A 57,050-nucleotide genomic window follows, 5' to 3' on the forward strand; every position below is an offset into this window, starting at 1 on the left:
CCGTTCATCGAAGGGCCGAGAGGCCACGCGCCAGTCGGCGGACCCCCTCGGTGATGGTTTCCGGGCTGGCAGCGTACGACAACCGCAGGTGTCCCTCACCCTGGGCGCCGAACTCGCTCCCCGGCCGTACGGCGACACCGTGTTCGCGCAGCGCGGCCACGACCTCCACCGAGGGCAGGTCGATGTCGTGGGACGGGAACACGTAGAACGCTCCCTCGGGTTCACCGAATCGGAGGCCGGGGACGTCGGCGAGGGCCCGCACCATCACGTCGCGGCGGTTGCGGTAGTCCCGCGCCATGGCCCGTACGTCGTCGTCGCACTCGCGCACCGCGGTGAGGGCGGCACTGTACTGCCAGTCCGGCGGCCGTCTTCACGTTGATCGTCGCATTGGCGTCCCGGTCGTGGACGGTGCCGCAGGCGCCACAGGTCCATTCCCGGACGTTGGCCAGGCGCGTGCGGGCCAGTCCCGCGACCGACAGGTCCTCCACGGCGATCCCTTGGTTCTCGCAGATCAGCTTCGTGGAGAGCTGGTGGTGGAACTCACGGCGCGCGTCAGCAACCTTGGCACCGACGAGAAACCCCACGCGCGGCCGGGTGCACGGGGGTCGAAGGAACTGCCGTGACGGGGCTTCGGGTCAGCGAGCGGGCAGACGGACGCCCAGTTCGGAGGCCGCCGCCTGGAGCAGCGGGACCATGGCGACCAGATCGTCGAGACTGCGACGGAAGGCGGGCGCCGCCGTGGACAGGGCGGCGAAGAGGGTGCCACCGGGCCGCAGGATCGGGACCGCCACCGCACGCAGGCCGGCGTGGTGCTCCTCGTCGGCGGTGGCGTAGCCGCGTTCGGCGGCGCGGGCGACCTCGTCGCGCAGGACCTCGCGGTCGGTGATGCTGTTCGGGCCGTGCGGGGTGAGCTCGACGCGCTCCAGGAGGTCGGAGCGTACGTCGGCGGGGGCGAAGGCCATCAGGACCTTGCCCATCGAGGTGCAGTGCAGCGGACCGTGACGGCCCGGCTCACTGCGTACGCCGACGGGCAGGGGGCCGTCCACGTAGTGCACGTACAGGTGCCGGGCGCCGTCGAGCACCGACATGAGGGTGGCTTCCTCGGTCTGCCGCGTCACGCGCTGCATCACGGGAAGGGCGGTACCGGCGAACCCGTACGCCTGCCCCGCCTGCTGGCCGAGCTGGAACAGCCTGAGGCCCGGCCGGTAGCGCTTGTCGCCGGACTCGAACTCCACCAGGCCCTCGCGGCAGAGGGAGTTGACCAGCCGGTGCGCGGTGCTGACCGGGACGCCGCTCTCACGGGCCAGGACCGACAGCGTGATGCCGTGCGGATGCTCACCGACCAGGACGAGCAACCGGATCGCCCGGCCGACGACGTCGGTCGGCACTTCAGGCACTTCAGGCACTTCAGGCACGTCACTCGTACTCACAGCGGCAAATTACCACTGGGCGGAAAGGATTTTCGCCCAGTGGTTGACAGGGCCGACCGATGCTGCCGACGATGTTTTCCGTTGTGTAGATAAGTTTCCCACTCAGTGGAAAAGCTGGAGCGGGAACGACCTGGGAGTGGCCCATGACGCAGCGCGTGCTCACCACCCGGCCCGCCCTGCCCGGCGGCGGCCTGGACCGGCTGGCCGGCCGGTTCGACCTGGTGCGCGGGGACGGGCGGGACAAGCCCGAACCGGCCGAGCTGCGGGCCCTCACTCCCGGAGTGAGCGGCATCCTCTGCCTGGGCAACGACAAGGTGGACGCCGCCCTGCTCGACGCCGCCGGGCCGTCGCTGAAGGTCGTCGCACTGGCCAGCGCCGGCTTCGACGCCGTGGACCGGGACGCCGCGGCCGAGCGCGGTGTCGTGGTCACCCACACCCCCGGTGTCCTGGCCGAGACCACCGCCGACCTCACGTTCGCGCTCGTCCTGATGGCCCGCAGGCGCCTCGGCACGGCCCGCGACTCCCTCGCCGCCGGGCAGTGGGACACGTTCCGGATGGACGACTACCTCGGCCTGGACGTGCACGGCGCCACCCTCGGCGTGGTCGGGTACGGCCAGATCGGGCGCGCGGTGGCACGCCGGGCCCACGGCTTCGGCATGCGGCTGCTGCACCACAGCCCGTCCGCACGCGAGGACACCCAGGACCCGCCCTCCAGGGCCGTGGACCTGCCCACGCTGCTGGCCGAGGCCGATGTCGTCTCGCTGAACGTCCCCCTGAACCCGGCGACCCGCCACCTCATCGGCGCCGCCGAGCTCGCCGCCATGAAGCCCACCGCCACCCTGGTCAACACCTCGCGGGGCGGTGTCGTCGACGAGGACGCCCTGCTCCGGGCACTGCGCGAGGGGACCATCCACTCGGCAGGCCTCGACGTCTTCGCGCGCGAACCGATGGGTGCCGAGCTGTCCCCGCTGGCGAGCGAGCCCCGTGTGGTGGCGCTTCCCCACATCGGCTCGGCCACCGAGGCCACGCGCGCCGCCATGGTGGACCTCGCGGCCGACAACATCCTGGAAGTGCTGGCGGGCCGCCCTGCACGCACCCCACTGCCGGGCAGTGCCGCACTGCCCTCCGCCCCCACCCACGCCTGAGAGGCCCCCATGAGCCATCCCCTCTTCGACGTCACCGGCAAGGTCGCCCTCGTCACCGGATCCAGCCGCGGCATCGGCCGGGCCCTGGCCAAGGGCCTGCTCGAAGCCGGCTGCACGGTCGTCCTCAACGGGCGCGGGACGGTCGTCCTGGAGGAAGCCCGCAAGGAGCTGGCCGAGTCGTTCGGCGACGCGGTCCTCACCGAGGCGTTCGACGTCACCGACTCCACCGCCGTCGCCGAGGCCGTCACCCGTATCGAGGACCGGGCCGGGCCCATCGACATCCTGGTGAACAACACCGGCGCCCAACGCCGCGCCCCGTTCCTCGACTTCACCGACGAGGACTGGCAGGGCCTGCTGCAGACCAACCTCACCAGTGCCTTCCTCGTCGGCCGTGAGGTCGCCCGGCGCATGGTGCCCCGGGGCCACGGAAAGATCATCAACATCTGCTCGCTGCAGAGCGAGGCGGTACGCCCGGGTATCGCGCCCTACTCGGCGACCAAGGGCGGCCTGAAGATGCTCACCAAGGGCATGTGCGCCGACCTCGGTCCGCACGGCATCCAGGTCAACGGCATCGGCCCCGGCTACTTCGACACCGAGCTGACGTCCGCGCTGGTCGCGGACGAGGAGTTCAGCGCCTGGGTGCGCAAGCGGACGCCCGCCGGCCGCTGGGGCGACGTCGAGGACCTCGTCGGCGCCCTGCTCTTCCTCTCCTCGCCGGCCTCCGACTTCGTCAACGGACAACTGCTGTACGTCGACGGCGGCATGCTCTCCGTCCTGTGATGCCCCGTGACGCCCTGTGACCCCAAGGAGCCCTCTCATGCAAGCGTGTGTCGTCCACGGAGCCGGTGACCTGCGGGTCGACGAGCGGCCCCCCGCCGACCCCGGACCGGGCGAGATCGCCGTCGCCGTCGCGCTCGGCGGGATCTGCGGTTCCGACCTGCACTACTACCACCACGGCCGGGTGGGGGACTTCGCGCTGCGCGAGCCCATGGTGCTCGGCCACGAGGTCGTCGGTCACGTCGCCGCCCTCGGACCCGGCACCGACGGCCCGGGCGGTCCGGCGGTCGGCACGGCCGTCGCGGTCCATCCCGCCACGCCCTGCGGCACCTGCGCCGAGTGCGCGGGCGGCCGGCGCAACATCTGCGCCCGCACCCGCTACCTGGGCAGCGCCGCCCACAGCCCGCACGTCCAGGGCGGGTTCGCCCAGCTCATCAACGTGCCCGCCGACCAGATCCGCCCCCTGCCGCCCGGGCTGAGCCTCAGCCGTGCCGTCCTCGCCGAACCGCTGTCGGTGGCGCTGCACGCCGTACGCCGGGCCGGCGACGTCAGCGGCAAGCGGGTGCTGGTCACCGGCGCGGGACCGATCGGCTGCCTCGTCGTGGCGGCGCTGGCGCACGGCGGTGCCGCCGAGATCGTCGTCAGCGACCTCTTCGACGAGCCGCTGCGCCTCGCCACCGAGGTGGGCGCCACCGCGACGGCACGCGCGGACCGGCCCGACGATCCGGGCTGGTCCGGTGACTTCGACATCGCCATCGAGGCGTCCGGGGCACCCGCGGGCCTGCGCACCTGCGTGGAACGGGTGCACCGCGGCGGCACCGTCGTCCTGCTGGGCCTGCTGCCGCCCGGCGAGGTGGGCCTGCTGGGCAATGTCACGGTCACCCGCGAACTCGACCTGCGCGGCGCCTTCCGTTTCGACACCGAGTTCGACGACGCGCTGTCCCTCCTGGCCCAGGGCCTGCACGTGGAGCCCGTCGTCACCCACACCTTCCCGCTGGGCGAGTCCGCCGCCGCGTTCGCCATGGCCCAGGACCGCACGGCCGCCTCCAAGGTCCTGCTGGACCTGTCAGGGGCCTGACCGGAGCCTGACCCGGCCTCTCCCCGGGCCTGGTCGTGACAGTGCCGTCGCTGCCCCCTTCGTCGAGGGGCGGCGACGGCACTGTCACGACCGGGCCTACTCCTCGATCACCAACCCCTTGGACGCCAGCAGCGGTTCGAGGCCGCAGATCTCGATGACCGTCCTGCCCGCCCGGTACGCGGAGATGTAGTCCGCCTCGGTGTCGATCCGTTCCTGGGACAGCGTGGCCACCTCGGCGGCGTCCTCACGGCGGACGACGACCACGCCGTCGGCGTCGGCCCGCACGACGTCGCCCGGGCGGACGAGTACGCCGCCGACGGTGACCGGCTCGCACATCGGGCCGACGGTCTCCTTGACCGTGCCCTTGATGGAGACGCTGCGGGAGAAGACGGGAAAGCCCAGGGCGCGCAGGTCCTCGGTGTCCCGGACGCCGGTGTCGGTGACCAGGCCGCCGAGGCCCTTGGACTGACAGGCGTTGGCGAGGACGTCGCCGAAGGAGCCCGCCTCCTCGTAGGCGCCGGCGGAGACGACGATGACGTCCCCCGGGCGGGCGTAGGCGATGGCGGTCTGCAGCATCAGGTTGTCGCGTGGCGCGCACTGGACCGTGAAGGCGGGGCCGCACAGGGACATCCGGTGGTCGACCGGCTTGATGACGGAGTCCAGGGCTCCGAGCCTGCCCTGCGCCTCGTGGATGGTCGCCGAGGAGTACGTGCCGAGACGCTTGACGAGTTCCGGGTCGGGGCGGTCGAACTTGGTGCTGACGCGGATCATGACGGCCTTTCCGACAGGGTGGCGCAGGCGGCTGTGATGCGTGCGCAGGCTTCGGTGAGGATCTCCGTGGAGGTGGCGAACGAGATACGGAAGTAGCCGGGCGCCCCGTACGCGGATCCGTGGATCACGGCCACCTGTTGTGTCTCCAGGAGGTGGCGGGTGAAGTCCTCGTCGTTCTCGATCCGGCCGCCGGCGGGGGTGAACCTCCCGATGAACCGCCGGCAGTTGACCAGGAGGTAGAAGCCTCCGCCGGGCGTGGTGCAGCTCAGCCCCGGTGTCTCAGCGATGAGTTTGACGGTGGTGTCGCGGCGGGCGCGGTAGACGTCGACGGTGTCCCGTACGAAGTCCTGCGGCCCCGTCAGCGCGGCGGCGGCCGCCGCCTGGCTCACCGAGGACGGGCACGAGGAGATCTGCGACTGGAGCGTGTTGATCGCGGTCACCAGGTCCGCCGGTCCCGCCCCGTAGCCGATCCGCCACCCCGTCATCGCGTACGTCTTCGACACGCCGTTGGTGAGGAACACCCGGTCGGCCAGCCGGGGTTCGACGGCGGCGAGGGACGGCTGGTCGCCGTCGTCGTACCAGATCTCGTCGTAGATCTCGTCGGTGAGGACGCCGACGTGCGGATGGTCCAGCAACACCTCGGCGAGCGCGCGGAGTTCGGCGGTGGTGTAGACGGCGCCCGTCGGGTTGCCGGGGGTGTTGAGGACGACCCAGCGGGTTCGGTCGGTGATCGAGGACCGCAGGCGGCCGGGCGTCAGCTTGAAGCCCTCCGCTTCCGGGCAGTCGACGATGACGGGGGTGCCCTCGTTGGCGAGGACCATGTCCGGGTACGACACCCAGTACGGGGCCGGGACGATGACCTCGTCCCCCTCGTTCAGGGTGGCCATCAGGGCGAGGAAGATGACCTGCTTGGCTCCGCCGCCGACGGCGAGCCCGCTGTCCGGGTACTCCAGACCGTGCCGCTGCCGGAGCTTCTCCGCGATGGCGGAGCGCAGCCGCGGAGTCCCGTTCACCGGCGTGTACTTGGTCTCGCCCGCCTCGATCGCCTCGATCGCGGCGGCCTTGACGTGGTCGGGGGTGTCGAAGTCGGGCTCGCCGACGGTCAGGTCGAGGATGGTCAGGCCCTGGCTCTTGAGTTCGCGCACGCGCTGCGCCGCCGCCGTGCTGGGCGAGGGCTTGATGCGGCGTACCCGCTCTGCCTTGTCCATGTGATCAGCCTTCGCGGCGTTCGAAGTTCAGGCCTCCGGGGACCTGGAAGGTGGGCAGGATCTCGATGTGGCCGATGTTGACGTGCCGGGGTGAGTCGACGGCGAACTCGATGGAGTCGGCGATGTCCTCGGGCTTGAGGGACTCGTAGCCGTCGTAGAACTGCCGCTGGGCCGCCTCCATGTCGCCGAGCAGGCGGCCGAAGATCTCGGTCTCCACGCGGCCCGGGCAGATCTCGGTGACGCGGACGCGCTTGCCGTAACCGTCCACGCGCAGCTGGCGGGAAAGCGTGTGCACGGCCGCCTTGGTGGCGTGGTAGATGGTGTTGCCGCCGAAGTTGTAGACACCGGCGATGGAGCTGATGTTGACGATGTGGCCGAGGTCGCGCTCGACCATGCCGGGCATGAGCAGGCGGACCAGGTGCAGGACGGCCTGGATGTTGACGGCGACCTGCTCGTCGACGGCGAACTCGTCGGCGGTCAGGATGTTGCCGGTGCGTGAGACGCCGGCGTTGTTGACGAGGACGTCGATCTCCAGACCGTCGAGCGCTGCGGTCAGCGCGTCGGTGTCGGTGATGTCGACGGCGTGCGGGACGCAGCCGGTGGTGCGGGCGAGGGCGTCGAGCCGTTCGGCGTTGCGTGCCACGGCGTGCACCTCCAGGCCACGCTTGGCGAGTCGCTCGACGACCACTGCTCCGATGCCGGTCGACGCCCCGGTGACGAGGGCCGTCCTGTAGTCGGAGATCGGCATGCTGGTGTGCTCCTTCGTGTGGGGGGTGGGGCGGGTTCGGACGTACGGGGCTGTCAGGCGTCGCGCAGGGGCAGGTGGGCGCGGTCCTTGACCCGGGAGACGGCGACGAGCGTGCCGAGTGCGGTGACGACGGCGTAGTAGGCGGGCATGTGGGTGTCGCCGGTGCGGTCGATGAGGTACGTCATCAGCAGGGGCGCCGTGCCGCCGAAGAGTGCCGCGGAGACGTTGTAGCCCAGGCCGTAGGCGGAGTAGCGGACGCGGGTCGGGAAGAGCTCGACGAGCAGGATGTGGATGACGCCGGTGTGCCCGGCGAACACGACGGCCATGAGGCAGGCGCCGATGACGGCGAGGGCGACGTTGCCGGTGCCGATGAGGAGGTAACAGGGGATGCCTGCGGCGGCCATGGCGATGGCGGCGCCGGCGATGACCTTCTTGCGGCCGATCCGGTCGGACAGCCGGCCCATGTAGGGGATGGCGATACAGATCGCCACCAGGCTGGAGGCGGTGACGAGGAGTCCCTGGACCTTGCCGAAGTGCAGCTCACTGCTCATGAAGGTGGGCATGTAGCCGAACAGGACGTAGTAGCCGGAGCCGTTCATCAGGGGGATGAACAGGGCCAGCAGCATGGCGCGGCGGTGCTCGGCGGAGGTGAAGGCCTCCTTGAGGGGGTTCCTCGACAGGCCGCCCTCTTCCTTCAGGCGGTTGAAGTTGGGCGTGTCGCTGATCCGCTTGCGGATGTAGATGCCGGTGATGCCGAGCGGGACGGCGAGCAGGAACGGTATGCGCCAGCCCCAGGACTCCATGCGCGCCTCGCCGAGGCCGCTGGTCATGGCGGCGGCGACCAGCGTGCCGGTGAGCAGGGAGAGGAACGACGCGATCTGGGCGTAGCTGGTGTAGAGGCCGCGCTTGCCCTCGGGGGCGTGCTCGGCGAGGAAGCTCATCGCGCCGGACGCCTCACCGCCGACGGAGAAGCCCTGGGCGACGCGCAGCAGGATCAGCAGGGCGGGCGCCGCGATGCCGATGCTCGCGTAGGTGGGCAGGAGGCCGATGGCCGCGGTGGCGACGCTGATGAGCAGGATGACGAAGACCAGCATCCGCTGGCGTCCGATGCGGTCACCGAGGTGGCCGCAGATGATGCCGCCGAGGGGGCGGAAGAAGAAGGAGACGGCGTAGCCGAGGAAGACGAGCTGGATGGCGTTCTCGGAGCCGGGGAAGAAGACGGCGGCGAGCGTGCCCGCCATGAATCCGAAGATGCCGTTGTCGTAGAGCTCGGCGAAGATGCCGACACATCCCGCGAGGGTGATCTTCCGGGCTGTTCTCGGGTCGACGGTGTTGGGCACTGGTTGAGCGGCCATGGTGGTCATGGCGCCTCCTGACGTGGAGCGGGTGGGGACGGGGGCGGCGTTCGGCGGCGTGCGGGCGGGGCGAGGGAGCACCTGCCGCAGGCGCGACCTGCCGCGGGGGCGACCGGAGGTGAGCGCGCCGGTCAGGTACCGACGGGAACGGGGGTGCCGGCGGGAACGGGGATGCGGAGAGCGTCGAAGGCCGTGCGGACGCGGGTTGTCAGGGCGTCGACGGCGCCTCGTTGCGTTCGGTGGGCGGCGACCGCCTGGTCGAGGGTGCGGTGGCGGAAGCGGAGGGACTGCCCGGGGCGGACCTGCCCCAGGGCGGACAGGCCGGTGGCGGTGACGACGGCGAGGACGGGGTAGCCGGCGGTGACGCCCCGGCCCCGGTGCAGCACGAGGAGTTCGTCCCCGGCCGGTACTTCGACGGCGCCGATGGGTACGCCGCGGGACAGCACCTCGCCGTGGGTGACCCGGCGGGGCACGTCGCCTCGCAGCCGCAGGCCGATGTGGTTGCTCTGCGGGCTGACGGTGAAGGGGCCGTCGAACAGACGCCGTCCCGTGTCTCCGAACTCGGCCCGGTCGGGGCCGTCGGTGACGTCGATGGTCCAGGTGGTGGGGAACCGGGGGACGGGCGCGTTCAGGCGGAACAGCGGGATGCGTGAGAAGGGATGGTCGAGGGGCGGGCAGGCCGCGCGCAGGGCGAGTTCGTCGCCGTCGCGCAGGGCGGGCCCGAATCCCAGGATGGTGTCGGGGGCGCAGCTTCCCTGGAGGTACTCGGCCTCGAACGAGCCGAGGACGGCCAGGTAGACGCGCAGTCCCTGTCGGATACCGGTGACGCGGACGGTCTCGCCTGCGCGCACGGAGACCGGTTCCCACTGGGGGCGGACCGCTCCGTCGACGGTCAGGTCGGCGGGGGCGCCGGTCACGGCGATGAGGATGTCGCCGGAGGACACGCACGCGAAGTCGAGCGCCGTGATCTCCAGCAGGGGGTCGCGTTCGTCGTTGCCGCACAGGACGTTGGCGACGCGCGCCGAGTGCTGGTCGGCGGCTCCGTTGGCGGGCAGGCCGTGGCGGGACCGGCCGACGCGGCCGAGGTCCTGCACGGTGGTGATGCCCGCGGTCCGGACGGTGAGGGTGTCAGCCATGACAGGCCGCCAGCGGTGTGTCGGCGTGCTCGTCCCACTGGTCGGGCGTGATGGGGACGAAGCGGAAGGTGTCGCCGGGCCGGTAGGCGGTGATCGGGTCGCTGTCGAGGTCCAGGACGCGCAGGGGGGTGCGTCCGAGGAGCGGCCAGCCGCCGGGCGAGGGCATGGGGCTGATGACCGCCTGCCGGCCGGCGACCGCGACCGATCCGGGGTCGACGCGGGTGCGGGGCGACGCCAGGCGCGGCACCGGTCCGGGGAAGGCGGGTCCGTCCATCATCGGAGCTCCGGCGGGCGCGCCGAGGCAGCGCACGGTGAGATCGGATCCCGAGTGGATGGCGACGACCTCGCTCTCGGTCAGGCCGAGCCCGGCCGCGACGTCCGGCAGATCGGGCCCGTACGCGCCGCCGTAGACGACGGGGACGACGAAGCGGCGGGGAGGTGTCGTCCGCGCGGAGTCCAGCGCGGAGCGGGTGGCGATGCGGGCGGCCTCGTGCCGCAGGACGCCGCGTACGGTGTCGTGGTCGGTGCCGGCGCTGTCGAACTCCACGAGCAGGGTGTCGTAGGTGGGCACGACTCCGTGGACGCCCGGGAGCCGTACGGTGTCCAGGGCGTCGGCCAGGGCGTGGACGAACCGCCACGCGTCCTCGGCGTCCAGGCCCGCCACCTTGGCGAACAGGGCGGAGTCACCGCAGTCGGCGATCGTGACATCGCCGTGGAGCACGTCGGTCTTCATGCCGTCGCCGCCCATGTCAGACCCTTTCGGCGCTCAGTACGTCCGCGCTCGATACGTCCGCGCTCAGTACGTCGTCGAGAGGGGCGAACCGGACGCCGGCGGCGAGGAGTTGTTCACGGACGCGGCGGGCCAGCGCGATCGCTCCGGGGGTGTCGCCGTGCAGCAGCACGGTGTCGCAGGTGACCGGGACGTCCTTGCCGTCGACGCTGCGGATGAGGCCCTCGGTGACCATCCGCAGCGTGCGGCGGGCGATCTCCTCCGGGTCGTGGATCACCGCCCCGGGCTCGGAACGGGGTACGAGGGTCCCGTCGGCGCGGTAGGCGCGGTCGGCGATGCCGACGATGCCCACGCGCAGTCCGCGGGCACGGGCGGCGTCGGCGAGTTCGCCGTCCTGTGCGAGGACGATCAGCGACTCGTCCAGGGAGGCGACCGCGTCCACGACGGCACGGGCGTAGTCGGCGCGTACGGCGACCAGGTTGCCCAGGCGTCCGTGCGGGGCGACGTGCCGCACCCGGGTGCCGTGCGCGACGGCGAACGCCTGGAGGGCGCCGATCTGGTACAGCACGTCGGTGCGGACCTCCTCGGGCGTGAGGTCCATCGCGCGGCGGCCGAACCCGACCAGATCGGGAAAGCTCGGGTGGGCGCCCACGGCCACCCGTTTCTCCACGCAACTTCGGACGGTGGCGTCCATGATGCGCGGATCACCGGCGTGGAACCCGCAGGCGACGTTGGCCGAGGTGAGCATCTCCAGGAGCGCTTCGTCGTCGCCCATCGTGTAGGCGCCGAATCCCTCGCCGAGATCGGCGACGAGATCTACCGTGCGGGTCATGTCGTCCTCCGGGAGAAATGGTGAGGAAGGAGATGCCATCACGTCGGGGATTTCCCGTAATGGTCCGCGCTTCTCTGGCACAAGACGAGGATCACGAGCAGGCGGAATCCGGGAAAGGCGATCCGCTTGAATACTTCTTGCGGTTCCCGAGCGGTTCCGGGCCGAATGTTCAGCTCAACGTAATCCCCAACTTCCATGACCGCCAATACGCGTTCGGTTTGGCGTTATCGCGAACCGCTATGACCCACGCCACACGGAGCCCGCCCGGGCGGCTGTGTTCCCGGGTGGCCGCTCCCTACGATGGGACCCCGCTCCCCTTGGAAGGCCCCGCATGGACACCAGGCGCCTGTACTCGTTCATCAAGATCATCGACGCGGGGAGCATCACGCGCGCGGCCGACATCCTGCACATCGCGCAGCCGGCGCTCAGTCAGCAACTGTCCGCGCTGGAGGCCCAGTTCGGGCAGCAGTTGGTGATCCGCAGCAAGCGCGGGGTCGCCCCGACCGACGCGGGCCGGACGCTGTACCGGCACGCCCAGCTGATCCTGAGACAGATGGACCTCGCGCAGGCCGCCGTCTCGGTCTCCGGCCGGGCGCCCGCCGGCGGCGTGTCGGTCGGTCTCGCGCCGTACAGCCTGGGCGCGGCCCTCGCGCTGCCGCTGCTCAAGAGCGTGCGCGAGCGGTACCCCGACATCCTGCTGCACATCAACGAGAACTTCGGCGGCGTGATCAGCGAGGCGATCATGACCGGGCGGATGGACATGGCGTTCATCTACGGAGCCGGACCGCTGCGGGGCGTGCAGTTCGAGCCGCTACGGACGGAGGACCTGTTCCTGATCGGGGCGCCGGGCAGCGCGGCCCCGCCGGGAGAGGGCGAGGGAGACGGAGAGGGCGAGGGAGACGGAGAGGGCGAGGTGAGCCTGGAGGAACTCAAGGACGTACCCCTGCTGCTCCCCAGCCGCATCCACACGATCCGGCAGGTCGTCGACGCCGCCTTCCAGCAGGCGTCGCTGCGGCCGAACGTGGTGGGCGAGGTCGAGTCCGCGCTGACCCTCGTCAACGCCGTGTCCGCGGACCTCGGCGCGACCGTGCTGCCCTGGTCGGCCGCGCGCGCCATCCTCGACGTCCGCTCCCTGTCCGTGCGCCGTATCGTGAATCCGGTGATCCAGGTGAAGCTCTCCCTGGTCACGTCGGACAATCAGCCGCTTTCGGAACCCGCGTTGGCGGTGCACGATCTGTTCCTGGAACACATCACCGCCTTTGACGGCTCCCCCGGTGCGAATTGAACTCGGCACCGGAATCGGAATCGACGTCACGCGGAAATTCTCTTCGTTCCCGGAAATCCCTGTGTGCCGTACGTTCCCTCACGGCCCCCGCCAGACGTTGTCGAAGGCCGCCTGCTCGATGCTTCGGCGTTGCCGTACCGCTTCCAGTTCCATCAGCGCGTTGTTGACGGCGGCCAGTACGGTCACCACCGCGTCGTCGACGAGATCCGCAAGGTCCTCGGCCGGTTCCTGTCCGACGCCCACGGCGGCCGCGAGGACGGTGAGGACGGGGTCGCCCGAGGACCGGCGCTCGGCCGCGTGGTGGCGGGCGGGCGAGTCGGACAGCGCGGTGCGGCCGGCCGTGACGGGGAGCCAGCGGTTGCGTCGCCTGGTGAGCTCTCCTCGTGCCTCCAGGTCGGCGAGGTAGGTCGCGTACAGGCCACGGCCCCGGCGCCACAGCCAGTCCTCGACGGACTCGTACGGCGCCTCCCGGTCGAGGGACGACGAGGCCGCGTCCAGCAGCCGGTCGTCCAGGGCGGGCGGCAGGCCGGGCACGATGCGGTCGCCGTCCAGGGTGAGGGCCTCCGCGGTGAGGAGGTCGCAGAGTTCGGCTCCCGCGAGGGCCAGCGAGAGGTCGCCCTGCTCGACGGGACGGTCCGGTGCGACGTCCAGCGTGGTGATCAGCAGGTCCCGCGGTGTGGTCATGACGACTCCAGGTCACAGACGTGGCGACAGCGGTTCGGCCGGCTGTGCCGCTCCGACTCCATCAGACACCGGGAAGGTCAGGCGGACGACCGCAGGACGAGGAGACTGATCTCGCTGGGCGCGAAGATCCGGAACGGCGGTCCCCAGTAGCCCGTACCGCGGCTGGTGTAGAGCTGGGTCCGGTCGCCGTGGCGGCTGAGGCCCTGCACCACGGGCTGGTCGAGGCGCACCAGGTAGTGGAAGGGCCAGATCTGCCCGCCGTGCGTGTGGCCCGATATCTGGAGGTCGACCCCGGCGGCCACGGCCTGGGCCACCTGCTTGGGCTGGTGGGCGACCAGGAGCACCGGCAGATCGGGGTCCGCGCCCGCGAGGGCGTCGGGCAGGTCGGGGCGGTGTCCGGCCAGACCGGAGGAGCCGGCGGTGCGGTCGTCGACGCCCGCGAGGACGAGTCGGTCGCCGCCGCGTTCGACGACGAGGTGGCGGTTGTGCAGCGACTCCCAGCCGAGCCCGCTCATGTGGTCGAGCCAGCCCTGGGCCTCCCCGAGGTACTCGTGGTTGCCGGTGACGTAGACCCTGGCCAGGTCCGGCCGGATCGTCCCGAGGGGCGCGGCCTGTGCGCGGCGCTTGGCGATCGTGCCGTCGGCGATGTCGCCCGCGTGGCAGACGATGTCGGGGTCCAGGACGTTCACGGCGTCCGCGACCCGCGCCGACCAGCGGGCGCGGTCGATGGGGCCGTAGTGGGTGTCGGTCAGGACGACCACGCGGGTCCCGTCCAGCCCCGGGCCCAGGCGGGGCAGCGCGACCTCGACCCTGCGGATCCGGGGAACCCGCATGGCCTCGGCGTAGCCCCACCCCAGGAGCAGCACGGCGACCGCCGCCACCGCGAGGGCCACGCCCCTGGCCGCGCCCTGGCCACCGGCTCCGAAGACGGCCAGAACGAGCCGCAGCACACCGCCGAGGGCCGACCAGGCGAACAGCACCCAGATCACGCCCAGCAGGGTGTCGCCGGTACGGGCCGCCCAGTCCAGCTGCCGGTGGCCGTGGCCGAGGACCATCATCGCCGGGAACGCGAGCAGCGCGGCTCCGAACAGGACGCTTCCGGTCAGCAGGACCGAGGAGGGCCAGGCCGTGCCCGAGGCCAGCAGCACCCACCACGGCAGGCCGAACAGGAGGGCCAGCGCGGTGACGGCCACGAGCCCGCCGATCCACCGGCGCCGGGCCGCGGAGGACTCCTTCGTGGAGGTCTCCCCGGCGGAGGACTCCTTCGTGGAGGTCTCCCCCTCGGAGGTCTCCCGCGCCGAGTTCTCTTTCGCAGGAGGTTCCACGGGGGCGGGCTCGGCGGGCCCCGGTTTCACGGACTTCGTCGACTGATCGTCCAGCACGGCCTGTGCTCCCCATCCGCTCGCGACACGCACCACCGCGTCAATCGGTCCATCCTCGCACCACGGCCCCCGAGGCCGTCAGGTGGTTCTGCTCTGGGCGTCATCCTGTGATCAGCGGGGCTGTACGCTCGGGCGGTCGGCGGAGGGGGGAGCGGACGGTGGAGGATCCTCTCGTGTGGCGGGCCGGTGACGGGCCGGCCGGGGAGTGGCTGGAGCGGGTGCTGGACCTGCTCGCCGGTCCGCAGCCCGATGGCTACCTGGTACGCGGAGACATCCGCTGGCCGGACCACCCCTACGGTCGCTGGACGCACCGTGGTCTCGACGTGTCCGGCCTGGCCGAGGTGCTCGCCGCCGAGGGTGTCGACGGTCTGTGCGCGCTCACCCACGACGGCGACGCGCCCGACACGGGCAGGGTGGCGATCGAGCCACTGGTGTGGCAGGACCGCGGTCCGCAGGCCGATCCGGTCCCGTTCGCCGAGGCCACGCCCCTGGGCACCTCGGCAGGGCGTGTGCGGCTGTCGGCCGAAGTCCGCTCACTCGCCGACCTGGGCGCCTGGCTGGGGCAGCTGTCCCCGCTGCTGACGGACGCCCTGCCCGACCCCGGCTGGTCCGCCGCGCCGCTGGACGTGCCCCTCGCGGCCGCGTTCCTCCACCGGCGGGACGGAATCCTGGTGAGCGTGCACAGCCTGGAGTCACGACAGCGGCAGGGCGCCGGCGCCGGTCGGCAGATGCTGCTGCGGTCCGACGCCACGCGGCTGCCCGGCCACGCGCGACTGCTCGGCGGGGACGCCGTGGTGCAGACGCGACCGGTGCGGACCGTCGCCGACCTGGCTTCCTGGCTGAACGGGCTCGCCGAGGCGTGGCAGGTCCGGCCGTTGATGCGGCCCGGCGCGTGGGCGGGGGCCGCGCCGCTGCCGCCCCTCAGCCGTGCCCAGGTGTGGTCCATCGAGGACGGGGCGCCCGTCCTCATGGTGCACCGGAAAGGGCCGCGCACCATGATGGTGCGCGGCCCGGCGGCAGAGCTCGCCCGATGGGCCGCCCCCTTGCTCGAACCCGTGGTCCACGAGGACGTTCCGGTCTCAGCGCACCGCCTCCGCCTGGCCCGCTGGCTGCGGCAGATCGAGGGCGCCGTGTTTCGCGGACCGGCCGCCTGGACCGTCCCGCACGTCGCCGCACCTCTGGAATCGGCGGAACTGGCGGCCTGGCTGCACACCCACTGCCCCGACGGCCGGATGGGGGTGGGCGGCATCGCCGACGGCACCGCCGAACTCCTGGGCGCCCACACCTCCCGTGGCGCCGGTCTGACCATCACCGGCCGCCGCGTCGCGTAGCGAAAAGCCCGTTCTGAGCCCGTGCCGTCGGCAAGGGCGAGGAGGAGGGAACCGGAGGTCAGACGACCGTGAACGTCCACAGCAGGTTGGTGCTGGTGCCCCAGGTCCACTGCTTGACGGCTGAGCCGGCCGAGACGTCTCCCCCGCCGTCCAGGGCGAGGCCGGTGGTGCGGTTGGTGAGGGAGTACCGGCCGTCGCCTCGGTGGGTGATCAGCCATTGCTGGTCGGGGTCGCCGTTCCACCGCCGCTGCTTGACCGCCGCGCCGTCGCCGGTGGCGCCGTCGCCGTCGGCGACCATGCCGTTGGTGCGGTTCCGCAGCGTGTAGTAGCCGTTGCCGAGGTCGACCGCGTGCCACTGGAGGTCGGCGTGGCCGTTCCAGGTCCCCTGCTTCAGCTCGGAGCCGTCGGAGACGTCACCGCCGCCGTCCAGGGCCAGGCCGTTGGTGACGTTGGTGACCTTGAAGCGGGCCGTCGGGTCGAACATCACCTTCAGCGAGCGGATCCTGTTGTTCGCACCCGTGCCGCGCAGGTCGGCCCTGTCCGTGGTGAAGGTCCACGACGTGCCGGTGAAGTCGTCGCCGGAATGGCCGAGGATCCGGTAGCCCGGGGCCAGTTGAAGTGAGGAGAGGGTGCCCGGCTCCACTCCGCCCAGGGTCAGCGCCTCGCCGGTGTAGCCGCCGAGGGCGAGCACCGCGCCCTCGCCCCGGTACCGGGCGTCCTTGAAGACCAGGGCTCCGGTGAGCGGCCGCAGCGTGGGAATCCGGCCGGAGAAGCGGAACTTCAGGACGTACGCGGGGGCGTCGAACGGCGCGGTCGGCGCAAGGGCCACCTTCAGCCCGGTCGCGTCCTGGGTGGGGGCGGGGAGGTCGACGTACGTACCGGGCGTGGAGTCGAGCAGTTTCACCGAGGACAGCGTGTGCAGGTCGATCCGGTCGGAGCTGAGCGTCTTCAGCGTCAGCGAACTGCCGGGCCAGCCCAGGACCGTGGCGTACAGGGCGGTGCCCGCCTTGTCGCGGGTGAACCGGATGTCCTGCGCGGTGCCCGCCGTCGGTCTGGTGAAGGAGCCGCCGCCCATCTTCGTGGGCCCCTCGCCGTACGCGGTCCAGGCCCTCGTGCCGTAGATCGACTCGCCGAATCGCCTCAGGTAGTCGCCGATGCCGAGCAGCAGGTCGCGCTGGCCCTGAGGAATGGTGCCGTCGGCCTTGGGCGCGATGTTGAGCAGCATGTTGCCGTTCTTGCTGACGCGGTCGATCAGTGAGTGCAGCATCTGCGGGAGCGTGTAGTAGCCGATGCCCTCGGTGTAGCACCAGCTGGAGTTGGAGATGCTGTCGTCGGTCAGCCAGTAGGGCGCGGTGAGGTCGGCCGGGCCGCCCCGCTCGTAGTCGAAGACCTCGCCGTGGTTGTTGAACCCGTCCTTGTAGGTGGCGACGACCTCCTTGCCCCACTTGTCCGCCTGGTTGTAGTAGTACGCCAGGAAGTTGAGCCGCTGCGTCTCGTCGACGTGGTCCAGCCGCCAGTCCTGCCACAGGATGTCCGGCTCGGCCCGGTCGACGACTTCCTTGAGCTTGTCGAACCAGAGCTGGTTCTCCTGCGCCGAACTCAGCTGCCCGTAGAGCTTCTTCAGGCTCGCGTCCGACTGCGCCGGCGCGTACTCGTAGTAGCCGGTGTAGTTGTACGCGTGGTGCATGGCCACCAGCAGCTTCAGGTCCTTGGCGCGGATGGCGTCGGTGAACAGCCGCAGCAGGTCCAGGTGCGGGCCCTTGGCCACGGAGTTCCACTCGTTGGCCCGGCTGTCCCACATGGAGTAGCCGTCGTGGTGCTCGGCGACCGGCCCGGCGAACCTGGCGCCCGCGTCGACGAACAGCTGCGCCCACTCGTCGGGATCGAAGCCGCCGCCGGCCGACCTGAGCTTCGGAGCGAACTCCTGGTGGTGTCCCGCGAGGTCGTCCGCTCCGTCGATGAAGTTGTGGAAGGGCCAGGCGGCCGGGTCGCCGTACGTGGCGATGTGGTGCTTGTTCGCCTTGCTGTCCGGCACGTACATGTTGCGCGGGTACCACTCGCTGTCGTACGCGGGCACGCTGAACACGCCCCAGTGGAAGTAGATGCCGAACTTGGCGTCCCGGAACCACTCGGGAGCCGCCGGATGCCGGTTCACCGAGTCCCAGGTGGGCGTGTAGGTGCGCGGGGCGGCCAGTGCACTGCCGGCGGCCGACATGCCGGTGGCCGCCGTGGCCGCCGCGACGGCCGTGGCACCGGCCAGTAACGTGCGCCTGCTGATCGATTGCGACACTGCGGGTCCCTCCGGCGACGCGGTACTCCAGGGGCTTGAGCGCCTGGTGTTACGCACGAAGGTCCGGCATGTGACGCGTCACTGTCAACGGGTGTGCAGGGATGAATATGCTTGCACGGGTTGGGGAGTTGAGCGTTTCAACCACTAAATTCCCTATTTCACCAGAGAGACATCACATGTATCAAGGGAGAGGTCCCGGAAAGGACGCTTGCCCCTCCCTCGCGGCCCTGGCGGCTCCGGCGCTCCCGCACGGCCATACCATCGAGGTCTCCGGAAGGAGTCCCTCTGTGTCGCTGACGGACAAGGCCATCGATCAGATCCGTGCGTTGATCCGCTCGGGCGCACTGCCCCCGGGCTCCAAGCTGCCCCCGGAACCGGACCTGGCCGCCCAGTTGGGACTGTCGCGCAACCTGGCGCGGGAGGCGGTCAAGGCGCTGGCGGTCGCCCGGGTGCTGGAGGTCAGGCGGGGTGACGGCACCTATGTGACCAGCCTGCAGCCGAGCCTGCTGCTGGAGGGGCTCGGCGGTGCGGTGGACCTGCTCCAGAGCGACTCGGGCGCCCTGCTGGACCTGATGGAGGTCAGGCGGCTGCTCGAACCCGTCGCCACCGCTCTCGCCGCCACCCGGATCTCCGACGAGGGCCTGGCCGAGGTGGAGCGGCATCTGGACGCCATGCGGGAGGCACGCGACGACGTCGAGCGGCTCAACGCGCACGACGCGGCGTTCCACCGCGCCGTCGCCGCCGCCACGGGCAACGAATCGCTGGTCACCCTCCTGGAGGGGGTCTCGGGCCGTACGCTACGAGCCCGCATCTGGCGCGGCCTGGTCGACTCCCGGGCCGCCGGGCGGACCGTCGCGGAGCACGAGGCGATCTTCAGGGCACTGGCCGCCCGCGACGTCCCCCTCAGCCGGGCCGCCGCGCTGCTGCACGTCGGCAACACCGAGCGGTGGCTGCGAGACCACCTGAACTCCGTGTGACGGACTCGCCGCGCCGCTCAGGCGCCACTCCCCGAACCCGTGGCGAGCAGTCCGTTGATCACGAGCGTCGCCAGCGACTCCGCCGTGGCCGTGAGCTGTTCCGGTGACGTGGCCTCGGGCCGGCCCAGGCGCCGGGCCAACGGCACCTCCACCATGCCGGACACGGGGCCGATGATGGCGAAGAACAGCACGTCCGCGGGGATGGGCGCCATGCGTCCGGAGGCCACGAGCCGGTCGACGGCGGCCATCACGGTCCGCAGGGTCGGTTGGACGTAGTTCTCGAACACGTAGTCCAGCCGCTCCGTGTCCCGGGCGGACTCGTCGACGAAGATCCGTCCGACCTGCGGTCTGATCACCGAGGTCCGGTAGAAGGCGGTCATCCACTGCCTCAGTTGCTCGGCGTCGTCGAGTTCGGGGTCCACCAAGGGCATGTGGGCCATCTGCGCCCCCATGGCGGAGTCCACCACCGCGCGCCAGAAGGCCGCCTTGGACCCGTACCGGTCGTTGATGAAGTTGTGACTGACGCCCAGGCGGCGGGCCAGCTCGCGCGCGGACGCCCGGTCGTAGCCCAGCTCCGCGAAGGCCTCCAGCCCGCGCAGCATGATGCTCTCCTCGTCGGGGACCGCGGGGGTGCCCGCGCCGGGGCGCCCCGGCCGTCGAGCGGATTCGGCGCTCGTTCCCGCTCCTGCCTCGCCTGCTCCCACCCTTGCCTCCATCACTGCCTGCTCGTGCCCGCGTGGCGGCGCGGACGGCCCCCGCAGTCATCTTAGGGACCACTCGACACCTTACTTGACAGGTGTCAGATTCCAGTTAATCTGACAGGTGTCAGAGTGTTTCGGCGTCACGAAGAGAGCGGCAGGGACGCCATGCCGCCCCGGGGCGCGTGACGAGCTCCGTCGACGCAGCCGTCCCGCCCGCACCACCGACCTGCCCCCCTGTTCCACTTACCTGGAGTTCCGTCATGCCCCGACCCACGGCCGACGCGCCTGCCGACGCGACCGTCACATCCCTGCCGCCCGCCGAGGCGCCCTCTCGCCATCGCTGGTGGATCCTCGCCGTCATCGGCGTGGCCCAGCTCATGGTCGTCCTCGACGCGACGATCGTGAACATCGCACTGCCCTCGGCGCAGAAGGACCTCGGGTTCTCCGACGGGGACCGGCAGTGGATCGTCACCGCCTACGCCCTCGCCTTCGGCAGCCTGCTCCTGCTCGGCGGCCGCATAGCCGACCTCTTCGGCCGCAAGATGACCTTCCTGGTCGGCCTGGTCGGCTTCGCGGGGGCCTCCGCGCTCGGCGGCGCCGCGGGCAGCTTCGAGGTACTGGTCGCCGCCCGTGCCGCGCAGGGCGTGTTCGGCGCCCTGCTCGCCCCGGCGGCGCTGTCCCTGCTGACCACGACGTTCACCGACGCCAAGGAACGTGCCAAGGCCTTCGGCGTGTACGGCGCCATCGCCGGTGCCGGCGGTGCCGTCGGCCTGCTCCTCGGCGGGGTACTGACCGAGCACCTCGACTGGCGCTGGACGCTCTACGTCAACCTCGTCTTCGCCGCCGTCGCCTTCGTCGGCGGTGTGATCCTGCTGCACCGCACCAGCCGCGACAAGACCGCCAGGATCGACGTCCCCGGCGCCGTCCTCGTCTCCGCCGGACTGTTCTGCCTGGTCTACGGCTTCTCCAACGCCGAGAGCCACGACTGGAGCTCCGTGGCCACCTGGGGCTACCTGGCCGGCGGAGCCGTCCTGCTCGCCGGGTTCACCTGGTGGCAGACCCGCTCCCCGCACCCCCTGCTGCCCCTGCGCGTCCTGCTCGACCGCAACCGCGGCGCCTCCTTCGTCTCCGTCCTGATCATCGGCGCGGGCATGTTCGGCGTCTTCCTCTTCCTGACCTACTACCTGCAGCAGAGCCTCGGCTACACCCCCATCGAGACCGGGCTGGCCTTCCTGCCCATGATCGGCGGGCTCATGCTCACCTCCACGCTCGCCTCCACCGTGCTGATCCCGCGCATCGGCCCCAAGCCGGTGGTGCCGCTGGGCATGGGAGCGGCCGCCGCCGCCATGGTCTGGCTGACCGGTCTGGACCTGACCAGCGGCTACACCACGGACATCATGCCGCCGCTGATCGTGGCCGGACTCGGCTTCGGTCTGGTCATGGCCCCGGCCATGAGCCTGGCCACGGACGGCGTGGGCGCCGAGGACGCCGGTGTCGCCTCCGCCGCCGTCAACACCATGCAGCAGGTCGGCGGTTCCCTGGGGACCGCCCTGCTCAACACCCTCTCCACCAGCGCCGCGACCGACTACCTGGTGGGCAGGGACTTCAGGGATCCCGCCGTTCAGGCCCAGGCCGGTCTGGAGGCCTACTCCACCGCCTACGGGTGGTCGGCCGCCTTCTTCGCCGCCGGTGTCGTCATCAGCGTCCTCCTCTACCGCCGGGGCGCACCGGTCCAGGACCCCGACGCGGCACCCGTGGTCCACATGTGAGGTCCCGCTCGGGTCCGCTCCCCGTACGCGCCCGAACGGCCCGCCGGTTGTCCGGCGGGCCGTTCGGGCCGCCCCGGGGGGCGGGTCCCGGCCGGGGGCAGGTCCGGCCGGGGAGGGTTCGACCAGGGAGGGCCCGGCCGTGGGTCGTTCAGCTGTTCGCCGCCGCCTTCTTGATCGCTTCGCGGATCCGGCAGTACGTGCCGCAGCGGCACACGTTCTCGATGCGGTCGATGTCGGCGTCGGTCGGGTGGGCCGTCCTCTTCAGCAGGGCCGCCGCGGCCATGATCTGGCCCGGCTGGCAGAAGCCGCACTGCGCGACGTCGCGGTCGAGCCAGGCCTGTTGCACGGGGTGCAGCGTGTCGCCGTCGGCGAGACCCTCGATCGTGGTGACCTCGCGGTTCGCGCAGTCCGCGACCGGGACGACACAGGGCTGTATCTCCCCGCCGTCGAGGTGACTCGTACAGGCGCGGCAGACGCCCACACCGCAGCCGTACTTGGGTCCGGTGACGTCGAGCATGTCCCGCAGGACCCACAGCAGCGGCATGTCGGACGGGGCCTCGACGGTGACCGGTTTCCCGTTGAGGACGAAGGAGTAGGAGGGCATCGGTACCTTCTCGGGGTTCAGAAACTGAGGGGGAATCGACGGGGCCTGGAACCGGTCGCGCGGGCGTAGGCGTTGGCGACCGCGCCGGCCGCGGCCGGGACGCCGAGTTCGCCCGCCCCGCCCGGATCCCCCTTGGAGGGCATGATGTGCGCCTCGAAGTGCAACGGGGCGTGCCGCTGGCGGGCGTAGTGGAAGTCGGCGTAGCTGCTCTCGCGGACGGCGCCCCGGTCGATGTGGAGGCCGGCCCGCAGGACGGTGGAGATGCCGTCGATCGCGGTGCCCATGAGCTGGGCCTCAAGGCCCCGCGGGTTGACGGCGGTTCCGACGTCGGCCGCCATCACCACCTTGGTCACGCGGGGGTTCTTCCGGTCGGTGGCGTCGATCTCGACCAGGCAGGCGACGCACGAGCCGTACTCCTCGTGGACGGCGACGCCCTGCGCGTGGCCGTCCGGCATGCTCCGGCCCCAGTCGCCGGCGGACGCGGCCTTGTCGAGCGCGGCTTTGACGGCCTTGTTCCGGAGCGTGGTCCGCCGGAAGGCCACCGGGTCCCTGCCCAGGCTCCGGGCCACCTCGTCGACGATGATCTCCTCCGCGGTCCGCGACGTCCCGGAGTCCACCGAGCGCCAGGCGCCGATCGGTATCGCCAGTTCGACCGAGCCGTAGTCCCCGGAGACGCGGCCGAAGTTGTACAGGCCGCTGTCGCTGGGCAGGGGGCCGGCGGCGCGTACGGCGACGGCCGGGGTCACCCCGCCCTGAGCGGACACCCGGGCGGGCCTCCGGGCGAACCCCTTGGCGGCCCCTTGGGCGGACAGCCCCTCCCTCTCGTACGACTCGCTCACCGAGGCCACCGCGTGGGTGAACGCCACCACCCGTCCCTGTGCGTGGCTGGCCCGGATCCGGTGGTGGCTGGCCGGGCGCATCCTTCCGTGCCGGATGTCGTCGGCGCGGCTCCACATCAGCTTGACCGGCCGGCGTGCCGCCTTCGAGATGAGGGCCGCCTCGATCGCCGCGTCGTAGTTCAGACGACGGCCGAACGAGCCGCCCCCTCGCATGACGTGCACCTTCACCTTGGACTTGGGCAGTCCGACCGCCGAGGCGATGCTGTCCCGCGCGTCCATCGGCGTCTGGGAGGAGAACCAGAGCTCGGCACGGTCCGCGCGTACGTCCGCCACCGCGGTCAGCACCTCCATCGGGGCGTGACTGACGAAGGCGAACTCGAACTGGCCCTCCGTCTGCGCCGATCCGCGGGGCGGGTCGGCGAGCGGGGGGACGGCGGCCCGCAGCCGCGCGCGGATCACGTTGTCGGAGACCGGCGCGAGCGGGCCCGGGGCCCAGGTGATCCGCAGGGCGTCCCTCGCCTTGAAGGCGTGGTGGAAGGAGTCCGCCACGACCGCGACCCCGCTCGCCACCTTGACGACGGCGTGGACGCCCGGCATCGCACGCGCGGCCCGGGAGTCGACCGAGACGGGTTTCCCGCCGAGCGTCGGAGGCCGGGCCACCACGGTCGGCTTCGCTCCGGCCACCGCCAGGTCTCCGGCGTACTTGGCCTTTCCGGTGACGATGTCCCGGGCGTCGATACGGGTCGTCGGTTTCCCGATCACCCGGTGGCGGGACGCCGGTTTGGGCTTCGTCGACACGTCCGGCCGCTGGATCCCGGCGGCGCTCGCGGTCAGTGACCCGAAGGTGGCCGAACGGCCGTCGGGCGCGATCACCTTGGTGTCCCGGGTGCGCAGGGAGCGTGCGGGCACGTTCCAGCGTCTGGCCGCGGCGGTCACCAGTTTGGCGCGCGCCGTGGCGGCCAGCTTGCGCGCCGGGCCGTACAGCGAACTGACCGAGCTCGAACCGCCGGTGTACTGGTTGCCCTTTGTACGGGCGTCGGCGAGGGGGATGTCGACGTCGACGAGCCGGGCGTCCAGCTCCTCGGCGATCATCATGGCGACCGCGGTGGTGACCCCTTGGCCGACCTCGACGCGCGGCAGCCGTACGACGACCTTGTTGGCCTCGGTCACTTCGAGGACCAGCATCTCCTCGTCGGTGCCCGTCACCACAACGTCGGACGGTCTTCGGGCGGGCTCGGCACCCGCGGCGGACGACGTGTCGCAGGCGATGGGGGCCGCTACGGTCAGGGTGGACGCCGCAAGCGAGTAGACCATGAACCTGCGGCGGGACAACTGGCGGGCCAACAGACGCTCCTCTCCACGTTCCCGGTCGGTTCGACAGATGTGTCGACCCGTAGGAGGGATCGGCTCGCCCATGGGTTCCGAACATCGGGATATCGTGCGCATGACAGCCCAGCTGACGGGTCGTCGTCGACGGTTCGGACATCCCCGCACGATCGGCCTGTTGAGGGCTGCTGGGGGCTGTCGGGGGCTGTCGGAGGGCTGTTGGCACACTCCGCCTAGGCCGCCCCAGCTGGGGAGATACCGCGCGAAGGGGTGGAAACGCCTCGTACGCAAGGGGCTCGGGCCGCCCCTCGCGCAGCTGTGGGCCCCCGTTAACCAGCGCTGCTTGACGCTTCGTACCCTGGCCGCGTTGGCTGTGCAGTCACCTGGTTGCCATGCTGCCGCTCTCCCCCCTGGAAGGCACCTGATGTGAACGCTCATTCCCCCCGCAGGATCGCTGTGCGTCGTTTCGCCATGGCTCTGACCGCATCGAACGCGGCTCTTCTCCTCGCCGCGTGCGGTGTCATCGACGGGGTGGCCGGCACCAGTGACGCCGCCACCCCGAAGAAGGGCAACGACGTCACGGTGGGCCTTCTCCTGCCCGACAAGGACACGACCCGCTTCGAGAAGTTCGACTACCCCCTCATCAAGCAGCGGGTCGCTGACCTCACCAACAACAAGGGCAAGGTCCTGTACCGCAACGCCGAGGCGAGCATGGCCAAGCAGAGCAGGCAGTTCTCGGAGATGATCGCCGCCAAGGTGGACGTCATCCTCGTGGACGCGCTGGACGCCAAGGCCGTGGCCCCGGACATCCAGAAGGCCAAGGACGCGGGCATACCGGTCATCGCGTACGACCGGCTCGCGCAGGGGCCGATCGACGCGTACATCTCGCACGACAACGAACTCGTCGGTCAGGTGCAGGGCCGTGCCATCGTGCAGGCGCTCGGCGACAAGGCGGCGACCAGCAAGGTCGTCATGATCAACGGTTCGGTGGCCGACCCGAACACGGCGCTGGTCAAGCAGGGCGCGGACAGCGAGTTGCAGGACAGCGTGGTCGTCGCCAAGTCCTACTACACCAAGGACTGGTCTCCCAAGATCGCCAAGGCGAACACCGCGAAGGCGATCAAGGCCATCGGGCTCAGCAACATCGCCGCCGTCTACACCGCGAGCGACGGTCTGGCGGGCGCCGCGATCGAGGCCCTGAAGGAGGCCGGCGTCAGCAAGGTTCCGCCGGTGACCGGGCAGGACGCGAACCTGGACGCGGTGCAGCGGGTCGTCTCGGGCGAGCAGTACATGACCGTGTACAAGTCGTTCCTGCTGGAGGCGAACAACGCCGCGGAGATGGCTGTGGCCAAGGTGCAGGGGCGCTCGATCGAGTTCGACGCTCTGACCCGCGACAAGGTGGACAGCCCGACGCAGGACAACATCCCGTCGATGCTGGTGCCTGTGGTCGCCCTGACGAAGGACAACATCAAGGAGACGGTGCTCCGGGACGACGTCTACACCGTCAAGGACATCTGCACCCCGAAACTCGAGGCCGACTGCCAGGCGATCGGCCTGAAGTAGCGGGCGGGGCGGGCGGGTGCGCCGGGTTGTTCTCGCCCCCGCCGCCCGCCCCTACCCCACGGCATAGCACCTCCTGGCTACGCGCGTATCCACTACGAGGGGAAACCGACGAGTACGGGGAGAACTACGAGGTGACGACGAAGATGCACATCACCGTCGTCAGCGCCAAGTACGTCACGCCGACGCAGATCGACACGACCAACGAGCCGGTACGGGGTCAGTTCGTCGAGCTCACGCTCACGCTCACGCTGAAGAACGTCGGCAAGGCTCCCGCCAAGTTCTCCGCCTACGGCCTCATGACGTGGGAGGACGAAAAGACGGCCGCGCAGGCCCGTTCGGAGGATCCCGAGAGGGAGTACCCCCTCTTCACGATCAGGCTTCCGCAGTAGACGCCGGAAATGACGCAGCCCCGGGCATGCTCCCTCGTGGCCGCCGGGCTCGCCACCAGCCTCCCCACCCGCGCTGCTGCGCCGCGGTCTCTACCGGGCGGCGATGTTCGGGGCGTTCAGCGCGTTCTGGACCACCGTCTCGTCGCACTTCTAGGCTGCCGCACGGCGGAACGAGGCGGCCGAGGGTCTGCCGGACTCTGTCCGCGGCAACAGGACGGAGAGCGACGAAACCGATGCGGTTCGAGGTACTGGGCCCCCTGCGGGTGTGCCGTGGGGAGAGCGAGCTCGATCTCGGTTTCCCTCAGCAGCGGGCCCTGCTGGGTCTGTTGCTGGTGCGGGCCGGCCGGTCCGTTCCGATGGGCGAGATCGTGGACGTGCTCTGGGCCGAGCGGCCGCCGGCCAGCGCGATGAACGTGGTGCGCCGGTACGCCGGTTCACTGCGGCGCCTGCTCGAACCCGGTCTGCCCCCGCGTGCGCCCGGCCGTCGGCTGCTCCGCCGCACCGGGGGCTACCTGCTGGACGCGGGCGTGGACGAGGTCGACCTGCTGCGGTTCCGCGACCTCACCCGGCGGGGCAAGCGGGCGGTGGCGACCGGGCGGCCCGAGGTGGCGCTGCGGCACTTCGCCGGGGCGCTCGGCGAGTGGCGCGGTCCGGTGGCCACGGGCATCCCCGCGCCCGTACGGGAACACGCCGTGTTCGCGGCGGTGGAGCAGGAGTTCGTCCGGACGACCGTGATGGCGGCCGACGCGGCGCTGCTGTGCGGCGGGACGGAGCAGGTGTTGCCGCGGCTGCGCCAGGCCGTGGCGCTGGACCCCATGAACGAGTCTCTGCACGCCAGGCTCGTCATGACACTGGCCGCCACCGGGCTGCAGGCGGACGCGCTGGCCGCGTACGAGGACGTACGGCGGTCGCTCACCGAGGAGTTGGGGGTCGCTCCGGGCGCCGAGCTGTCCGCGGCGCACACCCGGGTGCTCCGGCAGGAGCTGCGGCCGGGCGGGCCGGCGGTCGAGCCGGGGAGGGATGCCGCCGCACGGTTGGAAGCGGTGCGGTGGGCAGCGTTCCGTCCGGGAGCGGCAGGGCTGGAATCGGTGCGTCCGGGAGCGGCAGGGCGGGCGGGAGCGACTGGGCTGGAAGCGGTGCGGGCGGGAGTGATGCGTCCGGTAGCGGGACGGCTGGAAGCGGTGCCGCCGGGAGCGATGCCTCCGGTGGCGGGACGGCTGGAAGCGGTGCCGCCGGGAGCGATGCCTCCGGTGGCGGGACGGCTGGAAGCGGTGCGGGGAGACGTTCCGGAGGCCGTTGTACGGCCCGCCCGGCTGCCGCCCGATCTGAAGGTGTTCTCCGGCAGACGGGCCGAACTCGCCGGTCTGCTGGAGATCGCCGAGGCCGCGGCAGAGGATCCCGCCGGGCCTTCCCCAACGGTCCTGATCAGCGGCATGGCCGGCGTCGGGAAGACCACGCTCGCGGTCCACTGGGCGCACGAGGTCGCCCACAGCTTCCCGGACGGTCGGCTCCACGTCGAACTGCGGGGCTTCGATCCCTTCAGGGCGCCCCTCGAACCCGCGGAGGCGCTGCGCGGGATGCTCACCACGCTCGGGGTGCCTGCCCGTCGGCTGCCGGATGGCCTGGACACCCTCTCCGGCCTGTACCGGAGCGTGCTGTCCGGCCGGCGGCTGCTGATCCTGCTCGACGGCGCCGTCGGCACCGAGCAGGTCCGGCCGCTGCTGACGGCGTCACCGGACTGCCTGACGGTGGTCACCAGTCGTCATGTTCTGCCGGGCCTGATCGCGTCGGGGGCCCACTCGCTGCGCCTGGACCCGCCGTCCGGCTCGGACGCGCGGGCCGTGCTGGCCCTGCGCGTCGGCCAGGAGCGTCTGTCCGCCGAGCCGGGAGCGGTCGACGAGATCATCGCGCGCTGCGGCCGGCTGCCGCTGGCCCTGGCCGGCGTGGCCGCCCGCGCCACCGGCCGCGCCTGCTCCCCGCCGGCGGCGATCGCCGCCGTTCTGCGTGACCTCCGGGGCGGTCTCGACGCCTTCTCCGGTCCGGGCGGAGCCGTCGACGTGCGTACCGCGTTCGCCTGTTCCTACCGGCTCCTGCCGCCCGAGAGCGCACGGCTGTTCCGTTTCCTGTCCCTGCACTCCGGCCCGGACCTCGGAGCGGGCGCGGCCGCCGCGCTCACCGGGCTGTCCGTGCGCAGGGCGCGGATCGTCCTCGGCGAACTCGCCGACGCCCACCTCGTCACCGAACACGCTCCGGGCCGCTACGCCCAGCACGAACTGTTGCGTGTGTTCGCCGCCGAACTCGCCGAGGAGCACGACTCCCTGACGGAGCGTGAGGCAGCGCGGCGGCGCCTGCGCGATCATCTCCCGGGCGCCCAGGACGCGTAGGAACACGAGTCCTGCACAGCGGTCACTTGGTCGTCACTTCTTTTGCACATCCGCGTTTCTACGCTCCGGGGGAAGTGGAAGAACGGTTCTGCTCTGTTGGCCTCGGAGGCGACGAACGGATGACGCGCGACATCGGCACCCTCACGGCCGAGGGCGACGGGACGATGTGCCGGATGCCCATGGGACTGGACATCCTCATCACCCACGGGGCGTCCGCGCGCTTGCCCGGCCAGTGGCCCACTCAGGCCGATCGCCTGGTCGCACGGGGCGGTGGCGAGTACCTCTTCGTGGGCGTACGGGGAGCCGCGCCCGGCGCCCCCGGCACGCAGCAGGCCCGGGAGGTGCTCCTCGAACCGGGTGACATCTGCTTCTACGCGGCGGACCGGCCGCCCGTACTGGACGTCCCCGGGACCGCTCGGCTGAAGGTCTTCCTCGTGCCGCGCGAGGCGCTGGGGCTTCAGGAACTTGACGTGCACCGGGTCATGGCGGCTCCGGTGGGCCGGTCGTCCCGGCTGGGCGCGCTGCTGTCGCCGTTCCTGTCCGAACTCGCCGACACGGTCACCTCGTCCCGGCCGTCGGTCGGCGAGATGCTCGCCTGGAACGCCGTGAACCTCCTGGCCACGCTGGCCACCGACCAGTTGGGCAGGGACGGCGCGGGCACTCCGGTCGCCGTGTCGCCGATGCTGGCGCGGATCCGGACGTTCATCGACCTGCATCTGGCGGACCCGGACCTGTCCCCCGACAGGATCGCCGGGGCGCATCACATCTCGGTGCGCTACCTGCACAAGCTGTTCCAGGACGAGGGCACGACGGTCGGGCGGTGGATCCAGCGCCGCCGGCTGGAGGAGTGCCGGCGCGACCTGATGCACCGGGTCCGTGGCCGGCAGACGATCGCCGCGGTCGCGGGCCGCTGGGGTTTCCTGAGCGCCACGCACTTCAGCCGGGTGTTCCGGGCCGCGTACGGCATGTCGCCCAGCGAGTGGCGGGACACGGCGGGCCGGGGCGTGGGGTCTCGCCTGCGATAGGACCCGGGGTCAGGACCCCGGCCCGGCCCAGGTGGCGTCGGGGGCCGACAGACGCCAGGCGGCCACCGACGTCGCGGCGAGCACCAGCAGCGCCAGGCCCAGGGCGAGGGTGAGGTCGGTGTGCAGCAGGAGCAGCGCACCGACGAGGGCTCCGAGGAACATGGCCAGCACGGACAGCACGCGCCGGCCGGGCCGCGGGGCCGCCCCGCCGGCCGGGGTGGAGTCCGCGGCCAGCCCCGTGAGGGTCAGCGTCAGTACGGTCGTGGTCAGGTCCGGGACACCGAGGCGCCGCGCGGTGGCGTTCTGCATGCCCATGGCGAGGCCGAGGAGCACGATCAGGGCGTACCGGACCGGGGCGGTCACCTCGCCGTGCGACACCGCCGCGGTGAGGAAGGTCGCCGCGACGAGCACCGTCTGGAGTGCCGTGGCGACGGTCAGCAGCCGCCCGCGGTGGGCCGCGAACCGGGTGCCGAACCGTCCTCCCGCCAGTGCCCCGGTGAGGAACGCGGCCATCGCCACGACGGACGCGAGCGCGGACAGTCCCTCGGCGCCCGCCAGTGCGAACCCGAGGAAGACCACGTTGCCGGTCATGTTGGCGACGAAGACGTGCCCGAGCGACAGATAGCTCACGGCGTCGACGAGGCCGGTGACCACCGTCAGGGTCAGCATCAGCGGCGGCAGCGGGCCGTGCCGGTCCCCCCGGGGCGGGACCAGCGTGCGGGCCGCGTCAGTCAGCAGGTCGCGCATACCGGGCGGTCCCTTCGGCGGCGGACGGTCGGTGCAGCAGCGAGCGGGTGAGCAGTCCGGCGGCCGGGCCGGCCACGACGGCCGCCGCCGAGGCCCATGCCGGCCAGGGGGTGAGGCCGAGGAGGTGGTCGGCCGACCAGCGGCCGGGGCCGGTGAGCGCCAGCGCGGCGCACACGGCTACGAGCACCATCGGGTACTCGTAGCCGTCGTGCTGCACCCACAGCCCGTTGGGCCACTTGACGGTGCCGGCGACCGTCATCACGCCCATGGCGGCCATCGCCGCCGCCGGGGTGAGCACTCCGGCCGTCAGGAACAGACCGGCGCCGATCTGGCTGCCTCCCGCGGCGAGCGCGGTGAGCCGGCCGCCGCGGAAGCCGTCGTGCCGGAACTCCTCGGTTCCGCCCGCCAGGCCGCCGCCGCCCAGCCGGGAACTGACCTTCTGCACTCCGTGGCCGGCGATGAGGAGCCCCACCACCAGCCGGAGCACCAACAGTCCGGTGTCCATCGCGTCGTTGTCCGTTCCTGTCCGTTCCTGACGTCCTTCGTCACCCCCGCCGGTAAGGTCAGCCCGCCGCGTGCGCCCCGATGACGGCCTGCGCGTAGACGACCCCGAGGCCGTAGGCGCCTGCGTGCTCCTTCACGACCTCCGTGACGGGACCGTAGGTCTCCGTGCGCGCCCAGTCACGCTGGAGCTCCAGCAGCACCTGCACCCAGGTCACCGGGACGGCACCGCCCTGGACCACGCGCTGGACGGCGTGCTCGTGGGCCTGCGGGCTGACGCCGCCGGACGCGTCCGTGACGACGTACACCTCGTAACCCTGGGAAAGCGCGGACAGCGCGGGCAGGACCACGCACACCTCGGTCCACAGCCCGGCGAGGACGAGCTTCCTGCGGCCGGTCGCCTTGACGGCCTCGACGAAGGCGACGTCCTCCCAGGCGTTCATCGTCGTGCGATCGATGACCTTGTGGTCGGGGAAGACGTCCGCGAGCTGCGGCAGGAGCGGGCCCGAGAAGGACTCGGCGGCCACGGTGCTCAGCACGACGGGCACGTCGAAGGTCTTCGCGGCCTTGGCCAGGCCCACGGTCGCGTTGATGATCGCGGCGCGGTCGCCGCTGGTCGTGGCGAAGAACATCTGCGGCTGGTGGTCCACGAACAGCACCGCGCAGTTGTCGGGGGTGAGGAGGTCGGGGCTGGGGACGGCGGTGACCTCGGTGATGTCGGCCATGGGGGGTCCTTTCCTTGTGTGCCGGGATGGTGGGCCACGTGGTCCGCGTGGCCCGGAAGGTGGTCCAGGCGGTCTAGAGGCCTAGAGGTCTAGAGGGAGAAGCAGGGGTCGAGGGCCGGGCTCGCGGTCTCCGTCTCGGGGGCCAGGCCGCGCCGGGCACGCCACTGGCGGTGCTCCACCGACTCCTCGACGGCCTGGCCGAGCAACTCGGCCTGGCGGACGCCCGACAGGCCCGTACGCGGTGCGGCCTGGTAGCCGCCGAAGTGCGCCACGGGGCTCCAGGCAGGGCTGACCGGCGGCGGTTCCTCGTCGAGTCCCTCGTACTCGGCGGCGGCGTGGACGATGCGGCCGCCGATCACCGTCAGCAGGGACTCGATGTGGGCGATGTCCGGCTCGGGGACGGTGAAGTAGTCCTCGGAGAGGACCGCGAGGTCGCCGAAACAGCCCGTGCGCAGTACGCCCTTGACGTCCTGTTCGCCGGTCAGCGCGGCGCCCGCCTCGGTGAACATGGCGAGCGCGGTGCTCCGGTCGACGCGGCTCTGTGGCGGACGGAGGGTCAGGTCGCCGACGGTGCGGCCGGTGACCAGCCAGTGCAGGGCGATCCACGGGTTGTAGGTGGAGACGCGGGTGGCGTCGGTGCCGGCGCCGACGGTCAGGCCGCGGTCCAGCATGGCGCGGATCGGCGGGGCGTCCGCGGCGGCTCCGGGACCGTAGCGGCGTACGAACGCCTCGCCCTGGAAGGACAGCCGGTTCTGCACGGACATGGCGCCGCCGAGCGCGGCGACACGGTCGAGGCTGTCCGCCGAGACGGTCTCGGCGTGGTCGAAGAGCCAGCGGTTCCCGGCCGGGAAGAGCCCTTCCGCGGCAAGTTTCTCGAAGACCGCGAGGTCACGGCGGATGGTCTCGTCGTAGGTGGCGTGCAGCCGGAATCCCCAGCCGTTCTCCATGAGGAGCCGTACGGCCTTCTCGAATTCGGCCTCGTAATCGGCCAGTTCGGGGCGCGGCTGCGTGAAGTTCTCGAAATCGGCGGCCGCCCAGGTGAGATTCTCACCCGCGCCGTTGAGGCGCAGCCATGCGTCGCCGTCCTCCGGGCGGGCCATTTCGATCCAGCGTGCGAGGTCGTCGATTTCCTGGCCCGCGGTCTGCGGGAAGAGGTGATAGGCGATGCGCAGGGAGAGCTGTCCGGCCGCGGCCAGTTCGACGACCGTGCTGTAGTTGTCGGGGAAGTTCTGGAATCCGCCGGCCGCGTCGATCGCCGACGTGAGACCGAACCTGTTCAGTTCCCGTAGGAAATGCCGGGTGGAGGTCTTCTTGTCGTCGCCCTCCAGCACCGGTGCCTTGGCCAGCGTCGAGTAGAGGACCAGGGCGCTGGGCGCGGCCAGCAGCATGCCGGTCGGCTCGCCGTCCCGGCCCCGGACGATCTGACCGCCCCTGGGGTCGGGGGTGTCGCGGGCGTACCCGGCGGCCTTGAGCGCCGCGCGGTTGAGCACCGCCGACTGGTAGAGGTGCAGGACGAACACGGGGGTGTCCGGTGCGGCGGCGTTCAGTTCGGCGACGGTAGGCAGCCGGCGCTCGGCGAACTGCTCGGCCGACCAGCCTCCCACCACGCGTACCCACTGGCCCTTGGGCGTACGGGCCGCCTGCTCGCGCAGCATCGCCAGGCCCTGGCGCAGGGTGGGGACGCCGTCCCAGCGCAGTTCCAGTACGTAGTTGAGGCCGCCCCGTATGACGTGCAGGTGGGAGTCGTTGAGACCGGGGATCACCCGGCGGCCGAGCGCGTCGACGACCTTCGTGGCCGAGCCGATCCGGGCAGCCACGTCCTTGTCGTCGCCGACGGCCGCGATGACTCCGGCGCGGATGGCGATCGCCCCGGCGTGGGGGCGGCCCGGGTCTCCCGTGTGGATCTTCGCGTTGCGGACGACGAGGTCCGCGGCGTCGTCGGTGGCGCGGGGAACCACCCCGCCGACCGGCATCGTGGACACCTTTCGACAACCTCCTGCGAATGAACAAAGCCGATGTGTGGTCGATTTGCCGGTCGTTCTCTGGGCGTTCTCTGGTCGGCCTCTGGTCGGCCTCTGGTCGTTTTCCCGGCAGCGCCTGGTGCGGGAATCCGAGCGGATGGAGTGGGACGAGCGGGGCGAGCGGATTCTCCGTGCGTGACGACCGGCGTGGCAGGGGACGCACGAACTGCGGTACGCGCGCTGCGAAAGCCACATGACATCGGCGTGCGCACCAGATGACATCAGCTCGCGCGCCACATGACATGCGGTCGGTGTTCATGTCGCTGGGTGCGCGGACCGCCCGCGGCTGCTTCGCCGCCACACTATGTCGGCCCGCCCGGAGTCCCTGTCCCGGCAGCGCACCGAATTCACACTGACAGCGCACTGGCCCGCCCACCGTGCACGGTGGGACCGGTATCGGTGCGCTGGGGAGCAATTCCCGTCGCCCGCACGGTTTTAGCGTGCCGGTCGACGGCCCCGCGGATCTCCGTGTCCATCGCCCAGGGGTCGCCCCGCCGGAGACACCGGCATCCCATGAGAGCGCAGGAGACCGACATGTCCGACAGCGTCGAGCCGGTTCAGCCCGTTCAGCCGGTCCTGGAGCCGGCGGCAGCCGCGTTCGCCAAGGCCACCGCCAACCCGCCCTATCTCTTCGAGCTGCCGCCCGCCGAGGGCCGCAAGGCGGTCGACGAGGTGCAGTCCGGCGAGATCGACAAGCCACGGATCGACGAGGAGTGGATCACCGTTCCGGGCGGTCCCACGGGCAGCGTCCGGGCGCGCGTCGTCAAGCCCGCCGGAGCCGGGGGCACCCTGCCGGTGATCCTCTACATCCACGGCGCGGGCTGGGTGTTCGGCAACGCCCACACGCACGACCGGCTGGTGCGCGAACTCGCCGTCGGCGCGAACGCCGCCGTGGTCTTCCCCGAGTACGACCTCTCGCCCGAAGCCCGCTACCCGGTCGCGATCGAGCAGAACTACACGGTCGCGAAGTGGGTCGTCGAGCAGGGCGCGACCAAGAACCTGGACGGCTCCCGGCTGGCGGTGGCCGGCGACTCGGTCGGCGGCAACATGACCGCCGCGCTCACACTGATGGCCAAGCAGCGCGGCGACGTCCCCCTCGTCCAGCAGGTGCTGTTCTACCCGGTGACGGACGCGAACTTCGACACCGGTTCCTACCACCAGTTCGCCACCGGCTACTTCCTGCGGCGCGACGGCATGCAGTGGTTCTGGGACCAGTACACGACCGACGAGGCGGAGCGCGCCCAGATCACCGCGTCCCCGTTGCGGGCGACCACCGAGCAGCTCGCCGGGCTGCCGCCGGCCCTGGTCATCACCGGCGAGGCCGACGTGCTGCGCGACGAGGGCGAGGCGTACGCGAACAAACTGCGCGAGGCCGGCGTCCCGGTGACCGCCGTGCGCTTCCAGGCCGTCATCCACGACTTCGTGATGCTGAACGCCCTGCGTGAGACCCATGCCGCCGAGGCCGCGATCACGATGGCCGTCGGCACGCTGCGCACCGCGCTCCACGGTCGCTGAGACGCCGGACGGGCTGAACGTCAGCCCGTCCGGCGTTTGAGGGCGAGGCCGTCAGGCCTACGAGCGGGGGTCTGGGGGCGCAGCCCCAAGGGGACGGGAACGGGTAGGGGCGGCTTGGCACGCCGCCCCTACCGGGCGCCCCGCGCGTGGCTCAGCGGAGGCCTTCCAGTGCCGCCTCGATCGTCCGGTGGAAGGTGGGATAGGTGTAGATCATGTGCTTGAGCCGGTCGACGGGTACCTCGGCGTGGACGGCCACGTTCAGCCCGTAGAGCACCTCTCCGCCCGCCGGCCCGGCCGACGTCGCACCCACCAGTACGCCCCGGTCGGCGTCCTCGACGAGCTTGATGAACCCCTCGCCGCCCGGCCCGTGGATCCAGCCGCGGGTGGAGGAGGAGAGGGGCACCACACTCGTCCGCACCCGCAGCCCCCGTTCCCTCGCCTGACGCTCCGTCAGCCCGACGGCGCCGACCTCCGGATCGGTGAACGTGACGCGGGGCAGCGCCCGGTAGTCGGCGTCGGGACCGGGCCGGCCGAGGATGTCCCGCACGGCGATCTCGGCCTGGTACATCGAGACATGGGTGAAGGCGCCCCGGCCGGTGATGTCGCCGACCGCCCACAGCCCGTCCCCGGCCCGCGCCCGCCCGTCCCCGGCCAGGGCCCGCATCTGCCCGTCCGTGGGCACGGCCGCGGCCGCCGGATCCAGGCCCCATGAGTCGACCCCCAGCGCGGACAGGTCCGCGCGGCGCCCGGTGGCGACGAGGAGCCGCTCGGCACGCAGTGGCCCCGCGTCACCTTCCAGCCGTACGGTGAACGCGGTGCCGTCGTGGTCGACCCGGCGGGCCCGGGCGCCCGTGAGGACGGTGACGCCGTCCGCGCGCAGCGCCCGTGCCGCCAGCTCGCCCGCCTCCGGCTCCTCCTGCGACAGCAGCCGGTCCTGTCCCTCGACCACCGTGACCGCGCACGTGAACCGGGCGAACACCTGGGCGAGTTCGACGCCGATGGCGCCTCCGCCGAGCACCACCAGCGACGTCGGCAGCTCCTTGGCGGCCACGGCGTCCCGGTTGGTCCAGTACGGCGTGGAGTCGAGGCCGGGCAGCGCGGGGATCCGGGGCCGGGTGCCGGTGGCGAGCACGACACCGCGCCGCGCGTCGAACACGCGGTCGCCGACGGTCACTTGGCGCACGCCGGAGAGGCGTCCCCTCCCCCGGACGAGCCGGCCGCCCTTGCCGGTGAGCCGGTCGGCGGCCACCTGGTCGTTCCAGTCGTCGGTGGCCTCGTCGCGGATCCGCCCGGCGACCCTGCTCCACTCCGGCGTCACGACCGTCTCGCCGGCGAGCGCGGGGGCCCTGTCCGCCTCGGCGAGCAGGTTCCCGGCGCGGATCATCATCTTGCTGGGCACGCACCCCCAGTACGGGCACTCCCCGCCGACGAGCTCTGCCTCGACGCCCACGACGTCCAGTCCGGCGTCCGCCAGGGCGCCCGCGACGTGCTCACCGCCCGGCCCCAGTCCGACGACCACCACATCCGCCTGCTCGTTCCCGCTCATGCCGCTCCTCGTGCCGCCGGGCCGTCCGGGCGGTCCCTGGCGGTCCGGGTGTGAAATGTCCCGCCGAGGCTAGGGTGGCCGGGACTACGGCCCGGGTCCGGCGGCGCACGGGGACTTGCCCGAGAGCGAACGGGGCGCGGCCCAGCTCGACGAGACGCAAGGGGGATCGGGGTCTGAGTCGTGCGCGAGTGGGTGCGCGAGTGGGTGCGCGACTGGGTGCGCGAGTGGGTTCCTCGCCCCCGCCGCCCCTACCCGTCCCATCCCCCCAGGGGCTCCGCCCCTTCAACCCCGCTCCCGGGGGGCCGGCCCCCGGACCCCCGCTCCTCAACGCCGGAGGGGCTGAATCTTCCCCGGCCGGGGCGGGCTTTCAGGGGCGCGGGGGGCTGGTTTTCGGGGCCGCGGAGAACTGGGGTCTCAGGGCCCCGGGTACTGCACGGTTTTTAGGGGCGCGGGGAACTGCGCGGTTTGTAGGGGCGCGGGGAACTGCGCGACCAGCCGCACCCATCCCGTAGGGGCGGCAGAGCCGCAGCCCAGCCAGACGTAAAGTAAAGGGCAGGGTGGGATACAAGGGGGACGCGTTGGCACCGGAGTCGGTGCGGTTCGCCGTGCTCGGAACGGTTCGGGTCTGGCGTGCGGGAACGGAGTTGCGGCTGGGCGGCCCTCAGCAGACGGCGCTGCTGGCGCTGTTGCTGATGCGGGCGGGTCAGCCCGTCGCCGTGGACGAGATGGTCGAGGTGCTGTGGGGACGGCGCCCGCCGGACAGCGCGGCCAATGTGATCCGCCGTCATGTCGGGGCACTGCGGCGGCTGTTGGAGCCGGGGCTGCCCGCTCGGGCGGGGGGCGGGTGGATCGTCCGGGGCACGGGCGGATACCGGCTGGTGACCGATGGCGACTCCCTGGACCTACTGCGCTTCCGCGAACTGCGGGACGAGGCACGCCGGGCCGCGACGGGCGGGGATCCCGCAGGGGCCGTGCACCTGCTCACCCGGGCGCTGTCGCTCTGGCAGGGGCCGGTCGCGGCCGGGCTCCCCGAACAGGTGCGTGCGCACGAGGCGTTCACCGCGCCCGCGCGTGAGCGGGTCGAGGCCGTGAAGGAGGCGGCCGACGCGGCTCTGCGGACCGGGCTGCCGGGCGCGGTCCTGGGCGAGCTGCGCGAGACGGCCGCTGACCATCCGCTGGACGAGCCGCTGCTGGCCAGGCTGGTGCACGTGCTGGCGGCCACCGGTCACCCGTCCGAGGCGCTGCGCACGTACGACACGACGGTCTCCCGGCTCGCCGACGAGCTGGGCATCGACCCGGGCCCCGAACTGCGCCACGCCCGGCGGACGATGCTGGTCGACGCCGACCGCGAGGAACCGCGCCGTACGCGAGAGGACGTCGGCGGGGCGTTCTCCGAGCGGGGCTCGGCGTTCTCCAGTCCCGGCACCGACGGCCCCGAGGCGATCCGCCTGCCCACGCCCGCCCAACTGCCGCCGGATCTGGCGACGTTCACCGGCCGACGGGTCGAGCTGGACGAGGCGCTCACGCCGCTGGTGGGCGACGCGTGGGCGGAGAGCGCGGCCGACGGACCGGCGGACGGGACAGCCAACGGCTCGGTGGACGGGACAGCCAACGGCCCGGTGACCGGGACCGTGGTCATCGGAGCGATCGGCGGAATGGCCGGGATCGGCAAGACCACGCTGGCCGTCCACTGGGCCCACCAGGTCGCCCACCGGTTCCCCGACGGACAGCTCTACGTCAACCTTCGGGGGTACGACCCGTCGGGTGCCGTGATGAGTCCGGGCGAGGCGGTCCGCGGGTTCCTGGACACGCTGGGTGTCCCGCCGGAGCGGGTCCCGCACGGTCTGGACGCGCAAGTCGCCCTCTATCGCAGCCTGTTGGCGGGGCAACGCTTCCTCGTCCTGCTGGACAACGCGCGGGACACCGACCACGTGCGACCGCTGCTCCCGGGTACGCCCGGCTGCCTCGCCCTCGTCACCAGCCGCGACCAGCTGTCCGGACTGGTGGCCGCGCACGGGGCCCGCGCGCTGACCCTGCACCCCCTCGACACCGACGAGGCACGGGACTTCCTCACCCGCCGCCTGGGAGCGTCACGCGTCGCGGCGGAGCCGGAGGCGGTGGCCGAGATCGCCGCGCTGTGCGCCGGGCTGCCCCTGGCCCTGGCGTGTGTCGCCGCACGGGCCGTCACCCATCCGCGGTTCGCGCTGTCGGCCATCGCCGCCGAACTGCGTGAGGCCCACGGCAGCCTCGACGCCTTCGCCAGGGCCGACGCGTCCGCCGACGTCGGCGCGGTCTTCTCGTGGTCCTCCCGCGCCCTCTCCCCCGGGGCCGCCCGGCTGTTCCCGCTGCTGTCCCTGCACCCCGGCCCGGACTTCTCCGTGACCGCCACGGCGGCCCTGGCGGGGCTGCCCGTGCGCCAGGTCCGGCGGCAGCTGGCCGAACTCGCCCACGGCCACCTGATCGGCGAGCGGGTCCCCGGCCGCTACGCCTTCCACGACCTGCTGCGCGCCCACGCCGGTGAACTCGTCCACGACCGCCACCCCGAGACCGAGCGCCGTGCGGCCGCCGAGCGGCTGTACACGCACCACCTGCACACCGCGCACGCCGCCGGACTGCTGCTCGCCCCGCACGCCGACCTGGTGCCGCTCCCGCCCACCCCGACGGGCGTCGCCGTCGTACCGCTCGCCGACGACCGGGAGGCCCTGGCCTGGCTGACGGCCGAGTACCCCGTGCTGCTCGCCGTCATCGACACCGCGGCGCACTCCGGTCACGACCGCCTCGCCTGCCTGCTCGCCTGGGCCATGGAGCCCTACTTCGACCGCAGGGGCCACTGGCACGACTGGGCCACCGCCCAGCGCACCGCCCTGAACGCCGCACTGCGCCTGTCCGACTCCGCCATGGAAGCCCACGGTCTACGGGGACTGGCCCGCGCCGAGGGCCGGCTCGGCCTGCACGACTCCGCCCGCGCCCGCCTGCACCGCGCCCTGGACCTCTTCACCGGGCTCGGCGACGACGTCGGCCGCGCCCAGACCCACCGCAGCCTCGGCTGGGAACACGAGCAGCAGGGCGACCTCCCCGGTGCCCTCCGCCACAACCAGCGGGCACTCGAGCTGTTCCGGGCCGCCGGCCACCGGGCCGCACAGGCCAGCGTCCTCAACTCGGTCGGCTGGTACCACGCGTTGCTCGGCGAGTACGAACAGGCCCTCGGCCACTGTCTCGACGCCCTGGACACGCTGCGGGAGATCGGTGACCGCTACGGCCAGGCCGCGACCTGGCACAGCGTCGCCCACGCCTACCACCACCTCGGCCGCCACCCCCAGTCCCTCATCGGCTACCGGAACGCGCTGACCCTGTACCAGGACCTGGGCGTGCCCTACCTGGAGGCCACGACGCTCACCGGCATCGGCGACACCCACCGCGCCACGGGCGACCACGCGGCGGCCCGCACCGCCTGGCTGCGTGCCCTGACCCTGCTGGTCGGCCTGGGCCACCCCGACGCCGCCGAGGTCCGCACCCGACTCCAGGCGCGGGACGAGCGGCGCGGCCTCGCCTGACCCGGAAGCCCGGTAGCCGGTAACCCGAAGCCGGAAGCCGGAAGCCGGAAGCCGGAAGCCGGAAGCCGAAGGCCGGTCAGAAGGCGTCCCCGTCCATGGGCGGGCGATACACATGGCCGTGCGCACGGCCATGCGCCCGGCCTTGCGGCGGGGAGACGCGGCGGTACGCGGCGCGGGCGTTGACGACGCGGGCGACGGCGGTACCCGTGAGGGCCGCGGCGAGCAGACAGCCCAGCCAGAACGTGTCGCGATGACCGGCCCAGCTGAGGGTGCCCGCGGGCGGGATGCCGAAGCCGTTGAGGAACAGCCAGCACAGCACGGCCGTTCCGGGGGCCGCGACGAACCGGGCGCACAGGCCGAGGAGGGCGGCCATCAGGGACAGCGCCACCAGGGCGGGTGTGGGGCGGCCGATCCCGCCGAGCAGGGTGAAGAGCGCCATCAGCAGCAGTGCGCCGCCGAAGGCCGCCGACCAGACGAACGGTGTGGCGACGGGCTGGGGAACAGCCCGTGCCTCGCTGCCGATCCGTACCCACTCGACCACGGTCACGCCCCCTTGCCCGCCCGCCCTGCCCTGCCCGTCCTGCCCATGCCGGTGGCCACGGGCGGACCGCCGTACGGCCACAACCCGCGCCTCCCGGAAGCGGATTGTCCCATCCCGCTCACCCGGAGGCGCCCCCGCGGGCGGACTTGGTCCCGGTTAGGGTGGTCCTCACGGGCGGCCCGGAAGGACTGCCTCGGAGGGCCGCGGTGGTTCCGCGGAGACCGCCGCCGAAGGGTCCGAAGGGCCTGTCGGCGGCCACGTGTGCCGCCCCGGTGGTGGGGCCCGCCCTCCCGGTTGTCCATGCCGGCGACCGGTTGTCCATGCCGGCGACGCCGGGACACACACAATCCAGACAGCACGATCCAGACAGCACGATCCAGACAGCACGATCCAGACAGGAGGACAGTCGTGGGTACGCCACGCCTGAGCAGGACACCCTTGCCGGGGATCGGGGTCCGTTACGACCTGACGACACGCGAGCAGCGCCGGATGTCGGTGGTGGCGCACCGGGACGGGGCGCGGACGGTGAGCGCGTACCGCGACGACGACCCGGACGCGTGTGCGCTGTCCGTGCGGCTGACCGCGGGCGAGTCGGCGGCGCTGGTGGACGCGCTGCTGCCGGACCACCACAGCCCCAACCTGCTGTACACGTCCGAGCTGGGCCTGGTCGCGGAGCGCGTCGAGCTGTCCTCGGCCTCGTACTGGAACGGCCGTGTCCTCGGCGACACCCGGATGCGCACCGAGACCGGGGCCTCGATCGTGGCCGTGCTGCGCCGCGCCGGGGCGATCCCCTCCCCCGCGCCCGACTTCCGCCTCGCGGGCGGCGACACGCTGATCGTGATCGGCACCCACGAGGGCGTGGAGACGGCCGCGGCGATACTCGGGCGGGAGTGAGCGATGCACTCCTCCGCCATCTTCCTGATCGAGTTCGGCGCGATCATCCTGGGTCTGGGACTGCTCGGCCGGTTCGCCGGGCGCTTCCAGCTGTCGCCGATCCCGCTGTACCTGTTGGCGGGGCTCGCCTTCGGGGAGGGCGGGCTGCTGCCGCTGGGCACGAGTGAGGAGTTCGTGGCGATCGGCGCCGAGATCGGCGTGATCCTGCTGCTGCTCATGCTGGGCCTTGAGTACACGGCCGGCGAACTGCTCTCCAACCTCAAGACCCAGTACCCGGCCGGTCTCGTCGACGCGGCACTCAACGCACTGCCGGGCGCCGCCATGGCGCTGCTGCTCGGGTGGGGGCCGGTCGCCGCCGTCGTCCTGGCCGGCGTCACCTGGATCTCGTCCTCCGGTGTCATCGCCAAGGTGCTCGGCGACCTGGGGCGGCTCGGCAACCGGGAGACACCGGTGGTGCTGAGCATCCTGGTCCTCGAGGACCTGTCCATGGCCGTCTACCTCCCGATCCTCACGGCGCTGCTGGCCGGGGCCGGTCTGGCGGCGGGCAGCCTCACCCTGGCCATCGCGCTCGGGGTGGCGGGACTCGTCCTGCTGGTCGCGGTGCGCTGGGGGCGGCACATCTCGCGGTTCGTCTCCAGCGACGACCCGGAGAAGCTGCTGCTGGTCGTGCTCGGGCTGACGCTGCTGGTCGCCGGGCTGGCCCAGCAGCTCCAGGTGTCGGCGGCCGTGGGCGCGTTCCTGGTCGGCATCGCGCTGTCGGGCGAGGTCGCCGAGGGCGCGCACGGCCTTCTCGCCCCCCTGCGGGACCTGTTCGCCGCGGTGTTCTTCGTCTTCTTCGGCCTGCACACCGACCCCGCCAGCATCCCGCCCGTCCTGCTGCCTGCTCTGGCCCTGGCCGTCGTCACCGCGGCCACGAAGATCGCCACCGGCTACTGGGCCGCCCGTCGCGCCGGGATCTCCGCGAAGGGCCGCTGGCGGGCGGGCGGCACCCTCGTCGCCCGCGGCGAGTTCTCCATCGTCATCGCCGGGCTCGCCGTCACGGCGGGCATCGAGCCGTCCCTCGGCCCGCTGGCCACCGCGTACGTCCTGATCCTCGTGATCGTCGGCCCGCTCACCGCCCGCTGGACCGAACCGGTCGCCCTGCGCCTCATCGCCCGCCGCCACCGGCCCACGCACCCGGCGGCGGACGGCACCCGGTCACCGGAGGCCGCGCACGAGTCCCAGGACGCGGTGGGCCGCACGTGAGGAGCCGGCGACGCGGCCGACTGACCCGGCGCACAGGGGGAACTCGTTCCGCACTGTGCGACAGCGGATTCTGCTGACCGGATGGTTCAGCTTTCGGGACGGCGAGGCCACCGCCGGAGACGTGTTGGCGTTGCGGCGCGTGGAGGACGTACTGCGCCATGACGGCCTGGCGTACGACGTGGCGTGGAGCCCCGCGTTCCGGCCGGGCGACCTGGACCTGGACCATGTACGGCCCCGGGCCTACTCGCACCTGGTGTTCGTGTGCGGCCCTCTGCACGGGAAGCAGATCACGGCCCTGCACCGGCGGTTCCGGCACTGTGTACGGATCGCCGTGGGCGTCTCGGTGATCGACGCGGACGACCCGGCGGTGACCGGGTTCCACCAGGTCCTGGCCCGGGACGCGCCGGGCGCCGAGCCGGTGGAGGACTTGGCGGCGCGGGCGCCGGCGATGCCCGCGACACCCGTCGTCGGGGTGGTCCTGACGCGGGGGCAGGGCGAACACGGGGCACACCGGCGACACGGACAGGTCGCCGACGAGCTGACACGCTGGCTGGTCGGCAAGGACTGCGCGCGGCTCGAACTGGACACGCGGCTCGACACCCACGACTGGCACCTGAGCGCCACGCCGGACCAACTCCAGTCGGTGTTCGCACGGTTGGACCTCGTCGTCACCGACCGGCTGCACGGTCTCGTACTCGGCCTGCGGGCCGGGGCACCCGTACTGGCCGTCGACCCCGTGGCGGGCGGCGCGAAGGTGACCGCCCAGGCACACGCCTGCGGCTGGCCCGCCGTCATCCCCGCGGAACATCTCGACGAGGCCCACCTGGAGCGCTGGTGGCGCTGGTGCCGCTCAGCCCCCGCCCACGCTGCAGCCCTGCGCGTCCGCGCCGACTTCACAGCGGGCACGGCCCCCGACAACGCGGACGAACTCCTCACGGCCTTGAGCACCTAGCACCCCGAGGGGCGTTCTCGTCTGCCGGGTTCTGTGTGGGGGCGGCTGCGGGTGTTTCGTGGCGCCACCAGCCACATCGAACCCGCACCCGCCCTACAACCGACCCAACGGCGCCCACGCGACACACGCCACGACCAACGTCACCGCCACGCCTCAACCTCACGATGCCGCACCAACCCGGAAAGCCAGTACCCCGTGGCCACCGGCGGAATGACGACACTCGAACCCAGCACGGTAGTGACCTCGTACCACGTCCGCGGCCCCGGCGCGATCCGGGACCAGGCGAACTCAGCGGTCCCCACGGCCCACCCCACCGCGGCCACGGCGGCAGCCACCCGCCGCCCACCCACAGCGAACACACACGCGGCCGCACCGGCCGCGGTGATCGCCAGATGCCGCCGGACCCGGCCACGTGGCACCGCCGCCCCGGCCCGCCAGCCCGCCCCGTGCAGCCGCAGCATCAACGCGTCGTCGGCGTTGCCGCGCTGGGCCCGTACCGACACCCACCGGCCGGTGGGCCGCACCGGATGCCAGGTACTGCGCCCACCGCGCCGAACGCGCCATCCCGCGTCCAGAACACGCAGCGCGAGGTCCGTGTCCTCACGGTGGGCGTACCGGAAACGCTCGTCGAAGCCACCGACCTGTTTGAGGACGTCCGTGCGGTACGCCATGTCGGCGGTGCTCCACCTCGCCCGTGCCAGGCCGGCCGTGGACCGCTCCCAGTGAGTGGGGCGGCGCTCGGACGGCAACGGCACGGAGATCACCCCCTGCACCCCGGCCGTGTCGGGCGAAGCCTCGTCCAGGTCCGCGGCCACCTGCTCGCACCAGTGCGGCCCGACCTGCACGTCGTCGTCGAGGAAGACGACCCACGGTGACGTGACCCGCCGCAGCCCGGAGTTCCGCGCCGCCGCGGGTCCGTGGCCGCCGCCGCTCACGACCGTCGTACGGTCCCGCAGGTCGCCCAGCACGCTCAACGGGTGCTCCAGCGGCCCGGGGACGGCCCCGGCGCGGTCGTCGACGAGCACGATCTCGGCGGGCGCCGGGCCGATCGCGGCGGCGAGCGCGGCGAGGCAGTCGGCGAGCGTGTCCCGCACGAGCGTCGGGATCACCACGGCGTAGGAGGTCATCGTGGGGCTCCGTCCCGGACGGCGTAGGGGACCCTGGGATCACACGGGTCGCCCCGCCACGGCCGCCTCAAACACCGGAAGCTCATTCACCCGCGAATTACGGACCTCACCGACCTCGCCCTCACCCTGTGTGACAGCACCACCACACCGTCCCGTGGCCGTTCAGCGCAGCCCGAGCCGGTACGAGAGCGGCGACCTTCCGGTGATCAGGACTCGGACGCCGTCCGGGGTGTTCGAACCGTTCATCCAGGAGTACCGCTCCCCCGCGTCCACGACCGCCGGCTGCCGTCCGCCCTTGCCGTTGCCGGGGCCGAAGGTGACGCGGTCGTCACCGACGGTGTAGGAGGCCTCGCCGGTGACGAGCTGGTACGTGTCCGGGGCGCCACCGACGGGTTCGAGGCCGTCTCCGCTCAGCGTGCCGCCGCGTCGGAAGCACAGTTCCAGGGCGAACGGACACGCGGCACCGGACAGCTCGACGTCCAGGTCCCAGGCCCCGTCACCGGCCTCCTTCACCAGGATCTCGGTACGGAGCGTGCGGTGGTCCTTCGGCCGGTGCGGGAAGTCCATCGCGGACCAGAAGCGGCCGTCGTCGGTGAGGGGGTAGGCGCCGTCCTCGCGGCGGTGTGCCCGGGGCAGGGGGTGGTGGAAGGCGCCCCGCATCTCCGCGTACAGCCGCCACCCGTCGTCGGTGCGCTCCAGTCCCTCCGCCCGGAAGTGCCCGAGCGAGAAGAACTGAGGGGCGAGCCGCACCGAGTCGAGGACAGCCGCGCCCTTGCGCATCTTGAAGAAGGTGGGGTTCGAGGACAGCCCGGAGGAGATCGCGCGCACGTGGGGGAAGTCCGTGCCGCCGAAGATGCTCGCGGTGCGCGCGCTCCGGCGCACTCGCACCAGCCCGCAGGCCTCGTCGTGGTGCTCGAAGTCCGTGGGCGGCTCGGTGGCCCCGGGGAGTCGCCGGGCCAGCTCGGGCTGGTCGAGGACCTGGGCGAGCCGGTCTCCCAGCGGGGTCTCTCCCATGGTCTGTCCGGCGCCCCGCTCCCGCAGCAGCCGCGCCACCGCGGCGAAGCGCCCGTCGCCGTACCGGATCGCGAGCTCCCTGTACTGCATCCAGAACTCGGGCAGGTGCCGCAGCGCGGTCTGGTCCTGGCGCCGCGAATGGACGGACTCGATCTCGCCGTTGGGCTCGATCACGTACAGCGTGGCGGCGAGGTTCGCGCGCACCGTGTCGTAGAGGTCGGTCCGTCCGTGGTGCCGGGCGAGCACGAGCAGCGCGGGGTTCGTGACGACCGCCGAGTAGGTGGGGCTGCGCTCGCTGTACTCGCCGCCCGGCAGCTGGTCGATGCCCTCGGCCAGCCAGTCGTCGACGCGCCTGCGGTACGAGGGGTGCGGCCACCTGCGGTGGATGCGTGCGAGGGCCGCGCACACCAGCCAGCGGTGGTTGGCGGTGTGCAGCCCACCGGTCGCGAGGGCGGGGCCGGCCGCCCGCAGGACGCGTTCGATCACCTCGCGCAGCGCGACCGTCGACCGGTGGCCGTCCTCGTCCAGCAGGTGGTACGTGATGTTCAGGTCGACGATGGAGAACGCGGTGTCCGGCGGCGAGCCGTCCGTGCCGTGGTCCCACAGACCGTCCTCCTGCTCGTCCGCGAGCGCGTCGGCCAGCTCGGCCATGGGAGCGAGGAGTTCGGCCGAGTGGTGGTACGCCGAGCCGTCGTGGACGTGGACGGACGTGAGGGCGCGCAGCGCCCGGGCGGTGGAGCGGGCCTTGCCCTTCTCCCGCAGCTCGGTGATGTGCGCCTGGTAGCCGGCGAGGAGCGCGGCGGCGCGGGCGTCGGCCGCCGTGGTGAGGAACTCCAGGAAGTCGGCGTCCAGTTGGGGATCGGCGTCGGCCACGCTGGAGGTCCTCTCCGGGGCCTCGCGGGTCCCCGACGTCGTCGCGGTCGTCGCGGTCGTGGCGGTCGTCGCGGTCGTGGCGGTCGCGGCGGTCGTGGCGGTCGCGGCGGTCGCGGCCAGGAAGGTCCGTCGCCCCATCACGTGCTCTCCCGCAGGTTCGCTCCAGTGTCCCGTATGTCCCCGTCCCGTATACCCCCGTCCCGTACGCCCCTGTCCCGTACGTGGACGGCGGTGAGCGCCATGGCCAGTGGACCCGGCGCCAGGAACAGCAGCGGCGGCAGTGCCCACGCGCAGAGCGCGGCCGCCGCCAGGGCGAGCAGGACGAGTCCGCTGCCGCCCGTGTCCCGTACGGCGTCGCGGGCGGCCGCCCGTACGGCGGCGGGCCAGTCGGTGACGGACTCGGGGCGCCCGCAGGCGCGCAGGCCGACCACGACGGCGAACACGCCGATGGCCCCGGCGACCACCGCGAAGGCCGGGCCGCCGGGCAGCCCGGCACGCGCGAGCGCCAGGTCGGCGAGGACCAGCAGCACGCCGGCCACCGCGACGACCCCGGCGGCCAGGTCACCCACGCGCAACCGCCGCCCCAGCAGCGCGAAGTACCGCCCGGCGGTGGCGGGCCGGTCCTCGCGTACGCCTCGCAGGACCGCGCACGCCGTGGACAGCGCGGCGGGCGCGGTCACCAGCGGCACACAGGCCACGGCTGTGGCGAGCCCGACGCTGAGGACGTCCGCGAACAACGTCATGCGCGGCCCGAAGAGCTCGCCCGGCTCCCTCGTCGTGCGCATCCCGCTCCGCATGCCGCTCACCCCTTGATCCCGGAGTTCGCCATGCCCTCGACCAGGAACCGCTGGAAGGCGAGGAAGAACAGCACGATCGGCAGCAGCGCGATCACCGACATGGCGAACATCGGGCCGAAGGCCGAGGTGCTGGAGGCGTCCACGAACGACCTGAGCGCCAGCGTCAGCGTGAACTTCTCGGGCGAGAAGAGGTAGATCAGCTGGGTGAAGAAGTCGTTCCACGTCCAGATGAAGGTGAAGATCGCGGTGGTGATCAGAGCGGGGCGGGTCAGCGGCAGGATGACGCTGAAGAAACTGCGGAACGGGCCGCAGCCGTCGATCCGCGCCGCCTCCTCCAGCTCACGCGGCAGCCCGCGCATGAACTGCACGATGAGGAAGACGAAGAAGGCCTCCGTGGCGAGGAACTTGGGCAGGATCAGCGGCCAGTAGGTGTTCACCATGCCGAGCTGGTTGAAGATGATGTACTGCGGGATCAGCACCGCGTGGTGCGGCAGCATGATCGTCGCGATCATGAAGGCGAAGAGCGGCCCGCGGAAGCGGAACCGCAGCCGGGCGAAGGCGTACGCGGCCAGCGAGCAGCTGATGACGTTGCCGATGACCGCGCCGCCCGCGATCAGCAGCGAGTTGGTGAGCAGGCGGGTGACGGAGACGTCGTTCACGCCGTCCAGCGCGGTCTTGTAGTTCGACCACTCCAGCTTGCTGGGCAGCAGGTCGAGGCTGGCGATGACCTCGTTCGCGGGCTTGAGGGAGGTGGCGAGCAGCCAGGCCAGCGGGTACAGCATGACGAGGAGCGCGGCCAGACAGCCGACGTGCAGGGCGACCCGGCGCCAGGCAACGGACCTACTGGCGGCGGGAGTTGACGTCGTGGTGGTCATCGGTCCCCCTCGGAGGCGTAGAAGACCCAGGACCGCGAGGTGCGGAACAGCACGGCGGTGACGGCGCCGATGGCGATCAGCAGCACCCAGGCCATGGCGGAGGCGTAGCCCATGTGGGAGGCGACGAAGCCGCGGTCGTAGAGGTAGAGCGTGTAGAACAGCGTGGAGTCGGCGGGCCCGCCCTTGCCCGCGCTGACCGCGAAGGCGGGGGTGAAGACCTGGAAGGCCTGGATGGTCTGGAGCACCAGGTTGAAGAAGATCACCGGGGACAGCATGGGCACGGTGATGGACAGGAACTGGCGCCAGCGGCTCGCCCCGTCCACCTCGGCGGCCTCGTACAACTCCCCCGGGATCTGCTGGAGTCCGGCGAGGAAGATCACCATGGGGGCGCCGAACTGCCACACCGTCAGCAGGGCGACCGCGAACAGGGCCCAGCCGGGCTTGTTGACCCAGCCGCCGGTGCCGAAGAGGTTGTCGACCGTGCCGCCGTCGTTGAAGATCGCCCGCCAGACCAGGGCGATGGACATCGAGGCGCCGAGCAGGGAGGGCGCGTAGAAGGCGGAGCGGTAGAGGGCCCTGCCGCGCTTCATGCCCTTGAGGGCGAGGGCGACGATCAGGGCGAGGGCGAGTTGCAGGGGTACGGCGATGACGACGTACGTGAGGGTCGCGACCACCGAACGCCAGTACCGCGGGTCCTCGGTGAACATCTGGGTGTAGTTGCGCAGGCCCACCCAGTTGGGCGAGTTGAACAGGTCGTAGTCGGTGAAGGAGAGGTAGAGCGAGACGGCCATGGGCAGCAGCGTCAGGACACAGGCGCCGAGCACCCAGGGCGAGAGGAACACCCAGGCGGCACCCTCGCGCCGGCGCCGGGCGGGCTTCTTCGGCGGATCGACGCGCCGTTCGGGTACGGCTGTTGGCATCTGCGTGGTGGTCATGACCTCAGCTCCGCCTTCGCCTCGGTGACGTAGTTCTCGGCCGCCTCGTGGGGCGACATGCGCCCGTAGGACACCTGGTCGTAGTCGCGCTGGAAGGTGGTCTGCAGGGCGCTGTCGCCCGAAGGGGGCGCCTGGGGCGGGGCCTTGAGCTTTCCTTCGAGGGAGGCCTGGAAGTCGTAGACCGTCTTGTCGAAGTCCTTCAGTTCGGGGGCTATTCGGTCCCGGAGGGTCTCGTTGACGGGGATGCCGCGGGTGGCGCCGAGGATCTTCGCGGCCTCCGGGTCGTTCAGCATGAAGTCGACGAGCTGGACGGACTGCTTGGCGTGGCCCGTGGTGGCGGCGACACCCATGAACATCGAGGGCTTGAAGTACTGGCCCGGGGTGCCGTCCTCACCTGAGGGCATCGGGGCGAGGGTGACCCCCGACGGGATGAGTGCGAGGAAGCCGCTGGACGGCGCGTCCCAGTTGGTGTCGGCGGTGACGTAGCCGCGCCCGAGCGGGGTGTTCTCGACGGTGCCGTCGATCTGGGTGGTCTGCTCGGCGGACGAGACGGCTCCCTCGCGGCGCAGCTTGTCGGTGAAGGTCCAGAAGCGGGCCAGGTCGTCGGCGGTGAAGCCGAGTCTCCTGTCCTTCGTGTACAGCGCCTTGCCCTGGCCGCGCAGCCAGACCTCGAAGGCGTCCTCGCTCTGCCCCGGGTCGGTGGCGCCGGGCTTGCCGGTCTTCTCGGCGAGGGCGCGCATGGCGTCGGCCCAGTCGCTCCACGTCCAGCCCTGGCGGGGCGGTTCGACCCCGCCGGCCTTCCACTGCTTGGTGTCGTACACGACGGTCTCGGTGCCGCGGGCCTGCGGGATCGCGTACTGCTTGCCGTCCACCTTGCCGGTGGCCAGGAGCCCCTTGTCGAACTCGCCGGTGTTCAGCGTTCCTTGCTGCTTGGCGAAGTCCATGAGTACGCCTCCGGAGGCGTACTGGTCGATCATGCGGTAGTCGAGCTGCATGACGTCGGGGGCGTCGCCGCCGGCGGCCTGGGTGGCGAGCTTCTGCTTGTAGGCGTCGTATCCGGAGAACGAGGTCTGCACCTCGATGCCCGGGTTCTTCTTCTCGAAGAGGTCGACGGCCTCCTGTGTCCTGGCCGCTCGGTCCGGGTTGCCCCACCAGGTGTAGCGCAGCACGACCTTGCCGCCGACGCTGCTCGATCCGTCCCCTTCGGAGCAGCCGGCCAGCACCGCGCAGAGCGCGAGTGCCGTGGCCGCGGCTCGGGGCCTCCAGGACTTCCTTGTCCTGTTTCCGGGCATGAGTGGGTCACCCCTTACGGTAGAAAGCGCTTCCACCACGCCCGCTCGACCCTAGGGAAGATCCGGATGTCACAACAAGCCCCCTGCACCGCATCCCCACGACACCGCCGCGCGGCCGTGATCGGCCTGGGTGCCCGCGCCCAGCTCTTCACCGAGGCGCTCGCGGGCCCCTACGCGGACCGGATCGAGCTGGCGGGCTTCTGCGACGTCAACGCGCACCGCATGGCCGTCCACAACGACTGGCTGACGGCGGCGCACCCGGGCCGCACCCCCGTACCGGCGTACCGGCCCGAGGACTTCGAGGAGATGCTGCGCCGCGAGCGAGTCGACCTCGTCGTCGTCACCACCATGGACCGTACCCACGACGACTACATCGTGCGCGCCCTGGAGGCGGGTTGCGACGTGGTCACCGAGAAGCCGATGACCATTGACGCGGACCGCGCCCGCCGCATCCTGGACGCGCAGCGGCGCACGGGCCGTTCGGTGCGCGTGGCCTTCAACTACCGCTACAACCCGGTGCATTCGGCCGTACGGGAACTCATCGCGGACGGCGCCGTGGGCGAGATCGGCTCGGTGCACTTCGAGTGGCTGCTGGACCTGCGGCACGGCGCCGACTACTTCCGCCGCTGGCACCGCGAAAAGGCCAACTCCGGCGGCCTCATGGTCCACAAGGCCACCCACCACTTCGACCTGGTCAACTGGTGGCTCGGTTCGCGGCCGGAGACGGTCTACGCCCAGGGCGGCCTCTTCTTCTACGGCGACGAGGCGGGCCGCCGCCGGGGCCTGGCCCGGGACTACGACCGCGCCCACGGCTCGGCGGCCGCCAAGGACGACCCCTTCGCCGTCCACCTCGCCGACTCCTCCGTCCTCACGTCGCTGTACCTGGACGCCGAGCACGAGGACGGCTACCACCGCGACCAGAACGTCTTCGCCCCCGGGGTGACCATCGAGGACGACATGGCGGTCCTGGTCCGGTACGCGTCCGGCGCCACCCTCACGTACCACCTCACGGCCTACGCCCCCTGGGAGGGCTACCGCATCGCCTTCAACGGCAGCGAGGGCCGCATCGAGCTCCTGGTCGAGGAGTCGACGTGGACACGGCCCGAGGTGCGAACGGACGGCGCGAGCGCGGTGATGCACGGCGCGGCGGTCGGCGACGAGGCCGGACGCACGGAACTGCTGGTGCGCCGCTCCTGGGAGCGGCCGCGCGAGGTCGAGGTCCCCGCCGGTGAGGGCGGGCACGGGGGTGGCGACGTACGAATGCTGGCGGACCTGTTCGGCGAACGGCCCACGACCGACGATCCGTTGGGGCGCGCGGCGGACGGGGTGGACGGGGCGAGGTCGCTGGTGACGGGGCTGGCGGCGAATCGGTCGTTCGAGACGGGGATGCCGGTGGTGGTGCGGGAGTTGCTGGACGTGTGAGGGCCGAGGGCTCACGTGGGTGACGTGGGCGCGCTCAAGGGAGGCGCTGGATCCGCCTCATGTTGGCCGTGGGAATGTGACACCTTTCGCGAAAGTGTCACATTCCCACGGCTGGTTGCCTGACCGCCGCCGAGTCGCGGGCAGCCGTGCGCGCACCCGCTTACGATCACCTCGTGGTCCTCTTCCTCCTGGAACGCGTCACCCCACTCCCCGTCGACCAGGCCTGGCTCCGCCTCACGGACTGGCAGCGCCACGCCGACGTGGTCCCCCTGACCCGCGTCACCGTGCGCACACCCCCGCCGACCCGCGAGGGCACGGTCTTCGTGGCCCGGTCGGGGGTCGGCCGCCTCGCCGTCGACGACCCCATGGAGGTGGTCACCTGGCAGCCACCGACGAAGGACACGAACACCGCCTTCTGTCGCCTGGCCAAACGGGGAAGCATCGTCACAGGATGGGCGGAGATCGAGGTCAGTCCGTGCGGCGGCGCGGGATCCCGGGTGCTCTGGCGCGAGGATCTGTCGGTGCGCCTGTTGCCCCGCACCCTCGACGGGCTCCTGAAACTGGCGGCCCGCTGGATGTTCGGGCGGGCGGTGGACAGCCTGCTGCGACAGGAGTCGGCGTCGTGAGCTCGGCACGGTGTCCTTCGGGGAGAGAGCGACCTCTCACCACGGTTCGTGGAACGTGATGCCGAGGTGTCGGCGGAGCCCTTCGCGCTGCTCGGCAGTGGCGAGGACCATGACATCGTCGATGGTCCCGAGGGGGTTCCGGGAGCCGTTGTCGACGCAGCGGAAGGACCGTGGGTCGTCGTCGGAACCGAGTGCTTCGATGGCGGCCTGCGCCGCGCCCATATCGAGGTAGTCGTTCGACTCCTGCTCTATGAGGAAGGAGAGCTCCTTGCCGTTGCACTCGAAGTGCAGCACCCCGCGGCCGTCCTTCTCGCGGTCGTCTTCGTCGTCGCCCTCGGGGTCGTCTTCGTCCTCGTGATCCCTGTCGAAGCGGAAGTTTCCGACGGTGACCTTCCCTCCGGTGAGGGATGCGGCTTCTTCCAGGAGCCATTCGTAGTGGGCGTCGGCGAAGTCGACGTCATCGGCGTGGATGCAGACGGCCACGCCGAAGGATTCGAGGGCGCTGGCTATGTGATGGTGCGGTGTCAGTTCCTCGTGCGCGAGGTCACCGAAGCGGTCCACGACACCTTGGGCATTCACCAGGGTGATCATGTCGAGTTCGGTGAGGACTTCGGCAACCCGTACGTAGTTGATCGGTCGAGATTTCGCCACGGCCTTATCCTGCCAGCCGGGGATTTCACCGAAGGGCGAGGCTCAGGGGCGCGGGTAGCGCACCGGACTTCGGCGGGGCCGCCTAGGCCACCGACCATATCCTCCCCGCCGGTGTCCGCTCCGGCGTCACGTCGTGATGGATCGGCGTGTGCGCCCCCGTCAGTGGTACCCCGCTGCCGCCCCGCCGGGCCGCGACGATCTCGGAGGCGATGGACAGGGCCGTCTCCTCCGGGGTGCGGGCGCCGAGGTCCAGGCCGATCGGGGAGCGGAGGCGGGCCAACTCCAGTTCCGTCACTCCGACTTCGCGCAGACGCTCGGTGCGGTCGAGGTGGGTGCGGCGGGAGCCCATCGCGCCGACGTACGCCACGGGAAGCCCGAGCGCGAGTTTCAGCAGCGGTACGTCGAACTTGGCGTCGTGGGTGAGGACGCACAGGACCGTGCGGGCGTCGACCGGGGTGCGTTCCAGGTACTGGTGCGGCCACTCGACCACCACCTCGTCGGCCTCCGGGAAGCGGGCCGCGGTCGTGAAGACCGGGCGGGCGTCGCAGACCGTCACGTGGTAGCCGAGGAACTTGCCCATGCGGACGAGTGCCGAGGCGAAGTCGATCGCGCCGAAGACGATCATCCGGGGCGGCGGGACCGAGGACTCCACCAGGACCGTGAGCGGTGCTCCGCAGCGTGAGCCCCGCTCTCCGATCTCCAGGGTGCCGGTGCGGCCGGCGTCCAGGAAGGCGCCCGCCTCGGCCGCGATCGTACGGTCGAGTTCGGGGTGGGCGCCGAAGCCGCCCTCATACGTCCCCTCATACGTCCCCTCGTGCGTGCCGTCGGGCGTGCCGTCGGGCCGTACGAGGAGCGCGCGGCCCAGCAGTTCCGCCGGGCCGGAGACGATCCGGGCCACCGCCGCCGGCTCGCCCTTCGCGGCGGCGGACAGCGCGGAGGCGAGCACCGGGTGGGCCGGGTCGCCGGAGCGGACCGGTGTGACCAGGATGTCCATCACGCCGCCGCAGGTCAGGCCGACGGCGAAGGCGTCCTCGTCGCTGTGGCCGAAGCGTTCGAGGACCGGCTCGCCGCCGTCCTCCAGGGCCTGTCGGCACAGGTCGTACACCGCGCCCTCCACGCAACCGCCGGAGACCGAGCCGATCGCCGTGCCGTCGGCGTCCACCGCGAGGGCGGCGCCAGGCCGGCGGGGCGCGCTGCCGCCGACGGCCACGACCGTGGCCACGGCGAAGTCGCGTCCCTGCTCGACCCACCGGTGCAGTTCCTCGGCGATGTCCAGCATCTCGGTCTCCTCGCCGCCGCTACGCCGTACCCGTACCCGTACCCGTCAGGTGTTCCGGCCGGACCGGCGTCCTGTTCAGTTCCAGACCCGTCGCGTCGCGGATCGCCGCGAGGACGGCCGGTGTCGACGACAGGGTCGGGGCCTCGCCGACGCCGCGCAGCCCGTACGGGGCGTGGGTGTCGGCGAGTTCGAGCACGTCGACGGGGATGGTCGGCGTGTCGAGGATCGTGGGGATGAGGTAGTCGGTGAAGGAGGGGTTCCTGACCTCCGCCGTCCTCGGGTCGACGACGATCTCCTCCATCACCGCCACGCCCAGGCCCTGGGTGGTGCCGCCCTGGATCTGGCCGACGACGGAGAGCGGGTTGAGCGCCTTGCCGACGTCCTGGGCGCAGGCCAGTTCGATGACCTTGACCAGGCCGAGCTCGGTGTCGACCTCGACGACGGCCCGGTGTGCGGCGAACGAGTACTGCACATGGCCGAAGCCCTGTCCCGTGCGCGGGTCGAAGGGTTCGGTGGGCCGGTGGCGCCACTCCTCCTCGACCTCGACGGCCTCGTCTCCGAGCACGTCCACCAGGTCGGCGAGGACCTCGCCGCCGTCGGTGACGACCTTGCCGCCCTCCAGGAGGAGTTCGGCCGTCGCCCAGGCCGGGTGATACGTGCCGAACCTGCGGCGGCCCAGGTCGAGGACCTTCTCGCGCACCAGTTCGCAGGCGTGTCTCACGGCTCCGCCGGTGACGTACGTCTGGCGGGAGGCCGAGGTCGAGCCCGCCGACCCCACCTGGGTGTCCGCCGGGCGGATCGTCACCTGTGCGACGCCCAGCTCCGTGCGGGCGATCTGCGCGTGGACGGTGACGCCGCCCTGGCCGACCTCCGCCATCGCCGTGTGCACCGTCGCCACCGGCTCACCGCCGACGACCTCCATGCGGACCTTCGCCGTCGAGTAGTCGTCGAAACCCTCGGAGAAGCCGACGTTCTTGATGCCGACCGCGTAGCCGACCCCGCGGACGACGCCCTCGCCGTGGGTGGTGTTGGACAGCCCGCCGGGGAGCTGACGCACGTCCGCCTCCTCGCCGGCCGTGAGCCACTGCTGCTCGGGCGGCAGCGGCATCGCCTTGACGCGGCGCAGGAGTTCGGCGACCGGGGCCGGGGAGTCGACGATCTGGCCGGTGGGCATCACGGCCCCCTGCGACATGGCGTTCAGCCGCCGGAACTCCACCGGGTCCATGTCCAGCTTCGCGGCCAGCTTGTCCATCTGAGCCTCGTACGCGAAGCACGCCTGGACCGCGCCGAAGCCGCGCATGGCTCCGCAGGGCGGGTTGTTGGTGTAGAGGGCGAGGGCCTCCACCTCGACGTCCTCGACCACGTACGGGCCGACGCCGAGCGAGGCGGCGTTTCCGACGACCGCGGGCGACGAGGAGGCGTACGCGCCGCCGTCGAGGACGATGCGGGCCCTGACGTGGGTGAGCCTGCCGTCCTTCGTCGCGCCGTGCTCGTAGGACAGCTTCGCGGGGTGGCGGTGGACGTGGCCGAAGAAGGACTCGAAGCGGTTGTAGACGATCTTGACGGGCCTGCCGGTACGGAGGGCGAGCAGGCAGGCGTGGATCTGCATCGACAGGTCCTCGCGGCCCCCGAAGGCTCCGCCGACGCCCGCCAGTGTCATCCGGACCTTGTCCTCGGGCAGGCCGAGGACGGGCGCGATCTGGCGCAGGTCCGCGTGCAGCCACTGGGTGGCGATGTACAGGTCGACGCCACCGTCCTCGGCGGGCACCGCGAGACCGGACTCCGGGCCGAGGAAGGCCTGGTCCTGCATGCCGAAGACGTATTCGCCCTCGACGATCACATCGGCGCGCTGACGTGCCTCCTCCACGTCGCCGCGGATGATCGGCTGGCGGTGGACGATGTTCGGGTGCGGGACGTGACGGGAGTGGTGGTCGGTGCGGTTCTCATGGACGAGGACCGCGTCGGGAGCGGTCGCGGACGCCTCGTCCGTGATGATCGGCAGTTCCCGGTACTCCACCTTGATCTTCGCGGCGGCGCGGCGGGCCGTTTCCGGGTGGTCGGCGGCGACGACCGCGACGGGCTCGCCGTGGTGGCGGACCCTGCCGTGGGCGAGGACCGGGGTGTCCTGGATCTCCAGGCCGTAGTTCCTGACCTCGGTC

48 protein-coding genes and 1 pseudogene (1 of these 49 cut by a window edge) are annotated in these 57,050 nt (G+C 71.8%); 18 read left to right on the forward strand and 31 right to left on the reverse strand.

Features of this window, described 5'->3' with window-relative positions:
- Positions 1-4 precede the first annotated feature (4 nt).
- From AB0959_RS09110 to AB0959_RS09120, 3 genes and pseudogenes are all read right to left on the reverse strand, one after another.
- The gene (locus tag AB0959_RS09110; protein ID WP_366825660.1) at positions 5-328 is read right to left on the reverse strand and encodes an aminotransferase class I/II-fold pyridoxal phosphate-dependent enzyme; all 324 of its coding nucleotides are present in this window, start codon (positions 326-328) and stop codon (positions 5-7) included.
- Positions 222-566, reverse strand: a pseudogene (locus AB0959_RS09115) (zinc ribbon domain-containing protein); the annotation flags it as partial. The gene AB0959_RS09110 and the pseudogene AB0959_RS09115, both read right to left, overlap by 107 nt.
- Before the next feature lie 69 nt (positions 567-635).
- A complete protein-coding gene (locus AB0959_RS09120) occupies positions 636-1,397 on the reverse strand; it encodes an IclR family transcriptional regulator (RefSeq protein WP_366825661.1) in 762 nt (253 codons plus the stop codon).
- A 176-nt stretch (positions 1,398-1,573) separates the two neighbouring features.
- On the opposite strand from AB0959_RS09120, the gene AB0959_RS09125 reads away from it, so the two are divergent.
- Genes AB0959_RS09125 through AB0959_RS09135 form a run of 3 tightly spaced genes read left to right on the forward strand, consistent with a single transcriptional unit; the run spans position 1,574 to position 4,430 of the window.
- Positions 1,574-2,575 (forward strand): D-glycerate dehydrogenase, encoded by a 1,002-nt coding sequence (locus AB0959_RS09125; protein ID WP_366825662.1) that lies wholly within the window; start codon positions 1,574-1,576, stop codon positions 2,573-2,575.
- Positions 2,576-2,584: 9 nt separating this feature from the next.
- Entirely contained in the window at positions 2,585-3,355 is a 771-nt protein-coding gene (locus AB0959_RS09130; RefSeq protein WP_366825663.1) for an SDR family oxidoreductase, read from the forward strand.
- Between the two features lie 37 nt (positions 3,356-3,392).
- The gene (locus AB0959_RS09135; protein WP_366825664.1) at positions 3,393-4,430 is read left to right on the forward strand and encodes an L-idonate 5-dehydrogenase; all 1,038 of its coding nucleotides are present in this window, start codon (positions 3,393-3,395) and stop codon (positions 4,428-4,430) included.
- Between the two features lie 96 nt (positions 4,431-4,526).
- Here AB0959_RS09135 and AB0959_RS09140 read toward each other — a convergent pair whose 3' ends face one another.
- From AB0959_RS09140 to AB0959_RS09170, 7 genes are all read right to left on the reverse strand, one after another.
- Complete coding sequence (locus AB0959_RS09140; protein WP_366825665.1) at positions 4,527-5,201, reverse strand: 4-carboxy-4-hydroxy-2-oxoadipate aldolase/oxaloacetate decarboxylase; 675 nt, start codon at positions 5,199-5,201, stop codon at positions 4,527-4,529.
- Positions 5,198-6,409, reverse strand: a complete 1,212-nt coding sequence (locus AB0959_RS09145) for an aspartate transaminase (protein WP_366825666.1) — start codon at positions 6,407-6,409, stop codon at positions 5,198-5,200. The genes AB0959_RS09140 and AB0959_RS09145 overlap by 4 nt, the downstream gene beginning before the upstream one ends.
- Before the next feature lie 4 nt (positions 6,410-6,413).
- Complete coding sequence (locus tag AB0959_RS09150; protein WP_366825667.1) at positions 6,414-7,157, reverse strand: SDR family oxidoreductase; 744 nt, start codon at positions 7,155-7,157, stop codon at positions 6,414-6,416.
- A 53-nt stretch (positions 7,158-7,210) separates the two neighbouring features.
- Positions 7,211-8,521 (reverse strand): MFS transporter, encoded by a 1,311-nt coding sequence (locus tag AB0959_RS09155; protein WP_366825668.1) that lies wholly within the window; start codon positions 8,519-8,521, stop codon positions 7,211-7,213.
- A gap of 122 nt (positions 8,522-8,643) precedes the next feature.
- Positions 8,644-9,648 (reverse strand): allophanate hydrolase, encoded by a 1,005-nt coding sequence (locus AB0959_RS09160; RefSeq protein WP_366825669.1) that lies wholly within the window; start codon positions 9,646-9,648, stop codon positions 8,644-8,646.
- On the reverse strand, positions 9,641-10,396 hold the full coding sequence (locus AB0959_RS09165; RefSeq protein WP_366825670.1) for a carboxyltransferase domain-containing protein: 756 nt from the start codon (positions 10,394-10,396) through the stop codon (positions 9,641-9,643). The genes AB0959_RS09160 and AB0959_RS09165 overlap by 8 nt, the downstream gene beginning before the upstream one ends.
- A 1-nt stretch (position 10,397) precedes the next feature.
- A complete protein-coding gene (locus tag AB0959_RS09170) occupies positions 10,398-11,210 on the reverse strand; it encodes a 5-oxoprolinase subunit PxpA (protein WP_366825671.1) in 813 nt (270 codons plus the stop codon).
- 331 nt (positions 11,211-11,541) lie between these two features.
- Between AB0959_RS09170 and nac the strand changes: the two genes are divergently transcribed.
- Positions 11,542-12,495: a nitrogen assimilation transcriptional regulator NAC gene (nac, locus tag AB0959_RS09175; RefSeq protein WP_366825672.1), complete on the forward strand. Its 954-nt coding sequence runs from the start codon at positions 11,542-11,544 to the stop codon at positions 12,493-12,495.
- Between the two features lie 78 nt (positions 12,496-12,573).
- Here nac and AB0959_RS09180 read toward each other — a convergent pair whose 3' ends face one another.
- On the reverse strand, positions 12,574-13,179 hold the full coding sequence (locus AB0959_RS09180) for a GPP34 family phosphoprotein (RefSeq protein WP_366825673.1): 606 nt from the start codon (positions 13,177-13,179) through the stop codon (positions 12,574-12,576).
- Between the two features lie 77 nt (positions 13,180-13,256).
- A complete protein-coding gene (locus AB0959_RS09185) occupies positions 13,257-14,561 on the reverse strand; it encodes a metallophosphoesterase (RefSeq protein WP_366825674.1) in 1,305 nt (434 codons plus the stop codon).
- 158 nt (positions 14,562-14,719) lie between these two features.
- Here AB0959_RS09185 and AB0959_RS09190 point away from each other — a divergent pair, with 158 nt between their 5' ends.
- The gene (locus AB0959_RS09190) at positions 14,720-15,892 is read left to right on the forward strand and encodes a hypothetical protein (protein WP_366825675.1); all 1,173 of its coding nucleotides are present in this window, start codon (positions 14,720-14,722) and stop codon (positions 15,890-15,892) included.
- 58 nt (positions 15,893-15,950) lie between these two features.
- Here AB0959_RS09190 and AB0959_RS09195 read toward each other — a convergent pair whose 3' ends face one another.
- Positions 15,951-18,182, reverse strand: a complete 2,232-nt coding sequence (locus tag AB0959_RS09195; protein WP_366825676.1) for an alpha-L-fucosidase — start codon at positions 18,180-18,182, stop codon at positions 15,951-15,953.
- A gap of 287 nt (positions 18,183-18,469) precedes the next feature.
- On the opposite strand from AB0959_RS09195, the gene AB0959_RS09200 reads away from it, so the two are divergent.
- Positions 18,470-19,159 carry a FadR/GntR family transcriptional regulator gene (locus tag AB0959_RS09200; protein WP_366825678.1) on the forward strand — a complete coding sequence of 230 codons (690 nt, stop codon included), beginning with the start codon at positions 18,470-18,472 and terminating at the stop codon, positions 19,157-19,159.
- A 17-nt stretch (positions 19,160-19,176) separates the two neighbouring features.
- Here the strand turns inward: AB0959_RS09200 and AB0959_RS09205 are convergent, their stop codons facing one another.
- Positions 19,177-19,863 (reverse strand): TetR/AcrR family transcriptional regulator, encoded by a 687-nt coding sequence (locus AB0959_RS09205; protein ID WP_366825679.1) that lies wholly within the window; start codon positions 19,861-19,863, stop codon positions 19,177-19,179.
- Between the two features lie 257 nt (positions 19,864-20,120).
- Here AB0959_RS09205 and AB0959_RS09210 point away from each other — a divergent pair, with 257 nt between their 5' ends.
- The gene (locus AB0959_RS09210; protein WP_366825680.1) at positions 20,121-21,629 is read left to right on the forward strand and encodes an MFS transporter; all 1,509 of its coding nucleotides are present in this window, start codon (positions 20,121-20,123) and stop codon (positions 21,627-21,629) included.
- A 148-nt stretch (positions 21,630-21,777) separates the two neighbouring features.
- On the opposite strand, the gene AB0959_RS09215 is transcribed toward AB0959_RS09210, so the two are convergent.
- Entirely contained in the window at positions 21,778-22,233 is a 456-nt protein-coding gene (locus tag AB0959_RS09215; RefSeq protein ID WP_366825681.1) for a (2Fe-2S)-binding protein, read from the reverse strand.
- Positions 22,234-22,250: 17 nt separating this feature from the next.
- Entirely contained in the window at positions 22,251-24,386 is a 2,136-nt protein-coding gene (locus tag AB0959_RS09220; protein WP_366825725.1) for a molybdopterin cofactor-binding domain-containing protein, read from the reverse strand.
- A 483-nt stretch (positions 24,387-24,869) separates the two neighbouring features.
- Here AB0959_RS09220 and AB0959_RS09225 point away from each other — a divergent pair, with 483 nt between their 5' ends.
- The 4 genes from AB0959_RS09225 to AB0959_RS09240 all read left to right on the forward strand — a co-directional run bounded on the left by AB0959_RS09225 (position 24,870) and on the right by AB0959_RS09240 (position 29,759).
- Positions 24,870-25,961: a substrate-binding domain-containing protein gene (locus tag AB0959_RS09225; protein WP_366825682.1), complete on the forward strand. Its 1,092-nt coding sequence runs from the start codon at positions 24,870-24,872 to the stop codon at positions 25,959-25,961.
- A gap of 131 nt (positions 25,962-26,092) precedes the next feature.
- Entirely contained in the window at positions 26,093-26,350 is a 258-nt protein-coding gene (locus AB0959_RS09230) for a hypothetical protein (RefSeq protein ID WP_366825683.1), read from the forward strand.
- Between the two features lie 233 nt (positions 26,351-26,583).
- Positions 26,584-28,734: a BTAD domain-containing putative transcriptional regulator gene (locus tag AB0959_RS09235; RefSeq protein ID WP_366825684.1), complete on the forward strand. Its 2,151-nt coding sequence runs from the start codon at positions 26,584-26,586 to the stop codon at positions 28,732-28,734.
- 119 nt (positions 28,735-28,853) lie between these two features.
- Positions 28,854-29,759, forward strand: coding sequence for a helix-turn-helix domain-containing protein (locus tag AB0959_RS09240; RefSeq protein WP_366825685.1), 906 nt, complete (start codon positions 28,854-28,856; stop codon positions 29,757-29,759).
- 9 nt (positions 29,760-29,768) lie between these two features.
- On the opposite strand, the gene AB0959_RS09245 is transcribed toward AB0959_RS09240, so the two are convergent.
- The 4 genes from AB0959_RS09245 to AB0959_RS09260 form a co-directional block, all read right to left on the reverse strand.
- Positions 29,769-30,506, reverse strand: a complete 738-nt coding sequence (locus AB0959_RS09245) for a YoaK family protein (protein ID WP_366825686.1) — start codon at positions 30,504-30,506, stop codon at positions 29,769-29,771.
- Entirely contained in the window at positions 30,487-31,011 is a 525-nt protein-coding gene (locus AB0959_RS09250; protein WP_366825687.1) for a DoxX family protein, read from the reverse strand. The genes AB0959_RS09245 and AB0959_RS09250 overlap by 20 nt, the downstream gene beginning before the upstream one ends.
- 58 nt (positions 31,012-31,069) lie before the next feature.
- Positions 31,070-31,732 carry a hydrolase gene (locus AB0959_RS09255; protein WP_366825688.1) on the reverse strand — a complete coding sequence of 221 codons (663 nt, stop codon included), beginning with the start codon at positions 31,730-31,732 and terminating at the stop codon, positions 31,070-31,072.
- A gap of 89 nt (positions 31,733-31,821) precedes the next feature.
- Positions 31,822-33,705: an amidohydrolase gene (locus AB0959_RS09260; protein ID WP_366825726.1), complete on the reverse strand. Its 1,884-nt coding sequence runs from the start codon at positions 33,703-33,705 to the stop codon at positions 31,822-31,824.
- A gap of 582 nt (positions 33,706-34,287) precedes the next feature.
- On the opposite strand from AB0959_RS09260, the gene AB0959_RS09265 reads away from it, so the two are divergent.
- Positions 34,288-35,268: an alpha/beta hydrolase gene (locus tag AB0959_RS09265; RefSeq protein WP_366825689.1), complete on the forward strand. Its 981-nt coding sequence runs from the start codon at positions 34,288-34,290 to the stop codon at positions 35,266-35,268.
- A gap of 151 nt (positions 35,269-35,419) precedes the next feature.
- Here AB0959_RS09265 and AB0959_RS09270 read toward each other — a convergent pair whose 3' ends face one another.
- A complete protein-coding gene (locus AB0959_RS09270; protein WP_366825690.1) occupies positions 35,420-36,814 on the reverse strand; it encodes an NAD(P)/FAD-dependent oxidoreductase in 1,395 nt (464 codons plus the stop codon).
- 557 nt (positions 36,815-37,371) lie between these two features.
- On the opposite strand from AB0959_RS09270, the gene AB0959_RS09275 reads away from it, so the two are divergent.
- The gene (locus tag AB0959_RS09275; protein ID WP_366825691.1) at positions 37,372-40,368 is read left to right on the forward strand and encodes a BTAD domain-containing putative transcriptional regulator; all 2,997 of its coding nucleotides are present in this window, start codon (positions 37,372-37,374) and stop codon (positions 40,366-40,368) included.
- 76 nt (positions 40,369-40,444) lie between these two features.
- On the opposite strand, the gene AB0959_RS09280 is transcribed toward AB0959_RS09275, so the two are convergent.
- Positions 40,445-40,909 (reverse strand): hypothetical protein, encoded by a 465-nt coding sequence (locus AB0959_RS09280; protein WP_366825727.1) that lies wholly within the window; start codon positions 40,907-40,909, stop codon positions 40,445-40,447.
- A gap of 408 nt (positions 40,910-41,317) precedes the next feature.
- On the opposite strand from AB0959_RS09280, the gene AB0959_RS09285 reads away from it, so the two are divergent.
- The 3 genes from AB0959_RS09285 to AB0959_RS09295 are packed head-to-tail and all read left to right on the forward strand — an operon-like array spanning position 41,318 to position 44,000.
- Positions 41,318-41,803, forward strand: coding sequence for a TrkA C-terminal domain-containing protein (locus AB0959_RS09285; protein ID WP_366825692.1), 486 nt, complete (start codon positions 41,318-41,320; stop codon positions 41,801-41,803).
- Between the two features lie 3 nt (positions 41,804-41,806).
- Entirely contained in the window at positions 41,807-43,048 is a 1,242-nt protein-coding gene (locus AB0959_RS09290) for a cation:proton antiporter (RefSeq protein ID WP_366825693.1), read from the forward strand.
- 55 nt (positions 43,049-43,103) lie between these two features.
- Positions 43,104-44,000: a polysaccharide pyruvyl transferase family protein gene (locus AB0959_RS09295; RefSeq protein WP_366825694.1), complete on the forward strand. Its 897-nt coding sequence runs from the start codon at positions 43,104-43,106 to the stop codon at positions 43,998-44,000.
- Positions 44,001-44,140: 140 nt separating this feature from the next.
- Here the strand turns inward: AB0959_RS09295 and AB0959_RS09300 are convergent, their stop codons facing one another.
- From AB0959_RS09300 to AB0959_RS09325, 6 genes are all read right to left on the reverse strand, one after another.
- Complete coding sequence (locus AB0959_RS09300) at positions 44,141-45,127, reverse strand: glycosyltransferase (protein ID WP_366825695.1); 987 nt, start codon at positions 45,125-45,127, stop codon at positions 44,141-44,143.
- A gap of 162 nt (positions 45,128-45,289) precedes the next feature.
- Positions 45,290-47,152, reverse strand: coding sequence for a hypothetical protein (locus tag AB0959_RS09305; protein ID WP_366825696.1), 1,863 nt, complete (start codon positions 47,150-47,152; stop codon positions 45,290-45,292).
- The gene (locus AB0959_RS09310; protein WP_366825697.1) at positions 47,152-47,811 is read right to left on the reverse strand and encodes a hypothetical protein; all 660 of its coding nucleotides are present in this window, start codon (positions 47,809-47,811) and stop codon (positions 47,152-47,154) included. The genes AB0959_RS09305 and AB0959_RS09310 overlap by 1 nt, the downstream gene beginning before the upstream one ends.
- A 5-nt stretch (positions 47,812-47,816) precedes the next feature.
- A complete protein-coding gene (locus AB0959_RS09315) occupies positions 47,817-48,686 on the reverse strand; it encodes a carbohydrate ABC transporter permease (protein WP_366825698.1) in 870 nt (289 codons plus the stop codon).
- Complete coding sequence (locus tag AB0959_RS09320; RefSeq protein ID WP_366825728.1) at positions 48,683-49,606, reverse strand: sugar ABC transporter permease; 924 nt, start codon at positions 49,604-49,606, stop codon at positions 48,683-48,685. The genes AB0959_RS09315 and AB0959_RS09320 overlap by 4 nt, the downstream gene beginning before the upstream one ends.
- A gap of 11 nt (positions 49,607-49,617) precedes the next feature.
- Positions 49,618-50,913 (reverse strand): ABC transporter substrate-binding protein, encoded by a 1,296-nt coding sequence (locus tag AB0959_RS09325; protein WP_366825699.1) that lies wholly within the window; start codon positions 50,911-50,913, stop codon positions 49,618-49,620.
- 66 nt (positions 50,914-50,979) lie between these two features.
- Here AB0959_RS09325 and AB0959_RS09330 point away from each other — a divergent pair, with 66 nt between their 5' ends.
- Both AB0959_RS09330 and AB0959_RS09335 read left to right on the forward strand, forming a co-directional pair.
- A complete protein-coding gene (locus AB0959_RS09330) occupies positions 50,980-52,335 on the forward strand; it encodes a Gfo/Idh/MocA family oxidoreductase (protein ID WP_366825700.1) in 1,356 nt (451 codons plus the stop codon).
- Positions 52,336-52,508: 173 nt separating this feature from the next.
- The gene (locus tag AB0959_RS09335; RefSeq protein WP_366825701.1) at positions 52,509-52,961 is read left to right on the forward strand and encodes an SRPBCC family protein; all 453 of its coding nucleotides are present in this window, start codon (positions 52,509-52,511) and stop codon (positions 52,959-52,961) included.
- Positions 52,962-52,997: 36 nt separating this feature from the next.
- On the opposite strand, the gene AB0959_RS09340 is transcribed toward AB0959_RS09335, so the two are convergent.
- The 3 genes from AB0959_RS09340 to AB0959_RS09350 form a co-directional block, all read right to left on the reverse strand.
- Positions 52,998-53,612, reverse strand: coding sequence for a hypothetical protein (locus AB0959_RS09340; protein ID WP_366825702.1), 615 nt, complete (start codon positions 53,610-53,612; stop codon positions 52,998-53,000).
- 82 nt (positions 53,613-53,694) lie between these two features.
- Positions 53,695-54,891, reverse strand: coding sequence for an XdhC/CoxI family protein (locus AB0959_RS09345; RefSeq protein ID WP_366825703.1), 1,197 nt, complete (start codon positions 54,889-54,891; stop codon positions 53,695-53,697).
- A gap of 19 nt (positions 54,892-54,910) precedes the next feature.
- Positions 54,911-57,050 carry the 3' portion of a molybdopterin cofactor-binding domain-containing protein gene (locus AB0959_RS09350; protein WP_366825704.1) on the reverse strand. The gene runs 260 nt beyond the window's last position, so only the last 2,140 of its 2,400 coding nucleotides appear in the window; its start codon lies beyond the right edge, outside the window; its stop codon occupies positions 54,911-54,913.

The organism is Streptomyces sp. NPDC046862 (genome assembly GCF_040704615.1).
In the GTDB taxonomy this organism is placed as follows: domain Bacteria; phylum Actinomycetota; class Actinomycetes; order Streptomycetales; family Streptomycetaceae; genus Streptomyces.

What these genes read in the sequence shown, in the direction of transcription:
- AB0959_RS09125 (WP_366825662.1), top strand. Translation starts at nt 1,574, where the DNA reads ATGACGCAGCGCGTGCTCACCACCCGGCCCGCCCTGCCCGGCGGCGGC.
- AB0959_RS09130 (WP_366825663.1), top strand. Translation starts at nt 2,585, where the DNA reads ATGAGCCATCCCCTCTTCGACGTCACCGGCAAGGTCGCCCTCGTCACC.
- AB0959_RS09135 (WP_366825664.1), top strand. Translation starts at nt 3,393, where the DNA reads ATGCAAGCGTGTGTCGTCCACGGAGCCGGTGACCTGCGGGTCGACGAG.
- AB0959_RS09140 (WP_366825665.1), bottom strand. Translation starts at nt 5,201, where the DNA reads ATGATCCGCGTCAGCACCAAGTTCGACCGCCCCGACCCGGAACTCGTC.
- AB0959_RS09145 (WP_366825666.1), bottom strand. Translation starts at nt 6,409, where the DNA reads ATGGACAAGGCAGAGCGGGTACGCCGCATCAAGCCCTCGCCCAGCACG.
- AB0959_RS09150 (WP_366825667.1), bottom strand. Translation starts at nt 7,157, where the DNA reads ATGCCGATCTCCGACTACAGGACGGCCCTCGTCACCGGGGCGTCGACC.
- AB0959_RS09155 (WP_366825668.1), bottom strand. Translation starts at nt 8,521, where the DNA reads ATGACCACCATGGCCGCTCAACCAGTGCCCAACACCGTCGACCCGAGA.
- AB0959_RS09160 (WP_366825669.1), bottom strand. Translation starts at nt 9,648, where the DNA reads ATGGCTGACACCCTCACCGTCCGGACCGCGGGCATCACCACCGTGCAG.
- AB0959_RS09165 (WP_366825670.1), bottom strand. Translation starts at nt 10,396, where the DNA reads ATGGGCGGCGACGGCATGAAGACCGACGTGCTCCACGGCGATGTCACG.
- AB0959_RS09170 (WP_366825671.1), bottom strand. Translation starts at nt 11,210, where the DNA reads ATGACCCGCACGGTAGATCTCGTCGCCGATCTCGGCGAGGGATTCGGC.
- nac (WP_366825672.1), top strand. Translation starts at nt 11,542, where the DNA reads ATGGACACCAGGCGCCTGTACTCGTTCATCAAGATCATCGACGCGGGG.
- AB0959_RS09180 (WP_366825673.1), bottom strand. Translation starts at nt 13,179, where the DNA reads ATGACCACACCGCGGGACCTGCTGATCACCACGCTGGACGTCGCACCG.
- AB0959_RS09210 (WP_366825680.1), top strand. Translation starts at nt 20,121, where the DNA reads ATGCCCCGACCCACGGCCGACGCGCCTGCCGACGCGACCGTCACATCC.
- AB0959_RS09215 (WP_366825681.1), bottom strand. Translation starts at nt 22,233, where the DNA reads ATGCCCTCCTACTCCTTCGTCCTCAACGGGAAACCGGTCACCGTCGAG.
- AB0959_RS09220 (WP_366825725.1), bottom strand. Translation starts at nt 24,386, where the DNA reads ATGGTCTACTCGCTTGCGGCGTCCACCCTGACCGTAGCGGCCCCCATC.
- AB0959_RS09225 (WP_366825682.1), top strand. Translation starts at nt 24,870, where the DNA reads ATGGCTCTGACCGCATCGAACGCGGCTCTTCTCCTCGCCGCGTGCGGT.
- AB0959_RS09235 (WP_366825684.1), top strand. Translation starts at nt 26,584, where the DNA reads ATGCGGTTCGAGGTACTGGGCCCCCTGCGGGTGTGCCGTGGGGAGAGC.
- AB0959_RS09240 (WP_366825685.1), top strand. Translation starts at nt 28,854, where the DNA reads ATGACGCGCGACATCGGCACCCTCACGGCCGAGGGCGACGGGACGATG.
- AB0959_RS09245 (WP_366825686.1), bottom strand. Translation starts at nt 30,506, where the DNA reads ATGCGCGACCTGCTGACTGACGCGGCCCGCACGCTGGTCCCGCCCCGG.
- AB0959_RS09250 (WP_366825687.1), bottom strand. Translation starts at nt 31,011, where the DNA reads ATGGACACCGGACTGTTGGTGCTCCGGCTGGTGGTGGGGCTCCTCATC.
- AB0959_RS09255 (WP_366825688.1), bottom strand. Translation starts at nt 31,732, where the DNA reads ATGGCCGACATCACCGAGGTCACCGCCGTCCCCAGCCCCGACCTCCTC.
- AB0959_RS09260 (WP_366825726.1), bottom strand. Translation starts at nt 33,705, where the DNA reads ATGCCGGTCGGCGGGGTGGTTCCCCGCGCCACCGACGACGCCGCGGAC.
- AB0959_RS09265 (WP_366825689.1), top strand. Translation starts at nt 34,288, where the DNA reads ATGTCCGACAGCGTCGAGCCGGTTCAGCCCGTTCAGCCGGTCCTGGAG.
- AB0959_RS09270 (WP_366825690.1), bottom strand. Translation starts at nt 36,814, where the DNA reads ATGAGCGGGAACGAGCAGGCGGATGTGGTGGTCGTCGGACTGGGGCCG.
- AB0959_RS09290 (WP_366825693.1), top strand. Translation starts at nt 41,807, where the DNA reads ATGCACTCCTCCGCCATCTTCCTGATCGAGTTCGGCGCGATCATCCTG.
- AB0959_RS09300 (WP_366825695.1), bottom strand. Translation starts at nt 45,127, where the DNA reads ATGACCTCCTACGCCGTGGTGATCCCGACGCTCGTGCGGGACACGCTC.
- AB0959_RS09305 (WP_366825696.1), bottom strand. Translation starts at nt 47,152, where the DNA reads ATGGGGCGACGGACCTTCCTGGCCGCGACCGCCGCGACCGCCACGACC.
- AB0959_RS09310 (WP_366825697.1), bottom strand. Translation starts at nt 47,811, where the DNA reads ATGCGGAGCGGGATGCGCACGACGAGGGAGCCGGGCGAGCTCTTCGGG.
- AB0959_RS09315 (WP_366825698.1), bottom strand. Translation starts at nt 48,686, where the DNA reads ATGACCACCACGACGTCAACTCCCGCCGCCAGTAGGTCCGTTGCCTGG.
- AB0959_RS09320 (WP_366825728.1), bottom strand. Translation starts at nt 49,606, where the DNA reads ATGCCAACAGCCGTACCCGAACGGCGCGTCGATCCGCCGAAGAAGCCC.
- AB0959_RS09325 (WP_366825699.1), bottom strand. Translation starts at nt 50,913, where the DNA reads ATGCCCGGAAACAGGACAAGGAAGTCCTGGAGGCCCCGAGCCGCGGCC.
- AB0959_RS09330 (WP_366825700.1), top strand. Translation starts at nt 50,980, where the DNA reads ATGTCACAACAAGCCCCCTGCACCGCATCCCCACGACACCGCCGCGCG.
- AB0959_RS09345 (WP_366825703.1), bottom strand. Translation starts at nt 54,891, where the DNA reads ATGCTGGACATCGCCGAGGAACTGCACCGGTGGGTCGAGCAGGGACGC.